This window comes from Methylocystis sp. L43 (assembly GCF_015709525.1).
Lineage (GTDB): Bacteria > Pseudomonadota > Alphaproteobacteria > Rhizobiales > Beijerinckiaceae > Methylocystis.
The window spans coordinates 1-56,082 of record NZ_JADNRA010000033.1; the positions used below are offsets into that span (position 1 = coordinate 1).

At 63.1% G+C, this 56,082-nt stretch carries 54 protein-coding genes (1 of these 54 only partly in view); 32 read left to right on the top strand and 22 right to left on the bottom strand.

Annotated features, from left to right (window positions below):
• Together IYX23_RS13500 and IYX23_RS13505 are read right to left on the bottom strand one after the other, a co-directional pair.
• On the bottom strand, positions 1–341 hold a 341-nt coding region (locus IYX23_RS13500; protein WP_196398853.1), incomplete at its 3' end, for a transposase.
• A 275-nt stretch (positions 342–616) separates the two neighbouring features.
• On the bottom strand, positions 617–1,915 hold the full coding sequence (locus tag IYX23_RS13505; protein ID WP_196393282.1) for a PLP-dependent transferase: 1,299 nt from the start codon (positions 1,913–1,915) through the stop codon (positions 617–619).
• A 254-nt stretch (positions 1,916–2,169) separates the two neighbouring features.
• Here IYX23_RS13505 and IYX23_RS13510 point away from each other — a divergent pair, with 254 nt between their 5' ends.
• Both IYX23_RS13510 and IYX23_RS13515 read left to right on the top strand, forming a co-directional pair.
• A complete protein-coding gene (locus tag IYX23_RS13510) occupies positions 2,170–2,541 on the top strand; it encodes a hypothetical protein (protein ID WP_196393283.1) in 372 nt (123 codons plus the stop codon).
• Positions 2,542–2,791: 250 nt separating this feature from the next.
• On the top strand, positions 2,792–3,028 hold the full coding sequence (locus IYX23_RS13515; RefSeq protein ID WP_196393284.1) for a hypothetical protein: 237 nt from the start codon (positions 2,792–2,794) through the stop codon (positions 3,026–3,028).
• 46 nt (positions 3,029–3,074) lie between these two features.
• Here the strand turns inward: IYX23_RS13515 and IYX23_RS13520 are convergent, their stop codons facing one another.
• Positions 3,075–5,237, bottom strand: coding sequence for a S9 family peptidase (locus tag IYX23_RS13520; protein WP_196393285.1), 2,163 nt, complete (start codon positions 5,235–5,237; stop codon positions 3,075–3,077).
• Between the two features lie 151 nt (positions 5,238–5,388).
• Here IYX23_RS13520 and IYX23_RS13525 point away from each other — a divergent pair, with 151 nt between their 5' ends.
• Both IYX23_RS13525 and IYX23_RS13530 read left to right on the top strand, forming a co-directional pair.
• Complete coding sequence (locus IYX23_RS13525) at positions 5,389–5,556, top strand: hypothetical protein (protein WP_196393286.1); 168 nt, start codon at positions 5,389–5,391, stop codon at positions 5,554–5,556.
• 167 nt (positions 5,557–5,723) lie between these two features.
• Entirely contained in the window at positions 5,724–6,056 is a 333-nt protein-coding gene (locus IYX23_RS13530) for a PsiF family protein (protein ID WP_196393287.1), read from the top strand.
• Between the two features lie 172 nt (positions 6,057–6,228).
• On the opposite strand, the gene IYX23_RS13535 is transcribed toward IYX23_RS13530, so the two are convergent.
• On the bottom strand, positions 6,229–7,239 hold the full coding sequence (locus IYX23_RS13535; protein WP_196393288.1) for a polyprenyl synthetase family protein: 1,011 nt from the start codon (positions 7,237–7,239) through the stop codon (positions 6,229–6,231).
• 264 nt (positions 7,240–7,503) lie between these two features.
• On the opposite strand from IYX23_RS13535, the gene IYX23_RS13540 reads away from it, so the two are divergent.
• A complete protein-coding gene (locus IYX23_RS13540; protein WP_196393289.1) occupies positions 7,504–8,184 on the top strand; it encodes a methyltransferase in 681 nt (226 codons plus the stop codon).
• A 122-nt stretch (positions 8,185–8,306) separates the two neighbouring features.
• Here IYX23_RS13540 and IYX23_RS13545 read toward each other — a convergent pair whose 3' ends face one another.
• Both IYX23_RS13545 and IYX23_RS13550 read right to left on the bottom strand, forming a co-directional pair.
• The gene (locus tag IYX23_RS13545; RefSeq protein WP_196393290.1) at positions 8,307–9,857 is read right to left on the bottom strand and encodes a radical SAM protein; all 1,551 of its coding nucleotides are present in this window, start codon (positions 9,855–9,857) and stop codon (positions 8,307–8,309) included.
• 287 nt (positions 9,858–10,144) lie between these two features.
• Positions 10,145–11,209, bottom strand: a complete 1,065-nt coding sequence (locus IYX23_RS13550; protein ID WP_196393291.1) for a DUF2778 domain-containing protein — start codon at positions 11,207–11,209, stop codon at positions 10,145–10,147.
• Between the two features lie 849 nt (positions 11,210–12,058).
• Here IYX23_RS13550 and IYX23_RS13555 point away from each other — a divergent pair.
• The 4 genes from IYX23_RS13555 (at position 12,059) to IYX23_RS13570 (ending at position 15,688) form a co-directional block, all read left to right on the top strand.
• Positions 12,059–13,270 (top strand): DUF262 domain-containing protein, encoded by a 1,212-nt coding sequence (locus IYX23_RS13555; protein WP_210332548.1) that lies wholly within the window; start codon positions 12,059–12,061, stop codon positions 13,268–13,270.
• 4 nt (positions 13,271–13,274) lie between these two features.
• A complete protein-coding gene (locus tag IYX23_RS13560) occupies positions 13,275–14,051 on the top strand; it encodes a HEPN domain-containing protein (RefSeq protein ID WP_196393293.1) in 777 nt (258 codons plus the stop codon).
• Positions 14,048–14,986 (top strand): glycine--tRNA ligase subunit alpha, encoded by a 939-nt coding sequence (locus IYX23_RS13565; RefSeq protein WP_196393294.1) that lies wholly within the window; start codon positions 14,048–14,050, stop codon positions 14,984–14,986. The genes IYX23_RS13560 and IYX23_RS13565 overlap by 4 nt, the downstream gene beginning before the upstream one ends.
• Before the next feature lie 279 nt (positions 14,987–15,265).
• Entirely contained in the window at positions 15,266–15,688 is a 423-nt protein-coding gene (locus IYX23_RS13570; protein WP_196393295.1) for a hypothetical protein, read from the top strand.
• A 55-nt stretch (positions 15,689–15,743) separates the two neighbouring features.
• Here IYX23_RS13570 and IYX23_RS13575 read toward each other — a convergent pair whose 3' ends face one another.
• On the bottom strand, positions 15,744–16,340 hold the full coding sequence (locus IYX23_RS13575) for a gamma-glutamylcyclotransferase (RefSeq protein WP_196393296.1): 597 nt from the start codon (positions 16,338–16,340) through the stop codon (positions 15,744–15,746).
• Positions 16,341–16,830: 490 nt separating this feature from the next.
• Here IYX23_RS13575 and smc point away from each other — a divergent pair, with 490 nt between their 5' ends.
• Positions 16,831–20,286, top strand: coding sequence for a chromosome segregation protein SMC (smc, locus tag IYX23_RS13580; RefSeq protein WP_196393297.1), 3,456 nt, complete (start codon positions 16,831–16,833; stop codon positions 20,284–20,286).
• 263 nt (positions 20,287–20,549) lie between these two features.
• Positions 20,550–21,563 carry an AI-2E family transporter gene (locus IYX23_RS13585; RefSeq protein WP_196393298.1) on the top strand — a complete coding sequence of 338 codons (1,014 nt, stop codon included), beginning with the start codon at positions 20,550–20,552 and terminating at the stop codon, positions 21,561–21,563.
• 304 nt (positions 21,564–21,867) lie between these two features.
• Here IYX23_RS13585 and IYX23_RS13590 read toward each other — a convergent pair whose 3' ends face one another.
• Positions 21,868–24,411, bottom strand: a complete 2,544-nt coding sequence (locus tag IYX23_RS13590) for an HWE histidine kinase domain-containing protein (RefSeq protein ID WP_196393299.1) — start codon at positions 24,409–24,411, stop codon at positions 21,868–21,870.
• Positions 24,412–24,686: 275 nt separating this feature from the next.
• Here IYX23_RS13590 and IYX23_RS13595 point away from each other — a divergent pair, with 275 nt between their 5' ends.
• The gene (locus IYX23_RS13595; protein ID WP_196393300.1) at positions 24,687–25,376 is read left to right on the top strand and encodes a ceramidase domain-containing protein; all 690 of its coding nucleotides are present in this window, start codon (positions 24,687–24,689) and stop codon (positions 25,374–25,376) included.
• Here IYX23_RS13595 and IYX23_RS13600 read toward each other — a convergent pair.
• Positions 25,331–25,930: a CPBP family intramembrane glutamic endopeptidase gene (locus tag IYX23_RS13600; protein ID WP_196393301.1), complete on the bottom strand. Its 600-nt coding sequence runs from the start codon at positions 25,928–25,930 to the stop codon at positions 25,331–25,333. The genes IYX23_RS13595 and IYX23_RS13600 overlap by 46 nt on opposite strands.
• Positions 25,931–26,242: 312 nt before the next feature.
• Here IYX23_RS13600 and IYX23_RS13605 point away from each other — a divergent pair, with 312 nt between their 5' ends.
• The 5 genes from IYX23_RS13605 (at position 26,243) to IYX23_RS13625 (ending at position 28,924) form a co-directional block, all read left to right on the top strand.
• The gene (locus IYX23_RS13605; RefSeq protein ID WP_196393302.1) at positions 26,243–26,590 is read left to right on the top strand and encodes an AtpZ/AtpI family protein; all 348 of its coding nucleotides are present in this window, start codon (positions 26,243–26,245) and stop codon (positions 26,588–26,590) included.
• Positions 26,591–26,739: 149 nt separating this feature from the next.
• Positions 26,740–27,507: a F0F1 ATP synthase subunit A gene (locus tag IYX23_RS13610; RefSeq protein WP_196393303.1), complete on the top strand. Its 768-nt coding sequence runs from the start codon at positions 26,740–26,742 to the stop codon at positions 27,505–27,507.
• Positions 27,508–27,552: 45 nt separating this feature from the next.
• Positions 27,553–27,774: a F0F1 ATP synthase subunit C gene (locus IYX23_RS13615; protein WP_014892520.1), complete on the top strand. Its 222-nt coding sequence runs from the start codon at positions 27,553–27,555 to the stop codon at positions 27,772–27,774.
• Between the two features lie 89 nt (positions 27,775–27,863).
• Complete coding sequence (locus IYX23_RS13620) at positions 27,864–28,433, top strand: ATPase (protein WP_246716793.1); 570 nt, start codon at positions 27,864–27,866, stop codon at positions 28,431–28,433.
• An 11-nt stretch (positions 28,434–28,444) separates the two neighbouring features.
• Complete coding sequence (locus tag IYX23_RS13625) at positions 28,445–28,924, top strand: ATP F0F1 synthase subunit B (RefSeq protein ID WP_196393305.1); 480 nt, start codon at positions 28,445–28,447, stop codon at positions 28,922–28,924.
• 125 nt (positions 28,925–29,049) lie between these two features.
• Here IYX23_RS13625 and IYX23_RS13630 read toward each other — a convergent pair whose 3' ends face one another.
• Together IYX23_RS13630 and IYX23_RS13635 are read right to left on the bottom strand one after the other, a co-directional pair.
• Entirely contained in the window at positions 29,050–29,658 is a 609-nt protein-coding gene (locus IYX23_RS13630) for a hypothetical protein (RefSeq protein ID WP_196393306.1), read from the bottom strand.
• 19 nt (positions 29,659–29,677) lie between these two features.
• Positions 29,678–30,214, bottom strand: coding sequence for an invasion associated locus B family protein (locus tag IYX23_RS13635; protein ID WP_196393307.1), 537 nt, complete (start codon positions 30,212–30,214; stop codon positions 29,678–29,680).
• Between the two features lie 327 nt (positions 30,215–30,541).
• On the opposite strand from IYX23_RS13635, the gene coxB reads away from it, so the two are divergent.
• The 10 genes from coxB to IYX23_RS13685 all read left to right on the top strand — a co-directional run bounded on the left by coxB (position 30,542) and on the right by IYX23_RS13685 (position 39,259).
• Positions 30,542–31,405, top strand: a complete 864-nt coding sequence (coxB, locus tag IYX23_RS13640) for a cytochrome c oxidase subunit II (RefSeq protein WP_196393308.1) — start codon at positions 30,542–30,544, stop codon at positions 31,403–31,405.
• A gap of 55 nt (positions 31,406–31,460) precedes the next feature.
• Positions 31,461–33,122: a cytochrome c oxidase subunit I gene (gene ctaD / locus IYX23_RS13645; RefSeq protein ID WP_196393309.1), complete on the top strand. Its 1,662-nt coding sequence runs from the start codon at positions 31,461–31,463 to the stop codon at positions 33,120–33,122.
• Between the two features lie 112 nt (positions 33,123–33,234).
• Entirely contained in the window at positions 33,235–34,167 is a 933-nt protein-coding gene (locus IYX23_RS13650) for a heme o synthase (RefSeq protein WP_196393310.1), read from the top strand.
• A gap of 45 nt (positions 34,168–34,212) precedes the next feature.
• The gene (locus tag IYX23_RS13655) at positions 34,213–34,389 is read left to right on the top strand and encodes a CoxF (protein WP_196393468.1); all 177 of its coding nucleotides are present in this window, start codon (positions 34,213–34,215) and stop codon (positions 34,387–34,389) included.
• 2 nt (positions 34,390–34,391) lie between these two features.
• On the top strand, positions 34,392–34,985 hold the full coding sequence (locus tag IYX23_RS13660; protein WP_196393311.1) for a cytochrome c oxidase assembly protein: 594 nt from the start codon (positions 34,392–34,394) through the stop codon (positions 34,983–34,985).
• A 76-nt stretch (positions 34,986–35,061) separates the two neighbouring features.
• Positions 35,062–35,952, top strand: a complete 891-nt coding sequence (locus IYX23_RS13665) for a cytochrome c oxidase subunit 3 (RefSeq protein WP_196393312.1) — start codon at positions 35,062–35,064, stop codon at positions 35,950–35,952.
• A gap of 71 nt (positions 35,953–36,023) precedes the next feature.
• The gene (locus IYX23_RS13670; RefSeq protein ID WP_196393313.1) at positions 36,024–36,401 is read left to right on the top strand and encodes a DUF983 domain-containing protein; all 378 of its coding nucleotides are present in this window, start codon (positions 36,024–36,026) and stop codon (positions 36,399–36,401) included.
• Positions 36,398–37,135, top strand: a complete 738-nt coding sequence (locus tag IYX23_RS13675) for an SURF1 family protein (RefSeq protein ID WP_196393314.1) — start codon at positions 36,398–36,400, stop codon at positions 37,133–37,135. The genes IYX23_RS13670 and IYX23_RS13675 overlap by 4 nt, the downstream gene beginning before the upstream one ends.
• A gap of 93 nt (positions 37,136–37,228) precedes the next feature.
• Positions 37,229–38,635: a threonine synthase gene (thrC, locus tag IYX23_RS13680; RefSeq protein WP_196393315.1), complete on the top strand. Its 1,407-nt coding sequence runs from the start codon at positions 37,229–37,231 to the stop codon at positions 38,633–38,635.
• Positions 38,636–38,656: 21 nt separating this feature from the next.
• A complete protein-coding gene (locus IYX23_RS13685) occupies positions 38,657–39,259 on the top strand; it encodes a GNAT family protein (protein ID WP_014892534.1) in 603 nt (200 codons plus the stop codon).
• Between the two features lie 124 nt (positions 39,260–39,383).
• Here IYX23_RS13685 and rph read toward each other — a convergent pair whose 3' ends face one another.
• The gene (gene rph, locus IYX23_RS13690; protein WP_018407504.1) at positions 39,384–40,097 is read right to left on the bottom strand and encodes a ribonuclease PH; all 714 of its coding nucleotides are present in this window, start codon (positions 40,095–40,097) and stop codon (positions 39,384–39,386) included.
• A 157-nt stretch (positions 40,098–40,254) separates the two neighbouring features.
• Between rph and IYX23_RS13695 the strand changes: the two genes are divergently transcribed.
• A complete protein-coding gene (locus tag IYX23_RS13695; protein ID WP_196393316.1) occupies positions 40,255–42,354 on the top strand; it encodes an elongation factor G in 2,100 nt (699 codons plus the stop codon).
• Positions 42,355–42,360: 6 nt separating this feature from the next.
• Here the strand turns inward: IYX23_RS13695 and IYX23_RS13700 are convergent, their stop codons facing one another.
• Complete coding sequence (locus IYX23_RS13700) at positions 42,361–43,665, bottom strand: SCP2 sterol-binding domain-containing protein (RefSeq protein WP_196393317.1); 1,305 nt, start codon at positions 43,663–43,665, stop codon at positions 42,361–42,363.
• A 44-nt stretch (positions 43,666–43,709) separates the two neighbouring features.
• Positions 43,710–44,162, bottom strand: coding sequence for a MarR family winged helix-turn-helix transcriptional regulator (locus tag IYX23_RS13705; RefSeq protein ID WP_196393318.1), 453 nt, complete (start codon positions 44,160–44,162; stop codon positions 43,710–43,712).
• A gap of 135 nt (positions 44,163–44,297) precedes the next feature.
• On the opposite strand from IYX23_RS13705, the gene IYX23_RS13710 reads away from it, so the two are divergent.
• Positions 44,298–44,507, top strand: coding sequence for a hypothetical protein (locus IYX23_RS13710; RefSeq protein ID WP_246716795.1), 210 nt, complete (start codon positions 44,298–44,300; stop codon positions 44,505–44,507).
• 74 nt (positions 44,508–44,581) lie between these two features.
• Positions 44,582–45,478 (top strand): pirin family protein, encoded by an 897-nt coding sequence (locus tag IYX23_RS13715; protein ID WP_246716797.1) that lies wholly within the window; start codon positions 44,582–44,584, stop codon positions 45,476–45,478.
• 36 nt (positions 45,479–45,514) lie between these two features.
• On the opposite strand, the gene IYX23_RS13720 is transcribed toward IYX23_RS13715, so the two are convergent.
• The 4 genes from IYX23_RS13720 to IYX23_RS13735 all read right to left on the bottom strand — a co-directional run bounded on the left by IYX23_RS13720 (position 45,515) and on the right by IYX23_RS13735 (position 49,381).
• On the bottom strand, positions 45,515–46,120 hold the full coding sequence (locus tag IYX23_RS13720; RefSeq protein ID WP_196393320.1) for a L,D-transpeptidase: 606 nt from the start codon (positions 46,118–46,120) through the stop codon (positions 45,515–45,517).
• Between the two features lie 12 nt (positions 46,121–46,132).
• Positions 46,133–47,260 (bottom strand): lysylphosphatidylglycerol synthase transmembrane domain-containing protein, encoded by a 1,128-nt coding sequence (locus tag IYX23_RS13725; RefSeq protein WP_246716799.1) that lies wholly within the window; start codon positions 47,258–47,260, stop codon positions 46,133–46,135.
• A 99-nt stretch (positions 47,261–47,359) separates the two neighbouring features.
• Positions 47,360–48,085 carry an acetoacetyl-CoA reductase gene (phbB, locus tag IYX23_RS13730; RefSeq protein ID WP_026222828.1) on the bottom strand — a complete coding sequence of 242 codons (726 nt, stop codon included), beginning with the start codon at positions 48,083–48,085 and terminating at the stop codon, positions 47,360–47,362.
• Between the two features lie 123 nt (positions 48,086–48,208).
• Positions 48,209–49,381: an acetyl-CoA C-acetyltransferase gene (locus tag IYX23_RS13735; protein WP_196393321.1), complete on the bottom strand. Its 1,173-nt coding sequence runs from the start codon at positions 49,379–49,381 to the stop codon at positions 48,209–48,211.
• Between the two features lie 244 nt (positions 49,382–49,625).
• Between IYX23_RS13735 and phaR the strand changes: the two genes are divergently transcribed.
• Positions 49,626–50,255 (top strand): polyhydroxyalkanoate synthesis repressor PhaR, encoded by a 630-nt coding sequence (gene phaR / locus IYX23_RS13740; RefSeq protein ID WP_196393322.1) that lies wholly within the window; start codon positions 49,626–49,628, stop codon positions 50,253–50,255.
• Positions 50,256–50,323: 68 nt separating this feature from the next.
• Here phaR and ychF read toward each other — a convergent pair whose 3' ends face one another.
• Positions 50,324–51,421: a redox-regulated ATPase YchF gene (gene ychF, locus IYX23_RS13745; protein WP_196393323.1), complete on the bottom strand. Its 1,098-nt coding sequence runs from the start codon at positions 51,419–51,421 to the stop codon at positions 50,324–50,326.
• 119 nt (positions 51,422–51,540) lie between these two features.
• The gene (locus IYX23_RS13750) at positions 51,541–53,352 is read right to left on the bottom strand and encodes a di-heme-cytochrome C peroxidase (RefSeq protein WP_196393324.1); all 1,812 of its coding nucleotides are present in this window, start codon (positions 53,350–53,352) and stop codon (positions 51,541–51,543) included.
• A gap of 115 nt (positions 53,353–53,467) precedes the next feature.
• On the opposite strand from IYX23_RS13750, the gene IYX23_RS13755 reads away from it, so the two are divergent.
• Positions 53,468–54,856 carry a L,D-transpeptidase family protein gene (locus IYX23_RS13755; protein ID WP_246716800.1) on the top strand — a complete coding sequence of 463 codons (1,389 nt, stop codon included), beginning with the start codon at positions 53,468–53,470 and terminating at the stop codon, positions 54,854–54,856.
• A 147-nt stretch (positions 54,857–55,003) separates the two neighbouring features.
• On the opposite strand, the gene IYX23_RS13760 is transcribed toward IYX23_RS13755, so the two are convergent.
• Positions 55,004–55,444 (bottom strand): GNAT family N-acetyltransferase, encoded by a 441-nt coding sequence (locus tag IYX23_RS13760; protein ID WP_196393326.1) that lies wholly within the window; start codon positions 55,442–55,444, stop codon positions 55,004–55,006.
• Positions 55,441–56,082: the 3' portion of an ABC transporter permease gene (locus IYX23_RS13765; RefSeq protein ID WP_196393327.1), read on the bottom strand. Its footprint extends 156 nt past the window's final position; the window shows 642 of its 798 coding nt (coding positions 157–798); the start codon falls outside the window, past its right edge; it ends in the stop codon at positions 55,441–55,443. The genes IYX23_RS13760 and IYX23_RS13765 overlap by 4 nt, the downstream gene beginning before the upstream one ends.

The following is a 56,082-nucleotide window of genomic DNA, read 5'->3' on the forward strand; positions in this document are numbered from 1 at the left end:
CGCGCAGCGGGTTGCGTCGCTTGCGCGAAGCGGGCGATGACCGCGGCGTCGATCGGATCGGTCTTGGCGCGCCGACCAAGCGCCTGCGCAAAGTGACGCACCTGCGCCGGATTGACGACGACGATGGGCAGAGAGGCGGCGGCAAGCGCCGCAGCGACCACGGTCTCGAAGCCGCCGGTGGCTTCGAGCGCGATCAACGCGGGCGACAGCCCTTTTAGCCGTTCGACGAGCTGCGCAACGCCTTCGCCATTACGCGCCACCATAAAGGCCGCGCCTTGCGGAAGCGCATGCACATCAAGCCGGTCTTTGGAAACATCGATCCCGACATATACAGCGTCCATCATGTCCCGTCCTTGCCTAAGCGGGCTTCGCTTCGCGCGGCCCAAGCGACTGTTCGGGTTCGATGGAACGGCAGACGGGCGGCCAAGCTGAGGAACGGGCTCGATCGCCCGAGGATGAGCCGGCGTCCCGTCCGCCACCGCAGCGGCAATGTTAGCCGATCCGGCACGGTTTAAGTTACAAGGATGAGGGACCTCACACAGCCCTCATGCTGAGGAGCCGCTGAAGGCGGCGTCTCGAAGCGCGAGGACTGCGGAGCCTGAGCAGAAGTCGAGAATCAGCCGCCTGCCGCTTTCAGCCCCGTCTCCAGATCGGCGATGATGTCGTCGATATGTTCAAGGCCGATCGAAAGCCGCACATAGCCGGGCGTCACGCCGCTCGCGAGCTGCGCTTCCTCGGCGAGCTGCGAATGCGTCGTCGTCGCCGGATGGATGGCGAGGCTGCGCGCGTCGCCGATATTGGCGACGTGATAGAACATCTCCAGCGCGTCGATAAATCTGCGGCCGGCGTCGAGACCGCCCGTCAGCTCGAAGCCCAGCAGGGCGCCATAGCCGCCCTTCAGATAGGCGTCCGCGCGCCGGCGCATCTCGCCCGTCTGTTGCGATGGATGAATGACCCGCGTCACTTCGCTGCGCTTGCTCAAGAAGTCGACGACCTTCTGCGCGTTCTGCACATGACGCTCCATGCGCAGCGTCACGGTCTCGACGCCCTGCAGAGTCAGAAAAGCGTTGAACGGCGAGGGCGCCGGACCGAGATCGCGCAACAACGTCGCGCGCGCCTTGATGATATAGGCGACCGGTCCGATCGGCTTGACCGCCTCAACCCAGATGGCGCCGTGATAGCTCGGATCAGGCGTATTCAGCGCCGGCTGACGCTTCGGAAATTTCTCCCAGTCGAAATTGCCGGCGTCGATGATGGCGCCGCCGATCGACGTGCCGTGGCCGCCAAGATATTTCGTGGTCGAATAAACGACGATCGCCGCCCCATGATCGATCGGCCGGCAGAGAATCGGCGCGGCGGTGTTGTCCATGATCAGCGGAACGCCGAGCTCCCGACCGATCGCCGCCACTTCGGCGATCGGAAACACGGTGAGTTTCGGATTAGGCAGAGTCTCGGCGTAATAGGCGCGCGTGCGATCGTCAGTGGCGCGGCGGAAATTCTCGGGGTCGGCCGGATCGACGAAGCGCACTTCGAGGCCCTGATCCTTCAGCGTATTGGCGAAGAGGTTCCAGGTGCCGCCGTAAAGATCGGTGGACGAGACGACATTGTCGCCGACGCGCGCGAGATTTTGAATCGAGAGCGCCGACGCCGCCTGTCCCGAAGCGAGCGCCAGGGCCGCCACGCCGCCTTCCAGCGCCGCGAGCCGCGCCTCCAATACGCCGGTCGTCGGGTTGCCGATGCGCGTATAGATGTGGCCGAGCTCTTTGAGCGCAAAAAGACTGGCCGCGTGCTCGGTGTCGTGAAACTGATAGGAGGTTGTCTGATAGATCGGAACGGCGACGGCGCCGTTGGTCTCGTCAGCGCGCCAGCCGGCGTGGAGCGCAATCGTTTCGGCGTGCGTGCTGTCGACGGCCATCATCTTCCTCCTAGAGAGCAGGCTCCGAAAAAGTCGACGGACTTTTTCGACGAGAACCGCTCCACCATTTTGATTTTGAGCGATTCCTATCGATCACATGAATCGGGAAGCGTTCTGGCGTAAGCGCAAGCTGAATACGGCAAAGCGTATGCGAGCGCTACATGGCGCGTCTCACGCCATTGCTAGTTTCGTTCCCGCCTCCATTTACCTGCGGGGTTGATGTTGCGCGCTGGCGCCCCTCCAGGGAGTTCGACATGAAGACAGGAATCGCCCTCATCGGAAGCCTCGCCCTCGCCCTTCTGGCGCCTGCGGCGTTGGCCGAGGACCAGCAGCAAGGGCAATCACAACAATCAGATCAGCAGTCACAGCCGCAGCAGCAGCCGCAGCCAAAGCCACAGCAGGAGCAGGGCGTGACGTCGGGGCCGGCCGCGGGCACGCCTGTTGAGCCTTCGGGATCTGTGCAAAAGGACAATCCGAAAGCCGAGGACATCAACTCAAGCGGCGTTTCCGGCCCAAGTGGAACCTCCGCCGGCGCGCCTTCAGTCGAGGGCAAGAAAGGAACACAGAGCGGCCAGGAATGGGCTCCGCCCGAAGAGATCAGGCCGAAGAAGGGGCCAGGCTCATAGCGTCAGTTCTAGCTGCGATCAGCGGCAGAAAAACACCGCTCAGGATTCGCATGTGTGAATTGAGCGGCGGCTCGCGACGCACAGCGTCTTGAGAGTCGTCGATCGCTCTTCGACATGCATGCGAATCCAACATGCGAATCCAGGCGTGGCGTTATTCCTTGAGTCGAGGGACTCGCCGACTATAATCCGCCCCGGCCATAAATGAGCGCAACCCCGCGACTCGGGCCCAATCCAAAGGGGGATTCGCCATATGAAAAAACTACTGCTGTTGACGGCCGCAATCGCTGCGGGCGCCGTGTTCGGCGCGCCGGTCCGCGCCGAAGATCAAAGCGAAGCGCCCGCAGCGGTGAGCGCAGCGCCCGCCGAAACGGCGGCGCCCAGCGCGCCGGCGGAAACGGCGGCGCCCAGCGCCGAAGCGAGCCCGCCAGCCGCCGAGAGCAAGCCCGTCATTCCCCCTGATTCGGAGTGGGTGCATCCCACCAAATGACTTCCTTCGCTGCATTTCCCGCTCTCGGGAAATGCAGCGGCTCGCCTCAGCATTCCGCCAGGACATCTCTGTCGTCTTTGAATGCGCGCGCGGCGCAGGCGAGCGCGAAGGCATATTCCAGCGCCGTGTCTTCAAGCGCCTCGAAACGGCCCGAGGCGCCGGCGTGGCCCGCGCCCATATGGGTGAACAGCAATACAGGTCCGCCGCCGCTCATCGTCGCGCGCAGCTTCGCGACCCATTTGAGCGGCTCCCAATAGGTGACCCGAGGATCGGTAACGCCGGCGACGGCGAGAATCGGCGGATAGCGTTGCGCGCGCACATTGTCGTAAGGCGAATAGGAGGCGAGACGATCATAGGCTTCGACGCTGTCGATCGGGTTCCCCCACTCCAGCCATTCTGGCGGCGTCAGCGGTAGATCGTCGCGCAGCATCGTGTTCAACGTGTCGACGAAAGGAACGCTGGCGATGATCCCCGCGAACAGCCCCGGCGCCTCGTTCGCGACGGCGCCCATCAGCAGACCGCCCGCCGATCCTCCCTGCGCGACGACGCCGCCTTCGCGCGTGTAGCCGGCCGAGACGAGATGCCGCGCGCAATCGATGAAATCGGAGAAGCTGTTTTGCTTCTTCTCGAGCTTGCCCTCCTCATACCAGCGCCATCCCTTGTCGGTTCCGCCCCGAATATGGGCGCGCGCGTAAACAAAGCCACGATCGACGAGCGATAGCGCGTCTTCGTTAAAGCCCGCCGACAGCGCATAGCCATAGGCGCCGTAGCCATAGAGCAGCAGCGGCGCGCCCTCTCCGCCGGGCGTGAAGTCGGCGCGATGCAGAAGCGTGATCGGCACGCTTTCGCCGTCGCGCGCCGTCGCGAGAAGACGCCTCGTCACATAATTTTTCGGATCATGTCCGGAAGGAATTTCCTGGCGCTTGCGCAGGACGCGCGTGCGCGCGGCCATGTCGTAGTCGTAAGTCTCATCAGGCGTCGTCATCGACGAATAGACGAAGCGCAATATGTCGGTGTCGAATTCAAGTCCCGGATCGATCGACAGCGCATAGGCTTCTTCCTCGAAGTGAATCGCATGTTCCTCGCCGCTGGAGAGCGCGCGGATGACGATCGTCGGCAAGGAGTTTTCCCGACGCAGCCAGACAAGATGGCGCGCATAGACGGTGAAGGAGTCGATCAAGACGCCGTGGCGATGGTGAACGACGTCCTTCCAATTCTCGCGGCCGGGCTCTGCGAGCGGCGCGACGGAAATGCGGAAATCATCGGCGCCGTCGGCGTTGTTGCGAATGTAAAGCAGGTCGCCATGCGGCTCGACGTCGTAGCGCAGACGCGGTTCGCGCGGCGCGACGATGCGCGGCGTCGGATTGTCTTCGCGAAGATCAATCAGCCAGCATTCCGTCGCGTCATGGCCGTGGATGGACACAATGGCGAAGCGCCTGCAGCGGCTCTCATGCAGGCTGACGAACCAGGCGCTGTCGGTTTCCTCGATGATCAGCGCGTCGTCGGCGGGATCGGCGCCCACTTCGTGTCGAAAGACCTGCGCGGTGCGATGGTTCTCGTCGATCAGCACATAGTAGTAGGCTTTCGAATTGGCCTGCCAGGCAACCGTGCCGTCGCTGTCGCTCACGACGTCGGCGCGGTCGCGGCCATCGCTCAACGCCCGGGTGCGGATGTCGTAAAGCTCCGAACCCGCGTCGTCGACGCTCCAGGCAAGCTGCGCATGATCGGGCGCATGCGCCGCGTCGCCGATGTCGAAGAAGTCGTGGCCTTTGGCGAGCGCGTCGCCATCGAGCAGGACGGTTTCCGTCCCCCCTTCTCGCGGCGTCCGGCAGTAGAGCGGATGTTCCGCGCCCTCATGGAAGCGTTCGTAATAGGCGTAAGGCCCGTCCGGCTCGGGAACCTCGCTGTCGTCCTCCTTGATGCGGCCGCGCATTTCGGCCACGAGCGCCCTGCGTAAATTCTTGAGCGGCGCCATGACGCCATCGCAGTAAGCGTTTTCCGCTTTGATCAGCTCGGCGATGTCGACGGGAAGCGCATCCGGGTCGCGCAGCACTTCGCGCCAGTTTTTCGCAGCGCACCAGTCATAAGGATCATCGAGCACGCGGCCATGGATGACCCTGCGCGTGGGGCGCTGCGCGGCGACAGGCGCTGCGGCGCCTGCGAGATCAAACCGCCAATCCGATGTCTTCGCCGTCGTATCGCGGTCCATGTCGTCCTCCGCCGATTGCTTTCCGGGGTTTTTATCACTGCTTGCGGCGCCGCGCAGCGATCTCTCGGGCCGACGGACACGAAGCAATTTGTAAATCAATCGCGCCTTAGCCTTGCGCAAGACCTATCCGCTTTGGGATGAGGAGCGATTCATGCGTTACTCCCATGCCGCGCTCAGTCCGGTTTCGGTCGGCGAGCGAAAGACTTTCCGCTCCAACCTTCCTGTGCGCCGCGCGTCCACTCTGCGCCGGCTCGCATGGAAGATCGTCTATGCGAGCGTCATCGCCGGCGTCGCGATCTATGTGTGGTGGCGGCGCTAGTTCACGCGTTTTGGCGCTGCTGCGCTGCGTCAAAGACAAACTGTCATAAATCGCCTAAGCTTCAGGTGTGGCCGATGGCGAATGCGCGCTTGCGCGTGATGGAGTCGCGCCGCAATTGGATCAACATGCGGCGTTGCGGCGCGCCTCGAAGCAAAGAAGAAACGTAGATGTTCACCAATATGAAAAGCATTGCCGCTGGCGTCCTCTGCGTCAGCCTCTCCTTAGGCGCCGCCGCGCTCGCCGAGCCGAAGGCGTCTGCGCCGGCTGACGCGCCGGCCGCCTGGGCGCCGCCCGCCGAGATCGCGCCAAAGAGCGCCGCGCCCACGGAGGCGGCTGCATCGAGCACTGAGGCGCCTGCCGCTGCAGCGCAGCCCACGAGCGCCGCTCCAGGGGCGAAGACGCATGCGGAGCGAGAAAAAGACTGCCGCGCGCAAGCCGAGGCCAAAGGGCTTCACGGCAAAGAGCGCAAACACTTCAAATCCGACTGTCTGAAGGGATGACAAGGTCGCCGGTCGCTTTCCGGCGGCCGGCGGCGCTAGAGCGCTTATCGATCACATAGAATCATGTGATCGATAAGAAATCGCTCAGAATAGATCGATAAGAAATCGCTCAGAATAAAAGCGTGGAGCAGGTTCTCACCGAAAAAGTCCGTCAACTTTTTCGGAACCTGCTTCAGTAGACGCGGTCGATGCAGAAGTCGACGACTTCGAGCAGCGCGCTCTTCCACGGCGATGCGGGAAAAATCTCCATCGCGTCGCGTGCGATGGCGCCGTAATGCGTCGCGCGCTCGATCGTGTCGTCGAGCGCCTTGTGCTTCTTCATCAGACCGCAGGCGGTCTCGACGTCGCCGTCCTTGATTTCGGCCTTTTCCAACGTGCGCCGCCAGAATTCGCGTTCTTTCTCATTGCCGCGACGGAAGGCGAGCACCACGGGCAGCGTGATCTTGCCCTCACGGAAGTCGTCGCCGACGTTCTTGCCGAGCTTGGCGGACGAGCCGCCGTAATCGAGCGCGTCGTCGATGAGCTGGAAAGCGACGCCGAGATTCATGCCATAGCTGCGCGCGGCGGCTTCGTCGGCCTTCGGCTTGCCCCCGAGCATCACCCCGACTTCGGCCGCCGCGGCGAAAAGCTCCGCCGTTTTGCGGCGGATGACGCCCATATAGGCGTCCTCGGTCGTGGTCGTGTCCTTGGCGGCGTTGAGCTGCATGATCTCGCCTTCGGCGATCACCGCCGCCGCCTGCGAAACGACGGTGAGCGGCGCGATAACGCCGGGCTCAACCATCATTTTGAAGGCGTGGCCGAGCAGGAAGTCGCCGACGAGCACGCAGGTCTGATTGCCCCACAGCATCCGGGCCGCGATCTTGCCGCGGCGCATGTCGCTTTCGTCGACGACATCGTCGTGTAGCAGCGTCGCCGTATGCATGAATTCAATGCCGGCGGCGAATTTCAGATGCCCGTCGCCCCTGTAGCCGCACATGCCGGCGGTGGCGAGAACGAGCATCGGCCGCAGACGCTTGCCGCCGGCGGAGATGAGATGATTGGCGACCTCGGGAATCGTCGTGACGTCGGAGCCCATGCGCTGAATGATCAGCTGATTGGTGCGCTCCAGGTCGGGCTTGATGAGTTCGAGGAGACTGTCGAGGCCGGCGTCCTTTTTCTCATCGAGCGGAATGACGATACCCACGGACCCCCCTTAAGCCTTACGTTTTCTGGCGGCGAACTTACGGCTTTGGGATGGAGGCGGCAAGTCGGCGGCGTTCGCGAATATTGGGAGCGATCGCAAATCCCTCTCCTTGACGGGAGGGCGGCTCGACGACGTCGAGCCGGGTGGGGTGAGAGCAGGGCAGTTTTTCTCGATTAATTCCCCCCACCCGGACGCCTGCGGCGTCGACCTCCCCGCACAGGGGGAGGTATGCGCCCGCAGAGTCGTGTTAGTGCTTCTAATCCCATGAGTGACAAACAAAATCTCGACGGTTTTCTCGGCGGGCGCCTGCGCCTGCGTCAAAGCGCCGCCGGCCACCGTTCCGGCACGGAGGCGGAGCTGCTCGCCGCCGCGACGCCGCAACATCAGCAGGGGCTCATCCTCGACGTCGGCGCGGGGTCAGGCGCGGTCGGGCTGATGGCGGCGCTGCGCGCCCCTGGCGCGACCGTTGGACTGGTGGAGATCGATCCCGAGTCTTGCGCGCTCGCCCGCGGAAACGTCGCCGAGAATGCGCTGGGCGCAAGGGCGACGGTTTACCAAGCCGACGTGCTCGCGGCGAAATCGCGCCGCGCCGCTGGACTGATCGACGAGAGGGCGGCGCTCGTGCTCACCAATCCGCCCTTTCATGACGCCGGCAAAGTGCGCGTCACGCCCGACGCGGCCAAGGCGCGCGCCCATGTCGCCAGCGCGCCGCTGATTGAGTGGGTCCGGGCCTGTCTCGCGCTGCTCGCGCCTAGCGGAACCTTCGTGATGATCCACCGCGCCGACGCGCTCGCCGAATGTCTCGCGGCTGTCGAGGGCAGAATAGGGGGCGTCTCGATCCAGCCCATTCATACGCGGGCCGACGCGCCGGCGACGCGCATTCTTCTCGCCGGCGTCAAGGGCTCGAAAGCGCCGCTGTCTATTCTGAAGGCGATCGATGTCTAACGGTCAGTAAGGCTTTACGGACTGAGTGGCGCCTAAAGGCTTCCTCGTCCTTCGAGACGCGAGCTTCGCTCGCTCCTCAGGATGAGGAAGCCCACGACGCGCTTTTGCGCTCGATAAGAGACCTACGCCGCGCGCTGCGGGGCGATCGGCGGGCTCGAGAGCTGCGGCTCCCAGTAATTGCCCTTGTCGAACATGTGCCGCGCCTGCGCATATTGGAACATGATGCGCGCGACGATGGTGATGGTCTCCGGCTTGCGCACGGCGGCGCCCCAGACCTTGTTCCACATGCGGCCTTCCGCCTCGCCCATCTTGCGCACGTCCATGCCGACCTGCATCGCCTGCTGTTCGACCTCGCGCAGCGCTTTGGGGTCGAAGGGCTGCGGCGCCGGCGCCTTGCGGCGGCGGCCAAACGCGCCGATCAGGCGCAGCATGCGTTCGCCGAAGGCGGCCGGGGCGTAGATCGCGTTGCAGAGATTCTGCATGCCGTGATGCAGCTCCTCCATGCTCATCGTCTGGCATTGGATGTTGGAGCTCCACGGCACCGCCTGGGTCTCGACGCCGCCGGTGAGCAGCCGGCCCTCGCGGGTGATGCGGTCGAAGAGCGGCGTCGCTTCCGACGCCATCAGCGCGCCGAGGCTGAAGATCGGGATCGGCGTCGCCATGGCGAACTCATATTGCTGGGCGAAGACGCTCGGACCGTCATGGTCGAAGCCGACGATCATGCCGCCCATCACCGACATGCCGTGATCGACGAGTTTCTGGATTTCGTCGACGAGGCTGATCTTGAGATTCTGCCGCTTGCCGGTCTCGCGCAGGCTTTCGACATTGGGCGTCTCGATGCCGACGAAGACCTGCGTCAGGCCCGCCGCGACGCACATGTCGAGCAGCTCCTCGTCGCGCGTCGCGTCGATGGAGATCTGCGTGACGAACTCCATCGGACGATCTCGGCGCCAATGCGCGATCGCCGCGAGCAGCTCCTTGCAGTGCGCGCGGTAGGCGGTGAAATTGTCGTCGGCGAGAAAGGCCGTGCGATAGCCCGCCGCCCAGAGCGCGTCGAGTTCGGCGAGGACGTTGGCGATCGGCTTGTGGCGCTGCTTGCGTCCCAGATATTGGATGACGTCGCAGAATTCGCATTCGAACGGACAGCCGCGCGAGGTCTGCACTGCGCCGAGAATCGCGCGATCATTGCGATAAAGATCCCAGCGCGGCGGCGGCGAAGCGGCGAGCGACGGCTTGTCGCCGACATAGCTGTCCTTCGGCTTGCCGGCGCGAAGATCGGCGAAGAGGTCGCTGGCGATTTCCTCGATCTCGCCGCTCACCAGCACGTCGCAGTGGTCGCGCAGTCGCGCCGGCGAAAGGCTCGCATAGGGGCCGCCGATGATGACGCGCTTGCCGCGGCGGCGGAATTCGTCGGCGATGGCGATCATCCGGCCGCGCTGGCTGACCTTGCCGGTGATCGCGATGTAGTCGGCGGGATGGTCGAAATTCACCGGATCGACCGACTCCTCGCAAAGTTCGAAGGCGAAGTCCCTGGGCGCGAGCGCCGCGACGGTCGCCGTGGCGAGGTCCGCCATCATCACGCCGCCCGCCACGCCCGACGCCGCCAGCGCCTCGCCGCCGAAATAAGTTGGAAAATCGCCTGCAGGATTGATGAGATAAATCGAAACGGACATGCACGACCCCTCATGCGTTCCGAGCCTTACGCTAATTCAACTTCGCAATCCCGACAAGAACTTGCCGTCATTCCAAAGTGGATGACGGCGCGCAAATCCCCAAGAAAAACGCGCAAGAAAAACGCGCAACAAAAAAGCGGCCGCTACGGGCCGCTTTTCATCGCGTGAGAATAAACGCTTAGAGCGCTTATCGATCACATGGAATCATGTGATCGATAAGGAATCGCTCAATCAAAACGTTGGAGCATTCTCATCGAAAAAGTCTGTCAACTTTTTCGGAACCTGCTCTAGAGATGCGCGACGACGGCGAGCCGGCGAACCTCGCCGCTCTTATAAGCGCGCAGGAAGGCCTGATAGTCGCGGAACGACACGCAGCCGTTCGAATCGCCGTTCGGGCCGAGCATGTAGGTATGCGCGAGAAGGCCGGCGCGGCCGAAGATCGCGCCTTCGCCGCCGACCGGCGTGAGGCGCAGCGCCTCGACGCCGTGGAACAGCGCCTCGCGCGGCTTGAGATCGTAAACATGCGGCGGCGTCGCGCCGCGCATGCGCAAATGAACGTAGCGCGGATCGTCGAGATGTTCGCGCAGGCCGGAATGCGCCTCGAGTTTTGCGCCGCTGGGCAAATAGACCGTATGCGACGAGATGTCATAGACGGCGGTGTAGCGGTCGTAGCGCGCCGCAGGTCCGACCGCCGCGCCGGCCGCGCCGCCGAGAATGCCGGATTTCAGGTCGGAAAGCGTGCCGCCGTCCGGGGCCGCATAGGCGAGCGCCTGACCGCGCGGCTGCTGCTGACGCGCCTCTTGCGCCGATTGCGCGGCGTCGCCGAGCCCGAAGAAACGCTCGAAGATCGAGCGATCGTCCGGCCCCGAGCCCGGCACGACGGTGGTGCGCGCCATGCGGCGCAGCGAGCCCTCGTAGAGGCCGCGATTGGCGACGGTGAGTTCGACCGGGCGGCGCGGCGGCAGCGGCGTATCATCCGCCGAGGCGACCTGCGCGCCGTCGATGTCCTGGCGCTCGGGAACGATGGCGGACGGCGTCTGCGCCGCGGGCTGGATGCTGGCGTCAAGCGCGCCGCGCAGCATCGGTTCAGCGAACGCCAGCGTCTGCCGCCGGCCGCCGAGGCCGACGATGGCCCCGTATGGATTTTGCGCGATAGAGGCGCTTTGCCTGAGGGCCGCCGCGGCTGTCTCAGAGCTGGCGGTCGCCGGGCGCTGCGAGAGCGCCCACCACCCCGCCGACAGGCTCACCGCCAGCGCGACGCCGGCGATGACCAGATGAGACGAGCTCTTGCGAGAATAAATGCGACGATCCAAAGAAATGAAATCGATTGGCGCACCGATCCCTTGCATCATCCGCCCCTACCTCCGAATTACTCTTCCGTCGCAAGGCTCTGAGCTTCGCTGACATTTGCGCGAAATCGCGTCAAAGTTCGGCGAAAGCCAGAACTGCACGGAACGCCTTCACATATTCTCACCAGAACTAAGCGGCCTTGCTTTGGCTGCTTTAGGGCGAATTCTTGTCCGCGCTTACGGTAAAGACGAATAGTTAAGGCTTTGAAAACGCCGGCTTTCGCGAAATGTCCCACCAGGGCGCGGCCAAGTTTGCCGCCGCTTTGGCGCCAAATGTGGCGCCCAAATTGGCGCTCCGCCGCAGGCGCGTTTTGACGACGCGCGACGGCGAAAGCTGCGCTGCTCCAAGTTGTTCTGAAAAAGGGTTCTGAAAGGGGACGCGATCCGAACTATTGGAAGCGCCCATCGGATGCAAGGTTGGCCGTAACGGGCGCAGCGAGCCGCCTCGGCGCACGGGGGGCGCGATCTCGCAGCGCGGGGGCGCGATTCCGAAGGGCTGCACCAGGAGGTCGGCTGGATCGCACGACGACATCATGTTCGGCGCGGTTTGCGCGGAATTGAAGACGGAACGTCCGAGCGGCGAGCCGCAAATTCGTCGATGATTTTATAAGCTGGCGATCCCCGCCGATTCGATCGCCTCGCGATTACTTTCGCAATCGAGCAGCCGGCGCTCATGTGGGTGTGAAGCAGATTGCGATCGGCGGACCGTGCAGGAGTTTGAGGGCGACTGGCGCTTGGCGAGAGGTGACGCTATCGTTGCCGCGTTCGCTGGCCACGTATGGCGGGGCGAGAAACGGCCGACCTAGCTCAGGCTGTTGCCTCAGCATACCATTCCCACTATTGGGATATTTCTTGGGCTTGCTGTCGGGGTCAGAAATGAGCGTTGAAGTTGTTATGGGCGAGTCAGAGGAGGGACCGGAATTCGACGATCTTGAATTTGTTCATCAGGATCCCGATGAGTTTTTCGCGAAGAACGCCTTTCGTATTGTCTATCAAACAAACAATTTCTTCTTGCCTCAAATTAGGGACCTGATCGACAGGGGCGAAGTTTTAAATTTACGGCCAGAATATCAGAGGCGATTGCGGTGGTCGACCGCCCAAAAATCTAAACTGATTGAGTCTCTTCTCTTGAATATCCCAGTTCCGCCCGTGTTTTTTTACGAGAGCGAGGCCGCTCGGTACGAGGTGATGGATGGGCAACAACGACTCAATGCTGTTCGCGAATTCATAGCGGGTGACTTCGCTCTTACATCGCTGCCTGTCCTAAAGCCACTCGGCGGGTTACGGTATTCTCGGTGTCCTCCACGCATAAAACGAGCTCTGGATCGCGCAAGTTTATCTGCCATCGTCTTACTGCTCGAAAGCGAAACCGACAAAACGCATGGACGCCTTACGCTGACTGATATTCGTCGGTTTATCTTTGACCGCTTAAATACGGGCGGTACAAAGTTAAATCCGCAGGAAATTCGTAATGCACTTAACCCTGGGAATTTTAATAGAGTAATAATTGATTTAACTCGCTTTGATCTCTTCACGGAGGTATTCAATATCCCTCAATATGTCGAGGCTGATCCAAACGAATACTATGAAAACACCCAGAGGCAAAAAAATAATCTCTATTCTACGATGGGCGATTGTCAACTCGTTCTTCGCTATTTCGCTCTTAAGGACGAGCACAACATTCGTGGTTCGATGAAATCGATGCTGGATCGGGCGATGGAACGCGCAGTCGCTCAATCCGAGGCCGAGGCGCTCAAAGATGAATTTAAGGATCGGTTCACGTTCCTCTATGAATTGTTCAATGGAGCACCTTTCGCGCTACCACCGGATGACAAGGGTCGCGTACGCGTATCAGCGGCTATTTATGATTCCGCGATGGTCGCGATAGACAGGCTTTGGGAGTTTCGCGAGGAGATTCGCGCTGACGCGCCGGAGGTCAGGGTTCGGATGTCCGAAGCCACCAGAAGTGACGCCAGCGTGATCTTGCTGACTGGTCAGCGCAACACCGCCAGTTCCGTTAAGGAGAGGATCGGTCTAATGCGGAAGATATTCCGTCCGGAGTAGTTCCTTGGCCAGCGCTTTCGAAATCATCACCGAAGAATTTATCGACGACATGGACGCCATTCGCTCACTTGTGGTCACGTTCAGCGATCCTCAGAAGACAGCTAAGGCCCGCATTGCCGCAGCCAATTCAGCAACGCTTTTGGTCGCGGCGACCTTCGAGGAGTTTATTAGGGAAATGGCGCGCGAATTCGCACGAGCGGTCGTAGCTAATGCCGACTCTTATGAGAAGCTTCCTAAAAAACTCGCTGCCACGGCATGGAAGCGAACTATGGATGGTCTTTCAAAATTGCGATTCGACGGCGCTCAGGCTGGTTCTGCGGCCGAAAGTGTTTTCGGAACGGCACAGGCACGTTTCAACGTAATCTACGAATTTTGCAAGGGCGATCTTACTCAAGATATCTATCGTGAGTTGATTCACAACGAAAACAACATGCGACCTGGGGAGCTGAACGGCCTATTTAAGGTAAGCGGGCTACCTGACGTTTGCGCAAAGGTATCGGATAAGCAGCCAATCCTCGATGTGTACGGGGAGACCGAACCGGGTAAGGCTCACGGCAAGCTGTTATTGTCGTTGGAGGACTTCTTCGAACGCCGTAACGCAATTGCGCACTCGCTAAATTCAGGCCATTCAAGCGGTCCAGATCAAATATTGAACGACTTAACAATGCTCGAGGGCGTCGGAAAAGCGCTTTGCATAACTCTCGAGACCATAGTGCCGCGACCCGGCAGACTGGCTAGGGCAGATTTGTCTGTCTCGCTACTCGGAATTCCTTCAGAATGACAGCGCAACACGTTCCCTCCCACCTCTCCCCGATCCGCTCCTTCCAGGGGCTCATTCTCACCCTCCAAAACTTCTGGGCGGCGCAGGGCTGCGTCATCCTGCAGCCCTATGACATGGAGATGGGCGCGGGCACCTTTCATCCCGCCACGACTTTGCGCGCGCTCGGCCCAAAACCCTGGCGCGCCGCCTATGCGCAGCCTTGCCGGCGTCCGAAGGACGGGCGCTATGGCGAGAATCCCAATCGCCTGCAGCATTATTATCAGTTCCAGGTGATCCTCAAACCTTCGCCTCCCGATCTGCAGGAGCTCTATCTCGCTTCGCTTTCGGCGATTGGCGTTGACCCGAAGCTCCATGACATCCGCTTCGTCGAGGACGATTGGGAAAGCCCGACGCTCGGCGCCTGGGGGCTTGGCTGGGAATGCTGGTGCGACGGCATGGAGGTCTCGCAGTTCACCTATTTCCAGCAGGTCGCGGGCTTCGAATGCGCGCCGGTCGCCGGCGAACTCACCTATGGGCTGGAGCGACTCGCCTGCTATCTGCAGGGCGTCGACAGCATCATGGAGCTGAATTTCAACGGCCGCGACGGCGACGAGAAAGTCACCTACGCCGACGTTTTTCTGCAGGCGGAGCAGGAATATTCGCGCCATAATTTTGAAGCCGCCGACACGGGCAAACTTTTCGAAGATTTCAAGGACGCCGAATCCGAATGCGAGCGCTTGCTGCATTTTGGCGCGGGCTCCGGCGACGAGATGCATCTCATGGCGCTTCCGGCCTATGACCAATGCATCAAGGCGAGCCACGCCTTCAATCTTCTCGACGCGCGCGGCGTGATCTCGGTGACCGAGCGCCAGAGCTATATTCTGCGCGTGCGCGAACTCGCCAAGGCCTGCGGCGCGGCCTGGCTGCGCACGGCGGGCGGCGGCGCCAACGGATAGGCGCCGGCGCTATTGCGAAAGCCTCAATCGGCGCCCACCTCGTAAGCAGTATCTGCGTTTGTCATGCGCGTTGGCGCACATCTTCCAAGATCATCGCCATGCATCAATGTGCGCGAGACGGGCAACCGTCTTGCGCCGTTGGCGAGTAGCGGCGCGTGCGCGCCTGTCCTGTCTTTTGCCAGGAACCCAAGAGACATGGATGGGCGCGCGCTCCCTTGACGATGTGCCTGTTTCGTTCTAGTCATGTTCCGTGTTCATCCTCGCTTAGCGGATCGTGCCATGTATCAGCCCCGTTATCCGTCTTTCAGCATCGCCCGCAGAGCTTCTAGCAGCGTGTTGGGGCAAACGCCTGAGGACGCCGCGCCGCGCGGCCAGGCGCTTCAATCGCTCGCCGAGACGGATTCGCTGCGCGGCCGATTCTTTTCGTGGCGGGGCGCTTCGGGCCGCGACTATGTGTGCTCGGTGTTTCAGTCGGGCGAGGATTCGTTCATCGCCGACGTGACGAATGGCGTCGTCATCGGCGTCGCGCGGGAGGGCGTGACGACGCGGCCGGTCTGCGTGTTTCTCGCGCAGGAACGCAGCTACGGCGACCGCCGCGGGCTGCGCGAGATCGGGCGGGAGCTCGGCGTCGCCGAATGGCATGTGCATTTTTGCGCCGACGCCGCGTCGCTGCGCGATCTTTCCGCGTCGCTGCTCAACTGATCAGGCGGACCGTCTGTAGCGTAAGCGTTGCGTCGCGAGTTTCGTGCGCGTCGCGTCAAAGCGGCGTCGGCTCATCGCCGGCGCCGCCGGTCGCGGGCCCGGTTCTGCACGACTGATGATCGAGCCGGCGGACGACCTCGGCGAGTTCGGCGTCGTGGATGTCGAGCCGCAGCAGATGTTCGTAGGTGTTGCGCACATAGGCGGGATTGTCGCCATTGAGGCCGACGCCCTCGGCGATCAGGCGAATCATCTCGTCTTCCGGCAGCCGCCCGGCATATTGGATATGCGTGCGGTCGACGACATAGGCGAGGGCCTTGGCGTAGCCGCCGTCGACGAATCGCACGCCGAGCGTTTTCTCCAGATAGACCGAGGTGACGAGTTCGCGTTCGCGCAGATAGCGAATCGTTTTGTCGCGGTCGCGCGCCGCGATTTTGAAGGCGACGCCCTGGCAGGAGCCGCCGCGATCGAGCCCGAGCACCAGTCCCGGCCGTTGCGGCGTGCCGCGATGGACATGCGAGAAGATGCACAGCGCGCGGTGATAGCCGTGCACCCAGGCGAGCGCGCTGTCGATGAAGTCGAAGCCCGGCCGCCACATCAGCGACCCGTAGCCGAACACCCAGAAATCTTCGTCCCGCGGACTGGCTGATCCCATTCTTCGCCCTGGAGCCTCGCGATTCGTGAGCGCGGCCAAGCCGCAGCGTTCGGTCGAACGTCGCTCCTTTGACCTCGTCCTTCGAGACGGCTCCTTCGGAGCCTCCTCAGGACGAGGTCGAAGGAGCGACGTTCCCTGTTCTTAGCGGAGCAATCGCCTTCCCATCCAGCGGGGGCGATGGATTTCCTCATCCTGAGGAGCCTGCACCCAAGTCGGGCTTGCCCGACTTGGGCTTCAAATGCCGATCTCGGGTAAACCCGAGATCGGCGCAGGCGTCTCGAAGGACGAGGAAAGCCATTGGCCCAGCGCTCCTAAGACCGAGTCTCATTTCTATTTTTTCCGCCGCAATCCTGCGATGCAATGAAAATCGTGATTCGGGGGCGGAATGCGACGCGCATCCGTCTCGGGAGCGCCCTTCGGTAGAGCCTACCCACAACATATCGCGTCGGTTTTCTTGCTTTCCCCTGCAGTTTGTGGCGGTCTTTAGGCAATGAAATTCGAGCGCCTGCGCCTTCTGGGCTTCAAGAGCTTCTGCGAGCCGACCGATTTCCTCATCGAGCCGGGCTTGACCGGCGTCGTCGGCCCCAATGGCTGCGGCAAGTCGAATCTCGTCGAAGCCCTGCGCTGGGTGATGGGCGAAAACTCCTATAAAAACATGCGCGCGTCCGGGATGGACGACGTGATTTTCTCGGGCGGCGGCTCGCGCCCGGCGCGCAATCTCGCCGAGGTCGGGCTGGTTCTCGACAATTCGTCGCGCACCGCGCCGGCGGCCTTCAACGACGCCGACGCGATCGAGGTCACGCGCCGAATCGAGCGCGAGCAGGGCTCGACCTACCGGATCAACGGCCGCGAGGTGCGCGCCCGCGACGTGCAGCTTCTCTTCGCCGACGCCGCCACCGGCGCGCGCTCGCCTTCGCTCGTGCGCCAGGGCCAGATCGGCGAGATCATTTCGGCGAAGCCGCAGGCGCGCCGCCGCATCCTTGAAGACGCCGCCGGCGTCGCCGGGCTGCATTCGCGCCGGCACGAAGCTGAGCTGCGTCTGAACGCCGCGTCGGAAAATCTCACGCGCCTCGAAGACGTGTTGAAGCAGGTCGACAGCCAGGCCGACAGCTTGAAGCGGCAGGCGCGCCAGGCCACCAAATACCGCGGGCTCGCGGCGCAGATCCGCAAGAATGAGGCGCTGGCGGCGCTTCTCGCCTATCAGCTCGCCGCACAGCAGCTGCAGGGCGCCGCCGAGAAGCTCGACGCCGGCCGGCGCAGCGTGCAGGAGCGGACGCTGGAGCAGGCGGAGGCGGCGAAGTTTCAGGCGGTCGCCGCGCATGAGCTGCCGCCACTGCGCGAGAAGGAGGCCGAGGCCGGCGCGGCGCTGCATCGGCTTGTCGTCGCGCGTCAGGCGCTCGAGGCCGACGAGCAGCGCGCCAAGCAGCGAATCGCCGAGCTGCAGCGGCATATCGAGCAGTTCGGCCGTGATCTCGAGCGCGAACGCGCGCTGATTCAGGACGCGGCCGAGGTCGCGCAGCGGCTTGAGGACGAGCGCGGCGAGCTGCAAGGCGGCGACGCCCACGACGCCGGCCGCGAGACTGAGGCGCAAGCGCGGCTGATCGACATCGAAGCGGCGCTGGCGGCGACCGAGGCCGAGCTGGCGAGCGCGCAGGAGCAGCTCGCCGGCGTCAACGCCAAGCGGTCGGCGCTCGAAGCGGCGCTCCGCGACGAAAATCAGCGGGTCGCGCGCTTCGAGGCGGAGCTGACCCGCATCGAGACGGAATTTGCGCTGATCGCCGGGCAGGGCGGCGGCGCCGACGAGGTCGAGCGTCTCGCCCAGGCGTTTGAACAGGCGGCGCAGGACGCGCGCGCCGCCGAAGAAGCGACGCAGGAGACCGAGGCCGCCACGCGGCGGGCGCGCGACGCCGAGGCCGCCGCCCGCACGCCGCTGGAGCCGGCGGCGCTGCGCGCCCAGCAGCTTGAGACCGAAATCCGCACGCTCGAACATTTGCTGCAAACCGGCTCCGGCGGCCTCTGGGCGCCGGTCGTCGAGAGCATGACCGTCGAAAAAGGCTATGAGACCGCGCTGGGCGCCGCGCTCGGCGACGATCTTGACGCCTCGGCCGACGATTCAGCGCCGGCGCATTGGTCGGTGACGCCCGGGGAGGGCGATCCGGCTTTGCCCAATGGCGTGCGCGCGCTCGCCGCGCTTGTGGACGCGCCGCCGGCGCTGCGCCGTCGGCTCGCGCAGATCGGCGTCGTGCTGCGCACCGAGGGCGAGAGCCTGCGCAAGCTTCTAAAGCCCGGCCAGCGGCTCGTCTCCAAAGAAGGCGATCTGTGGCGCTGGGACGGCTTCACCCAGGCCGCCGAGGCGCCGACCGCCGCCGCGCGCCGCCTCGCCGAGAAGAACCGGCTCGCCGATCTGCGCGTCGAAGCCGCCGCCGCGCGCACCGCCGCCGATGCGCTGACGCAAGCCCTGAACGCCGCGCGCGAGGCCGCGCGAGCGGCCGCCCAGGCCGAAGCGGAGGCGCGCGACGCGCATCGCCGCGCCCGCGTCCGCCTGGAGGAAGCGCGCGAACGCCATTCGACGGCGGAGCGCCGTCAGGCGCAGATCGCCCAGCGCCTGTCGGCGCTGCAGGAAGCCAAGGCGCGGACGCTCGCGAATCGCGACGAGGCCGCGCAGAAGCGTGCAAGCGTGACGCAGGCGCTCGACCAGCTTGAGGAGCCGGCCTTTCTCGCCGGCGCTTTGGAGAATTTGCGCGGCCGCGCCATGGCCGAGCGCGCACAGGCCGGCGAGGCGCGGGCCGCGGTCGCCTCCCTGCGCCACGAAAGAGCGGCGCGCGCGTCGCGGCTCGCGGCGATCGCGCGCGAAACTTCGTCATGGGCGGAGCGGCGCGATCGTGCGCAGGACCGCATCGGCGAGCTGGAAGAGCGGCTGGCGACGGCGCAAGAGGAAAACGCGCGCTTAGGCGACGCGCCCGACGCCTTCATCGGCCAGCGCCGCGCGCTGATGAACGCCCTCGAAGAGGCCGAGGCGGCGCGCCGCGATGCATCCGACGCGCGCGCCAGCGCCGAAACGCGGCTCGCCGACGGCGACCGCGCCGCCCGCGCCGCCCTCGAGGCGATGAGCGCCGCGCGCGAAGAAATGGCGCGCAGCGAGGCGCAGCTCGAGGCCGCGCGCCAGCGCGTCGCCGACGTCGAGCGCGCCATCGCGCATGATCTTGAATCGACGCCGCAAGCGCTCGCCCAGCTCGCCGAGGTCAAAGACGGCGACGATCTGCCGGAGATTGCGGACATCGAACGGCGGCTGGAGAATTTGCGCGCCGACCGCGAACGGCTCGGCGCCGTCAATCTGCGCGCCGAGGACGAACTCACCGAGGTCGAGACGCAGCGCGAAAAGATGATCGCCGAGCGCGACGATCTTTCGGAGGCGATCAAGAAATTGCGCGCCGCGATCGCGAGTCTCAACAAGGAGGGGCGCGAGCGCATGCTCGCCGCCTTCGACAAGGTCAACGCGCACTTCAAGGAGCTGTTCACGCTGCTGTTCGACGGCGGCGCGGCGGAATTGCAGCTCGTCGAAAGCGACGATCCGCTTGAGGCTGGCCTCGACATTCTCGCGCGCCCACCCGGCAAGAAGCCGACGACGATGACGCTGCTTTCCGGCGGCGAGCAGGCGCTGACCGCCATGTCGTTGATTTTCGCGGTCTTCCTCACCAATCCATCGCCGATCTGCGTGCTCGACGAGGTCGACGCGCCGCTCGACGACAGCAATGTCGAGCGTTTCTGCGATCTCCTCGAGGAGATGCGCAAGAAGACCGACACGCGCTTCGTCACCATCACCCATAATCCGATCACCATGGCGCGCATGGACCGGCTGTTCGGCGTGACGCAAGCCGAGCGCGGCATCTCGCAGCTCGTCTCGGTCGATCTGGAGCAGGCGGAAAAGTTCGCGCTGGCGAGTTGAGGATTTGAGATCGTTCTAGGCGCCCTAAATGTCGCGGACGAGGACGCGCTTGGCCTCTGCTTGGGCGCGAACGCGTGACGCCCAATTTCGGTTGATCTGTTCGCAACGCCGTCATTCCCGGCAGGCCGAAGGCCTGACCGGGAATCCAGAGCCGATCCAGAAATGCTGGTTTTGCTTCTGGATTCCCGATCGCGCGCAAGACGCGCGTCGAGAATGACCTGCGAGCGGTTTGAACAAAAATCGAATGATCGGACGACGCTGACATGACCAGAAGCGAATTTGTTCTGCGCTCGGCGATTTTCGTTTCGCTTGCCCTGGCGCCGTTTCTCATCTGGCTGCTCTTCGACGTCATCGTCCTTGCGACAGGCGCGGTGCTCGTCGCAACGCTCATTCATCTCGTCGCAACGCCGTTTCTCAAGCTCCGCCTGCCGCGCGGCGTGGCGCTCACGCTTTCGGGCCTGCTGATCGCCTCGATCATCGGTGGGACCTTCTATCTCTTCGGCCGTACGATGGCTGGCGAGTTTCACGACGTGTTGCGCCGCGCCGAGCAGACGGCGGACGCGATCTCGCTCGAAATCACCCGATCAGGACTCTCCGACTATCTGCCGTCCTCCTTCGGCGAAAATATTTCGCTGTCCGGTCTGATCGGACGTTCGTTCACCGTCAGCATCGAGGCCGTTCTTGGCGGACTCGTGGCTTTTTTCGCCGGTGTCTTCATCGCGAGCGAACCGGCGCTCTACAGCGAAGGCTTCACGCTGCTGTTTGCGCCGCGCTGGCGCAATAGAGCGCGCGAAACGCTCGGTCACGTCTCCACCGCGCTGCGCCGCTGGCTGCTCGGTCAGATGATTGAAATGGTCACGATGGGCGTCATGGCCCGCGTGGCGGTCTGGCTCATCGGCCTGCCTTCGCCTTTCGCGCTTGGCGCCATATCGGGGCTCTCGGAATTCATCCCCTATATCGGGCCGATTCTGGCGATCTTTCCCTCAGTGGCGGTCGCGGCGACGATCGGCCCCTATACGATGCTTTGGACGATCCTCGCCTATCTCGCCATTCATCAGCTCGACGGCAACATGATCATGCCGCTCATCCAGCGGCAATTGGTGCGCGTGCCGCCGGCGCTCATGCTGATTTCGATCGCGCTGTTCGGCACGCTGTTCGGATTGGGCGCCACGATCTTCGCCGCGCCGCTGACGGTGGTCATCTATGTCGCGGTGATCAAGCTCTATGTGCGAGATACGCTGGGCGAGTCGACGACGCTGCCGGGGGAGAAAGCGTAACACCCTCCCCTTGAGGGGGAGGGTCGCGCCGAAGGCGCGGGGTGGGGTGAAGCCCTTCTCCGATGATTGCTTATGGCGCGCGCCAATTTAGTGCGCTTTATTTTATGCATTTATCCGTAAGCCACCCCACCCCGAAACGCTTCGCGTTTCGACCCTCCCCCTCGAGGGGAGGGTGGAGATCGTCGTCGGTGGCGATCAAATTGAAAAGAGCCGCCCGCGCATCGACGGACGCCAGCGAAACCACATGTGGTCACGAGCTGCCCGAACGAAAACAGCGCCGCCCGAGCAGGCCCCACACCCTATCTCAATTGCCGGGTCTTGGCGTTAAAGCCCTGGACAGCGTCTCCAATAATCGTTGGTCCGAGTAGGGCTTGTTGACCACGGGTATGGCGGCGAATCGGGCAGGAATGAGCATATCGGTGTCGTAAGCGGTCGTGAAAACGAACGGCCTCCCCGCATCCTTCAACGCGTCTGCGATCGGCCAAGCTGGCTCGCCGTTGAGATCGATATCTAGCAGAGCGACATCGAAATTTTCGACGTCGAGCGCGCGTAAAGACTCTCGAATCATTCCGAAGGGTCCGACCGGGACCATTTTATGCATGCGAAGCAGTTCGCACACATTCAGCGCCACTAGACCGGAGTCTTCAACAACAAGCACGCGCGCGTTGTCGCACGCTGCGAGGGTCGCGGGCGCGACGTGCACGCCTTTCTTCTTGTCGAGCGGCTCATCTCGCCGCGCGATCTGAGTGAGCGGCATCGACAAGCGACATTCCACGCCCTCGGGGTCGAACGTAAGCTCGACGGCGCCCTGTAGATCGAGCGCGATGGCCTTGCCGAGCAGCACCCGTCCAAAGCCCTTTTTGGTGGGCGGTGTAACGCGCGGGCCGCCACTCTCCTTCCATGTAATGACAAAAGACTCCGCCGGGCTGTTCTCTTCGGCGCCCCAGTCGATGCTGACGAGCCCGCCCGGGATCGAGAGAGATCCATACTTCTGCGCATTCGTGGCGAGTTCGTGAATGGCAAGGCTGATGGCGAGCGCCGCCTTTGGTTTGAGCACCACAGGGTCGCCTGTGACCCGGCAACAATCCGAAGGAAGAGTCTCGAGCTCCGATTCGACCAATGCCTTGATGGACACTCCTTCCCACCTGCTTTCGGTCAAGAGAGTTTGCATCCGCGCCATGGAGAACAGCCGATTTTGCAAATCCTCCTGAAACGCTTCGAGCGAGACCGCCGACCGTGACGTGAATCGAACGAGCGACTGGATGACGGCGATCGTGTTTTTCACCCGATGGTCGAGTTCGGCCATCAACATGTCTTGACGGGCTTTCGCTGCATGACGCTCCCGCAAAGCTTCATCGAGCGTGCGAAGAATAACCTCCATAATCGATGTGCGCAGCGCCTTGGCGGATTCCACTTCCCTTCCGGTCCAAGGCTCCGACTTCAGGCGCACCATTTGTTCCCAGGCCGTGAAGGAGGCGCGGGGCGACAGCGTCTCGCCATCGGACGAGGGCTGAACGGGCTTTTCCGGGTTTCCAGCCCATTTCACGATTTCCGTGACTTCCGGTCTGAACCAGATCACGTAATCCCTTGGCGTCCGCGAAACGGATATCGCGAGCACCCCGGAGCCGACCTGACGAAAGTCTTCTGCTGGCGCAAACAGCACAGCAAGAGATTCGCTGACGAAAACGCCATCTTGCCCATTGGCGTCGAGCCAATGGATCAGCGACATAATCTGCTTTTCAGAAGGCACGTCGCCAATGCTCGTCAATTTTTCATCGACAAAGATCGCGCAACCATTCGCTGGGATGAGATCCAACAGATTCGGCGGACTGGAAATCAGCGCGTCGTTGAAGCCTTTTCGCGCCATCGATGTGACAATCGCGCGCTCGATCTCTCCAGCTTTCACGCGCGCTCCCGCCAGCTCTGATGCGATCTTCTCCTGGAGCTGAAGGGAAGCGACTTGCGAAAACAATTCGCAGGCTGCGCGCAACCGCGTGTCTAAAAAATGCGGGGAGTAGTCATGGCAGGCGATCAAGCCCCACAACTCCCCGTCGATCACGATTGACATTGACATGGAAGCCTGCACGCCCATGTTCTTCAAATACTGGACATGGATGGGCGAGACGCTGCGCAGAACGCTGTGGCTCAAATCGAGCGGCCGGCCGGTTTTCGGGTTGTCAGCCGGAATGAGCGGCGCTGGCGTGTAATCTACGTCGGGAATCAATCGCAACCAATTGGCGACATAAAGCCGTCGCGCCTGCTGCGGAACATCAGACGCAGGATATCGAAGCCCGAGAAACGAGTCGACGCCTTCGGCGCGCGACTCCGCAATAACGCTTCCCGACCCGTCTTGCAGAAATTGATAGACCATCACGCGGTCGAAGCCGGTGGCTTTGAAAACTTCTTCGGCCACGGATGAGACGAACTTCGAAATCGTCTCCGTTGCGGTGCAGTTGGCGATCATGCGCTGCACGAGCGCTAAAGGCTCGCGCTCGAACCCCGAGCGCTGCGGCTCGAGTTCAATGATGATCAATCCCTCGGAGATATGCACGACGCCATCGAGCGCCATTCGCGAAACGCCAATAGACGTCTCGAACACCAGCAGAGGACGTGGAATGACGATCGCTTCGTCGATGAGTCGGCAGAGTTTGGTCGCCGCAACCGAGCCGAGGCGTGCCTCCAAACTCTGGCCGAGCAACGCGTCAGGTGGCGCGCCGAAAAGCCCCATTGTGTCGCCTGCGACCTGGACGACGGTCATCTGATCAGGGTCGAGCGCGAGCAAAACTCCATGCGGCTGGATCGCGCCGGATATGTGGATGGGTTCTCTATCGCAAGCTGAAAGATCCATAGCCGTCCGCCCAATAAATTGTGGCATAGGCCGCACTTTCATGAGGTCTTTGCGCGCGCAACTTAGCCGTTGGGGCGCACCCGGTCTACAGCAATAAAGTGAATTCCCAAGAGTTTGTCGCCAAATCAGCTTTTGTGCGCTTTCTTTTCTTTGCCAAGCCGCAGACAGTCGTCGACTGCGTTGCGGTGACCCCGTCCTCTACTCGCGATATTTTCCTCCGGCCTTTTCTCCGAAGTTGTCTTTCAGTCGTTGCAATTGACTTGCAAGAACCGTTCATGGATTGGCGCGCGCCGGTAATGGATTATTGCGAAAGGCAGAGTTCGGCCTTCTGGGCGGAGCCGGCGAATGCGCTCAGCAATTTCGCCTTCGTCCTCGCGGCAGCATCCGCTTTCCTTCTTTGGCGCAGGCGGGGCGGGGCGGATTATCCTGCGCTCGCGCTCATCATCGTCACGGCGTCGGTCGGCGTCGGCAGCTTCATCTTCCATACCGTCGCGACGCGCGGCGCCATGCTGCTCGACGTCGTTCCGATCGCGATCTTCATCTATGGCTATTTTCTGCTGGCGCTTCGCCGTTACTTCCGTCTGTCGATCGTTTGGGCGACGGCGATCACGCTCGGCTTCGCGGCGCTTTCATTTTTTGCAACGACAGTTGACGCGCTGAACGGTTCGGTCGGCTATCTGCCGGCGCTCGCGGCGCTGGCGATTTTCGCCGCGCTGCTGTGGACGTCGAGGCGCGAGACGGGGCGCACACTTGCCGCCGCCGCGCTGCTTTTCGCAATCTCGCTGGTCTTTCGAACGATCGACCGCGTGATCTGTCCCGCCTTTCCGCTCGGCGCGCATGTTCTGTGGCATATGCTGAACGCCTGTGTGTTGTGGCTGCTGCTGCGCGCGGCGATCTTCGTCGGACCGCGCCCGGACGATCAGGCGACCCCGATCCAGAACGCGAATGAGCCGACGGCGGCGTGAGAGGCGGTCAGCGGCCAGACGTTGCGCGTGAAAAGATACGCCGTGCTCCACGCGACGCCGGCCAGAAAGGTGTTGGCGAGCAGGACGGGATCGCCATAGGCCCCGTGCATCAGCGAAAAAACCGCCGAGGAGAACAGCACGTAATTGCGTCCGCTCATCTGCAGCCGATCGGCGATCAGCTTGGGGACCGAGCGGCAGACGACCTCTTGGCAGGGGCTCGAGACGAGCACATAGAAGGGCGCGAAGGCGACCCAGTTCGGCTCAGCGGCCGAGTGGTTCAGGAACTGCGACTCGATGACGATTCCCGTCAGAAGAAGGCAGGTCAGCGCGCCGCAAATGAGCCAGGCGCGACCGCCTCTTGGCGCGCCCAGACCGAGTTCAGCGAAGGAATATCCGCCGAGCACGCAGGCCGCGATGCAAAGGCCGGAAACGGCGAGCAGCGCTTCGAAGCGGATTTGGAATGAGAGCGCGCCGCCCGCGATCGCGAGGCTCGGCGCGAGCAGCAAAAGCACGAAGCCGATCAGCGGCGCCAGGGATCGCAAGGGAAGCGTCATAAAAGCGTAACAGACTTCCCTCTGTCACAGTTCCGTGCGCCCGAGCTCCGGCAAATTGACGCGCCGCGGCGCCTCGTTGGAGAGCAGATGGGTCCGCTCCGACAAACATGCTTTTATTTCAGTCTGTTATGTTATCTAACCTCGCCTTGACTAAATGAAAGACCGGAAATATGTTGCGCGCGGCTCGAAAGGATTGGCCGCAAAGCCGAGAATTTCGCGCCGTCTCCCGAACGGTTCGACTTTTCCGTCGCGCGGCGTCGCGCCATCGTTCAATTTTTGCGTGTGGCGCAATCTGCGAGGCGAACAACGCCGATGAGCGACGAGAACGACGACGACGCGGAAGACGCGGAGCGCGCGGCGCTCAACGCGCGGCTTCAAAAGCTCAACGCGGCCTTGCGCAAGGTCGATGAAGAGCAGGCCGCCGCCGAAGCGGCGCCGCGGACGGAGCGCAAGGGCTTCACGCGCGCCATGCGCGTCGGCCTCAACGCTTTCTCCGAATTCGTCGGGGCGGTGTTGGTCAGCGCCTTTATCGGCTGGCAGGCAGATCAGTGGCTTGGCACGACGCCGTGGCTTCTGATCGTGATGCTCGGACTGGGCGTCGCGGCGGGGTTTTGGAATGTCTATCGCGTGGCGAAGCCGAAAGCGCCGGGCGAGGAGTAGAGCAGGTTCGATGAGAACCTGCTCCGACGTTTTGATTTTGAGAGATTCCTATCGATCACATGATTCGATGTGATCGGGAGGCGCTCTAGGGAACACGAAGGCGCGTCCTAGCGCCAAGCGGGGCCGGGCGGCGACGCCCGGAAAAAGCGATGAATCCGGAAGAAGCAGCCGCAAAGCCCAATCCCATCGAGCAGTTCGAACTGCATCGACTGTGGCCCTTCGAGATCAACGGCGTCGAGACGTCCTTCACCAACGCCTCGCTGTTCATGTTGCTCGCCGCGCTCGGCGTCGTCGCGCTGATGATCCTCGCGACCTCCAAGAAGGCGATCGTGCCCGGCCGCGTGCAGGCCATGGCAGAGATGCTCTATGAATTCGTCGCCGGCATGGTGCGTCAGACCGCCGGGACGGAAGGGATGAAGTTCTTTCCCTTCGTCTTCACGCTTTTCGCCTTCATTCTCATCGCCAATCTGATCGGGCTTGTTCCCTACAGCTATTCGGTGACGAGCCAGATCGTCGTCACCTTCGCCTTCGCGATCGTGGTGATCACGCTCGTGGTCGTTTACGGCCTCTATCGCCACGGCTTCGGCTTCCTCAACCTTTTCGTGCCCCATGGCGTGCCGCTGCCCGTGCTCGTCGTGCTGGTGCCGATCGAGATCATCTCCTTCCTCTCGCGGCCGGTGTCGCTTTCCGTCCGTCTCTTCGCCAATATCCTCGCCGGCCACATCACCCTCGCCGTGTTCGGCGGCTTCGTGGTGATGCTGCTCGGGGCCGGCGTCTGGGCGGCGCTCGCGCCCGTGCCGATCCTGGCGATCGTCGCGCTCTATGCGCTCGAGCTGCTCGTCGCCTGTCTGCAGGCGTTCGTCTTCAGCGTTCTCACATGCGTCTATCTGAACGACGCAATTCACCCGGGCCACTGATAAAAATCGAACAATAAACGTCGCCCCATTCAGCAGGAGAAAGATATGTCAGAAATGCAACTCGTCGGCGCCGGACTGGCGGCGATCGGCACCGGCGCTGCGGCGATCGGCGTCGGCATTATTTTCGGCAATTTCGTCAACGGCGCCCTGCGCAACCCGTCGGCGGCCGCTTCCCAGTTCACCAACGCCATCATCGGCGCGGCGCTTGCCGAAGGCCTGGGCATCTTCGCCTTTCTGATCGCCATCCTGCTCTTCCTGAAGCAGTGACGTTTCGCGTCCGGCCTTGCGGCCGGGCGCATTTTCTCATGCGCCGCGCGGCCGCCGCGCGGCCCTTGTCCGAGACTTGGATCATGTCCATGGCGATCATCTCTTCCGCTTTCGCCGCTGAGGGCGAGCAGACGACGCACGAGACCGTCGGCGCCGGCGAGGCGCATCATGAGGGCGTCTTTCCGCCCTTCCAGACCGAAAATTTCGCGCCGCAGATCTTCTGGCTCGTGGTGATTTTCGGACTGCTCTACGTGCTGATGTCGCGCATCGCGCTTCCGCGCGTCGGCGGCATCATCGAGAACCGGGGCGCCAAGATCGCTTCAGATCTCGGCGCCGCGCGCGAGATGCAGTCGAAGGCGCAGGCCGCCGCCGCCGCGAATGATGAAAACCTTCGTCGCCGCCGTGACGAGGCGCAAGGCATCGGCCGCGAGGCGCAGCACAAGATCGCCGCTGAGACCGCAAGGCAGCGCGCGCTCGCCGAATCGCAGGCCGCGGAGAAGATCCGCGCCGCCGACGAGCGCATCGCGAGCGCAAAGACGCAGGCCTTGGCCAATGTCGAGCAGATCGCCGTCGACGCCGCCGCCTCCATCGTCGAGAAGCTGACCGGCGCTAAAATCGACCAGGCCGCGCTCGCCAAGCACGCGACATCGTCGAACTGAGGAGAGGCTCAATGCATTTCGACGCGGAATTCTACGTCGCCGTCGGCTTCACGATCTTCGTTCTCGTGATGGTTTGGGTCGGCGCACACTCGAAGTTCGCCGCCTTCATCGATGCGCGCATCAACCGCATCAAGGGCGAACTCGCCGAAGCCGAACGCCTGCGCAACGAAGCGGAGGCGCTCCTCGCGTCCTTCGAACAGAAGCGGGCGGAAGCGGAAGCCGAAGCCAAAGCCATCGTCGCGCAGGCGAAGGAAGAGGCCGAATTGATCGCCGCCGAGGGGCGTCGTCGGCTCGGCGAATTCATGGACCGCAGCGTCAAGCAGGTCGAGCAGAAGATCGCTCAGGCGGAGGCGCAGGCCTCGGCGGAAGTGCGCGCCGCCGCCGCGGACGCCGCGGTCAGGATCGCCGAGCGTGCGCTCTCGACTGGCGCGGGCGCTGGCAAGGATTTCGTCGGCGACGGCATCAAGGAACTGAAGTCGCTCGCACACTGATGAGACGGGCGGCATAGAGCGCTTATCGATCGCATGGCATCATGTGGTCGATAAGCCATCGCTCAAAATCAAATGCTTGAGCAGGTTCTTATCGAAAAGCACTTTGAACTATTTCGGAGCCTGCTCTAGCCGCCCTTGCGCTTTTTCTCGGCCGCGGGCTTTTCTGCGCCCTGGGTAAAGCCGACCAGAATTTCGTAATCGTCCTGGGCGCGCGGGCTCATGAGAGGCACCGTGAACGGATCGGCGACGACTTGAAATTCGCCCCGCGTTCCGCCTTTTGGGATTGAGGCGCTAACGCGATAGGTCTTTGAGGCGACGAGCGTATCGTCTTTCAGACGGCGAATCGCCACCCGCAGATTGGCGCCAAAGGCGCCAGGTTGACCGAGCGCGCCGAGCACGGCGGAGCCTTCGAGGCCCACTCTGATCGTCAGACGGTCGCCGTCGACCACGCATTCGCGCGCCGTCTCGCCAAGCGAAAGCTGATAGCGCACATTGGCGCCGTCGGCGTCCGGCGGCGAGCGCAGCATGGCCGCGCCGCTTTCGACGAAGACTTCGGGACAATCGGGCGTTGCGCCGGGCGGCGCCGGCTGCCCCTCTTTTTGTTCCTCGCCGCCGAAGATGCTCGGCACGCGAAGCCTCGGCAGTTCGAAGGCCGCCGCCACGGGCGTGAGCGCGATCGATGCTGAAACAGCAATGGCCAGGCGACTCTGCGCAGCTCTAGAGGGCTTGCCCACCGGGCGTTTCGAGCAAACGTTACGGCAGCTTTGCGAATCCATCCTTGAATCCCTGCAGAGTCAGCGGCAGTCCTATGCCTTCTTCCGGAACCTGGTGAATGATGAAGGTCGCGGTCTTGCCGCTCTTCAGCTGATCGATGAGCTTGTCGTCCATCATCACCTCGGCGACGCAGCCCGTCGGCAGACATTTAACGAAGCCGGCGCGGCCGACGTCGGTTTGGTCGATTTTCAAGCCGAGACCGCTGGGCAGGAGCACGCCGAGCGGGGCGATCACACGCAGCAGACGGCTCTTGCCGTCGCTCGTCTTCAAGACGATGACGACGAGGTTGACGTTGCTCTTATCCTCGGCGACGACGCTTTGGATCAGCGCGCATTGTTCCGCCGACGCGCCCGCGGGTTTCTCGCAGCGTAATTCCCAATCGCCGAATTTGGCCTTGGCGGGGCCGCCTTGCGCATGGCTGGCGTTGACGCCCACGGCGAGCAAGAGCAATGAGGCCGCCGCCGCGACCTGATGTCGCAACAGGCGAGGCGTTTTCGCAGCGCGCAAGGGCTTCATGATGGCTCCTAGCGGACGGCGCCGTTGCCGTTCCAATTTCGTGACGCAGGGAAAGTGGCCGATCGCCGCGGGCCGTCCAGCGCGACATGCCGTTGCCTATCAAATGGACTTCAACTGTCAAGGTCGTCGGCGTTCGCGCCGCATTGTTTGGCAATCGCTTTGACGCGACGATTTGTCTGTCGAATCTGGCGTTGCAACAATTGCGCGGACCGACGGTTTGTGATTGAACCGGCCGACTACCGAGCGGGGCGGGCTTTGGGCGGGCTGCGCGCGGAAATCACAAAAAGAACAACGACTGTCTGGCGAAGGGTTCGAAAGGCGGCTTTAATGTTTAACGTCAATCGACAGATGCTGACGCGTGGCGCATTGGCGGCCGCCGTGGCGATTCCCGCGACTTTGTTCGCCGGCTTCGCCCTCGCACAAGTTGAAGGGCAGCCCACCCCGGGCGGCCTCGGCCTGCCGAACATGGTGACGCCGGTCGGCCTGGGCACTCAGCAATTCTACAACATGGTGCTGATGCCGATCATTTCGTTCATCGCGCTCTTCGTTCTGGGCTTGCTGGTCTATGTCAGCTATCGCTTCAACGAGCAGAAGAACCCGATTCCCTCGAAGCTGACGCACAACACGCCGCTCGAAATCGTCTGGACCTTGATCCCGGTCCTGATCCTTCTGTTCATCTCAGTTCCGTCGCTGCGACTGCTGGCGGAGCAGGTTGAGGTGCCGGAGGCGTCCGTCACGATCAAAGTGACCGGCAACCAGTGGTATTGGTCCTATAAGTATCCGGAAGATCAGGGCGGCGGCTTTGGCTTCGATCAGATGCTGAAGCCGGAATCCGAACTCCAGCCCGGCGATCTTCGTCTGCTGTCCGTCGACAATGAGGCGGTTGTGCCGGTCAATGAGGTCATCGCCGTGCACATCACGTCGAATGACGTCATCCACGCGTTCGGCGTGCCTTCGTTCGGCGTTCGCATGGACGCAATTCCCGGTCGTTTGAATCAGACTTGGTTCAAGATCGAGAAGGAAGGCGTCTACTACGGCCAGTGCTTCTTCATCTGCGGCAAGGACCACGCCTATATGCCGATCGTGATCCGCGCGGTCAGCCGCGAGAAATACAATGAGTGGCTTGCCGAGGCGAAGCAGAAGTTCGCCAGCGCCGATTCGCGGGTGCGAGTCGCCGCCGAGAGCCACTGAATAGCCGCTGAAACGAGACGCAACGGAACACACTAGTTTTCTAAGGAACATGACGATGGCGAGTTCGACGATGGCCGGGGCGCATGATCATCCGAGGGGTTTGCGCCGCTTCCTCTTCTCCACCAACCACAAAGACATCGGCACGCTCTACATCATCCTCGGCTCGGTCGGCGGCGTCATCGGCTTCCTGCTGTCGCTCGGCATGCGGCTCGAGCTGGCGTATCCCGGCGTGCAGATTTTTCCGGGTCTCGCGGAAGCGCTCCAGGGTGCCGATCCGTCGATGGCGCTGGATGCGGGCAAGAACCTCTACAACGTATTCATCACGGTCCATGGCGTGCTCATGATCTTCTTCATGGCCATGCCGATCCTCATCGGCGGCTTCGGCAACTGGTTCGTGCCGATCATGATCGGAGCGCCGGACATGGCCTTTCCGCGCCTCAACAACATCTCGTTCTGGCTGCTCTTCTCCTCGCTCGTGCTCGCCGTCATTTCGATGTTCGTCGAAGGCGCGCCGGGCATGAAGGGCTTCGGCGGCGGCTGGACCTTCTATCCGCCGCTCTCGTCGAACACCGGCTCGCCTGGCCCGGCGATGGATTTCGTGATTCTGGCGCTGCATCTCGCCGGCGCTTCGTCGATCCTCGGCGCGATCAACTTCATCACGACGATCTTCAACATGCGCGCGCCCGGCATGACGCTGCACAAGATGCCGCTGTTCGTGTGGTCGATCCTCGTGACCGCCTTCCTGCTGCTGCTCGTGCTGCCGGTGCTTGCGGGTTGCGTGACGATGCTGCTCACCGACCGTAACTTCGGCACGATGTTCTATGACCCAGCGGGCGGCGGCGATCCGCTGCTGTTCCAGCATCTGCTGTGGTTCTTCGGCCATCCGGAAGTCTACATCGTCATTCTTCCCGGCTTCGGCATCATCAGCCAGATCGTGTCGACCTTCTCGAAGAAGCCGGTGTTCGGCTATCTCGGCATGGCCTATGCGATGGTCAGCATCGGCGTGCTCGGCAGCATCGTGTGGGCGCACCACATGTATACGGTCGGCCTGTCGCTCAATGCGCAGCGCTACTTCACGCTGGCGACCATGGTGATCGCGGTCCCGACCGGCATCAAGATCTTCTCCTGGATCGCGACGATGTGGGGCGGGTCGATCTCGTTCCGCGCGCCGATGGTCTGGGCGATCGGCTTCATCTTCGTGTTCACGATGGGCGGCATCACCGGCGTCGTGCTCGCCAACGCCAGCGCCGACAAGCAGTTCCACGAGGGCTACTATGTCGTCGCCCACTTCCACTACACGCTGTCGCTCGGCGCGGTCTTCGCGCTCTATGCGGGGTTCTATTATTGGTTCCCCAAAATGACCGGCTACATGTATTCGGAAACTCTGGCCAAGGCGAACTTCTGGCTGCTGTTCATCGGCGTCAACATCGTGTTCTTCCCCCAGCACTTCCTCGGACTGGGCGGGATGCCGCGCCGCTACATCGACTATCCGGACGCTTACGCGCTGTGGAATCTGGTGTCGTCTTCCGGCATGATCTTCGTCACGCTCTCGCTGATCGTCTGGTTCTACGCGATCATTGAGGCCTTCATGAAGAAGCGGCTGGCCGGCGCCAATCCTTGGGGCGTGGGCGCAACGACGCTGGAATGGACTCTGTCTTCGCCGCCGCCGTTCCACCAGTTCCAGGTTCTGCCGCGTATCACCGGGACGGCGCGGTAACGAAACGAGGCGTCGGCGCGAAGAACTCGCGCCGACGATGCATGCCGGCGCCGGCGAGCATGACGCGGCTCTCTGCGCCCGCCTCCGCGGCTAAGGTTCTGAGTAAAACGCCATGAGCGACGCATCCTATCTGCATGACGAACCGGCTCCGCGCATCTCGGTCGCGTCGCCGTCGGACTATTTCGCGCTTCTCAAGCCGCGCGTCATGTCGCTTGTGGTGTTCACCGCGCTCGCTGGCCTGTTGCTCGCCCCGACGCCGCCGCATCCGCTGATCGGCTTTGCCTCGCTCCTGGCGATCGCCGTCGGCGCCGGCGCCTCCGGCGCGCTCAACATGTGGTACGACGCCGACGTCGACGCGCTGATGACGCGCACGCGCAAGCGCCCGATCCCGGCCGGACGGCTCGATCCCGAGGCGGCGCTTGGTTTTGGTCTCGTGCTGGCGACGCTGTCGGTCTTTACGCTCGGCTATGTCGCGAACTGGTTCGCCGCCGCGCTGCTCGCCTTCACCATCTTCTTCTATGTCGTGATCTATACGATGTTGCTGAAGCGCTGGACGCCGATGAACATCGTCATCGGCGGCGCCGCCGGCGCGCTTCCGCCGATGGTCGGTTTTGCCGCCGCGACGGGCGAGATCAATCTCGCGAGCGTCGTGCTCTTTGCGATCATCTTCATGTGGACGCCGCCGCACTTCTGGTCGCTCGCGTTGCTGAGAAGCGAGGACTACGCCCGCGCCGGCGTGCCGATGCTGCCCAATGTCGCCGGCGAAGACCGCACGCGTCTCGAAATCCTGATCTATGCGCTGGCGCTCGCGCCGCTTGGCGTTGCGCCATGGCTGCTGGGTTTCGCCTCGCTCGCCTACGGCCTCGTCTCGATCGGCTGCGGGATCGCGCTCGTCGGCATGGCTGCGGCAGTGTTCAAGCAGCGCGAAGGCGACGCCGCCCGTCTGGCCGCCCGCCGGATGTTTTTGTTCTCGATCCTCTATCTATTCCTGCTGTTCCTGGTCCTCGTCGTCGAGCAGACGGCGCATATCTTTGCGCTGATCTAGGCGGCCAAGCGAATGGTGAGCGAAATGATCGATGCAGGAGACAAGATGAAAGAGCGCGCCAGTCTATTCGACCGGCCAGGGGTCGTTCTGACCGAAGAGCAGGCGCGCAGCCGTCGGGCGCGCAACGTCGCGATCGGCGTGACGATCGCGCTCCTCGCTGTGCTGTTCTACGCCGTCACGCTGGTGAAGTTTGGCGCGGCCATCGTCAACCGGACGATCTGACTATGGGCGAGCCCACACCTCGTTCACGCAAACGCCCGCAGATGATCGCGGCGGCGCTGGTCGTGGGCACGGCGGCGATGCTCGGCCTGTCTTTCGCTTCGGCTCCGCTTTATCGGGCCTTTTGCGCGGCGACTGGCTTTGGCGGCACGCCGAGGACCGATCTCGCCGGCGCGCCGTCCCCCGGCGAGCGCGTGCTCACCGTGCGCTTCGACGCCAACGTCGCCCGCGATCTGCCGTGGCGCTTCGAGCCCGAGGTCGCCAAGATCTCCTTGCGCACCGGCGAGACGAAAACCGTTTATTACAAGGTCGCGAATCTTTCTGATCGCGAGACCAGCGGCCAGGCGGCTTACAATGTCACGCCCGGCCAGGCCGGCGCCTTTTTCGTCAAGGTCGCCTGCTTCTGCTTCGAGGAGAAGCGGCTCGGACCACACGAGGCCGAGGAATGGCCGGTGGTTTTCTATCTCGATCCCGCTCTTGAGCGTGAAGAAGGCATGCGCGGCGTTCGCGAGATCACGCTGTCCTACACGTTCTTCGCCATCAAGGATTCGCCTGCGGCGAAGACGAGCGAGACGGCGACCGGAAAGCCGAAGGGTTGACGGCGCCGCGCGACTTGGCCGCGCGGCAAACTAGGGGACTGGCCGGTAGCGCCGGCCGATGACAAGGAAGAGCAAGATGGCGGACGGACACGCGAAACCCGAACACGACTATCATCTGGTCGATCCGAGTCCGTGGCCGATTGTGGGCGCGCTCGCCGCGCTCATCACGGCGATCGGCGCGGTCATGTGGATGGCGCAGCACAAGGGCGCGCCGATCGGCGGCATGACCTTCGGCGGGACCATGTTCTTCGTCGGCATGGGCGGCATTCTGCTCGTGATGTACGCGTGGTGGAGCGACATCATCCACGAAGCGAGCGTCGGCGGATTCCACTCGCCGGTCGTGCGGCTGCATCATCGCTACGGCATGATCCTGTTCATCTTCTCGGAGGTGATGTTCTTCGTCGCCTGGTTCTGGGCGTTCTTCAATTCCGCGCTTTTCCCTGCCGATGCGGCGCAGGTCCTGCGCACCGAATTGTTCCAGGGCGTCTGGCCGCCCAAGGGCATGGAAGTGCTCAGCCCCTGGAAGCTGCCGCTGCTCAATACGCTCATTCTGCTCAGCTCCGGCGCGGCTCTGACCTGGGCGCATCACGGCCTTCTGGAAAACAAGCGCGACGTGTTGAAGAAGGGCTTGATCGCGACGATCGCTCTTGGCCTGCTGTTCACGACGATTCAGGCCTATGAATATCTCCACGCGCCCTTCGCCTTCGCCTTCGATCCGGCAAAGCCGGCGGCGACGAATTACGGCTCGACCTTTTTCATGGCGACCGGCTTCCACGGTTTCCACGTGATCGTCGGCACGATCTTTCTGATCGTGTGCCTGCTGCGCGTCTTTAAGGGCGCCTTCACGCCGGACCAGCATTTGGGCTTTGAATTCGCCGCCTGGTATTGGCACTTCGTCGACGTCGTCTGGCTGTTTCTGTTCGCCTGCATTTACGTGTGGGGGAACTGGGGCGGGACAATGGAATAGGCGCGCCGACGCCCGTTTGAACATTGGACGGTCACGGGCGCGCCCGTGACCGTTTTCGTTGGAGGACCAACATGTCACAAGAGCACGTCTATCCGCCCGCTTCGCTCTATGTCGACGGAATCCTCGGCAGATGTCCGCGCTGCGGCAAGGGCCACATGATCCGAGGCTTGCTGACCGTCGCGCCAAGCTGCGAGGTTTGCGGGCTGGATTTCACCTTCGCCGACGCGGGCGACGGTCCGGCGATCATCGTCATGACCGTCGTCGGCTTCGTCGCGATCGCGGTGCTGTGGTACGTCGAGGTGACATATCAGCCGTCGTACTGGGTGCATGCCGCCATCCTTGTGCCCCTGTCGGCCATTCTTTGCGTTGGGCTGCTGCGGCCGACGAAGGGCCTGCTCATCGCCCTGCAATATTTCAACAAGGCTGAAGAAAGCCGCCATCAGTCGTGAGCGCCGCCGTCCGCGCGCTTCTGGGGCCGGCGGTTGCGACGACGCTGCTCTTTGCGCTGCTGGTTAGTCTGGGGTTTTGGCAGGTGCGGCGGCTCGGCGAGAAAGAGGCGCTGATCGCACGCGTCGAACAGCGCGCCACGCAGGCCCCGCAGCCGATTCCGCCGCCTGACCGATGGGCGACGTTTCGCACTGAGGATTACGACTTCATGCATGTGCGCGCGACGGGTCGTTTTATCGACGGTCGCGATGCGCTCGTCTTCGCCGCGCCGCCGGAGGGCGCGAGCCGAGAGCCGGGCTATTCATTGCTCACGCCTTTCGCGCTGACGAGCGGCGGCGTCGTGCTTGTCGACCGGGGATTTCTCCCCGCCTCACAAGCCGGCGACGCCGCCATACGCGCCGCCCCTCGCGGCGAAGTCACGCTCGTCGGACTGCTCCGCGCGCCGGAGCGCCGCAACCCCTTCACGCCAGCCGACCAGCCCGAGAAGGGCGTCTTTTTTGCGCGCGATCCCACGGCGATCGCCGGCGCTGTCGGCTTAGCCGCCGCCGCGCCTTTCGCGCTCGTCCTTGACGCGGCTCCTGCAGCGGGGCCGGATTGGCCGCGCCCGGTGGGGGGCGTTCCAATAATCGTCAATAATCACTTCTCCTACGCCGTGACCTGGTTCGGCCTGTCGCTCGCGCTTCTCGTCTTTTTTGGGATCTACGCACGCGGCGTTCTTGCGCATGAGCGCCTCTAGCGACCTCGGGCTTGCGGCGCTGTCGAATATGCTATGAAAAGCGAACTGACACGCGCGCGAGCGGCGCGCGCTCTTCCATCCATGGATCGACGGTTGCGCTATCTCTCAACCCGCGGCGAGGCCGCGCAGCTTGGCTTTGACGACGTGCTGCTCGCCGGTCTCGCGACCGACGGCGGACTGTACACGCCGCTCGCCTATCCGCGTCTCGCGCCATCCGAGATCGCCGGGCTCGCGGGCCGGTCCTATGCCGAAGCGACGGCGAAAGTGATCGCGCCTTATCTCAGCGAGACGTTTTCGCGTGAGATTTTGCGGGCGCAGACAGAGAGCGCCTATAGCGGGTTTCGTCACCGCGCGATCGCGCCGCTGACGCAGATCGCCGACAATCTCTTTGTTCTCGAACTTTTTCACGGGCCGACGCTCGCCTTCAAAGATCTGGCGATGCAGCTCCTCGGGCGCATGATGAATCATGTGCTCGAAGAGCGAAATCTGCGCGCCACCATCGTCGGCGCGACGTCCGGCGATACCGGCGCCGCGGCGATCGAGGCGTTTAAGGGCCTGGATCGCGTCGACGTCTTCATATTGTTTCCGCACGGCCGGGTCTCCGACGTGCAGCGCAAGCAAATGACGACGGTCGTGGACGACAATGTTCATACGATCGCGCTGCAGGGTTCGTTCGACGATGCGCAAGCGATATTGAAACGGCTGTTTCGCGCCGCCGACTTTCGCACGCGCGTCGGACTCGCCGGCGTCAATTCGATCAACTGGGCGCGCGTCGTCGCGCAGACCGTTTATTATTTCACGAGCGCCGTCGCTCTCGGCGCGCCGCACCGGCATATTTCCTTCGCCGTGCCGACGGGCAATTTCGGCGACGTGCTCGCCGGCTATGTCGCCAAGCGGATGGGTCTGCCGATCGAGAGACTGGTCGTCGCGACCAACGCCAACGACATCCTTGCGCGTGCGCTTGCAAGTGGGCGTTACGAGCCGCGGGGCGTCACGCCGACTCAGTCGCCGTCGATGGACATTCAGGTTTCATCCAATTTCGAACGGTTGTTATTTGATGCGAGCGGTCGCGATCCGGCGGTGGTCCGCGCCGCTTTCGCCTCGCTCGACCAATCCGGCGCCTTCGACATTCCGCCTGCGGCGCTCGCCGCCATTCGCGGCGAGTTCGACGCGGAGTCCGTCGGCGAAACCGAGACGACGGAGGAGATTCGCCGCACCTGGCGCGAGACCGGCTATGTGCTGGATCCGCATACGGCCACCGGCGTCACCGCGGCGCGCGCGCGGCTTGCGAAAGATCCGGCGACGCCCGTCATCGCGCTTTCGACGGCGCATCCGGCAAAATTTCCAGACGCGATTGAGCGCGCCATCGGATTGCGTCCGCAGCCGCCTGAAAATATTGCGGCGCGACTTGACGCGCCGGAACGATTCACGATTCTTGAAAATGATGGCGCGCGAGTCGCCGAATTTATTTCATCGCACGCGCGCGCGGCGAAGAACTGACAAGGTCTGGCAAGGAGAACGATGGCGATCTTCAGCGTAATCGGACGGCGCGACCTGCCGATTAGAGGCGACGGTCTCTATCTGCGCGCGTCCGAAATGCGCGATTATATGGAGTGGGCCGAACTGCGCGAAAAAAGCCGCTCCTTCCTGACGCCCTGGGAGCCGCTCTGGCCGATCGACGATCTCACACGGGCGAGCTTTCGCTATCGCGTGCGCCGCCACGCCGAGGAAATGGCGCGCGACGAGGCTTATTCCTTTTTCATCTTCCGTGAGGAGGACGACGCGCTGATGGGCGGCCTCTCCTTCGGTCATGTCCGGCGGGGCGTGTCGCAGGCGGCGACGCTCGGCTATTGGATGGGCGAACCCTATGCGGGCAAAGGCCACATGACGCGCGCCGCGCGCGCCGCTTGCGCCTATGCTTTCGAGAAGCGCGGCTTCCATCGCATCGAGGCGGCTTGCCTGCCGACGAACGAGCCCTCGAAGCGCTTGCTGGAGCGCGTCGGCTTCAAGCAAGAGGGCTATGCGCGCTCCTATCTCAACATCAACGGCCAGTGGCGCGACCATTTGCTTTATGCGCTGTTGGAAACTGATCCTCAGCCGATCAATCCGCCATCGCCGGCGTAAGCGGAACACTGAAAAGAAACGCGCCCGGCGATCAAGCAGGGCGCGCGGCAGCATGCCGCTTGAGCCGCGACGTCTCTTCAAAATCAGATCGCGGTCTTTCTGCTGCTGACGCGGCCGAGATCGCTCAAGCGAGAGCCGCTTTCTGCAAAGCGACGAGGTCCGCAACCCCCTGCTGGGCGAGCGCCAGCATGGCCGACAATTCATCCTGGGAAAAAACCGCGACTTCGGCGGTCGCCTGAATTTCGACGAGGCCGCCCGAGCCGGTGAGGACGAAATTGGCGTCGGTCGCCGCGGTCGAATCCTCCGCATAATCGAGGTCGATCACCGGCGTTGCGTTGAAGATGCCGCAGGACACCGCGGCGACATGATCGCGCAGTGGGCTTTCCTTGACGATGGAGCGCGAACGCATCCAATCAAGGCAGTCATGCAGCGCCAGCCAGGCGCCGGTGATCGACGCCGTGCGCGTGCCGCCATCCGCCTGGATGACGTCGCAGTCGACGACGATCTGCCGCTCGCCAAGCGCTGGCAGATTGGTGACGGCGCGCAGCGAGCGGCCGATGAGGCGCTGAATTTCCTGCGTGCGTCCCGAGAGCCTTCCGGCGGCGGCCTCGCGTCGCGTGCGCGTGTGGGTGGCGCGCGGCAGCATGGAATATTCCGCCGTGACCCAGCCTCGGCCCTGGCCGCGCAGCCACGGCGGCGGCTTGTCCTCGAGCGACGCCGCGCAGAGCACCTGCGTATTGCCGAATTTTACGAGGCAGGAGCCCTCGGCGTAGCGAGCGACGCCTCGCTCGAAACTCACCTGGCGCATCTCGTCGGGCGCGCGTTTACTGGGGCGCATAATAGCTCCGTTGTCGTATGGGTTGCGCCTTCTATCGCGCTTTCGGCGAGCGTGAAAGCGCCGGGCGAGCGACGGCGTCTTGCGCTGGCGGCCGCATGGTGAAACCATGAGCTAACGGGGCCGGACGAAACCAGGCTCCGACGAAAAGGAGGGAGTGATGGGCCAGACAGTGTCCCAAGCGTCGTCCCAAGGAGCGCATTCTCACGAGGCCAGAGCACAGGGCCCCCGGCTGATTGCGCTGGCGGGCCCTTTCCAATGCGGCAAGACCACTCTTCTCGAAGCTATTCTGGCCCACGCCGGCGCGATCCCGCGGCAGGGCGCCGTCGCTGCAGGCGCGAGCGTCGGCGACTCCAGTCCGGAAGCCCGCGCTCATCAGATGAGCGTCGAATCCAATGTCGCGACGGTCGACTATATGGGCGACCGCTACACATTCGTCGATCTGCCGGGCTCCGTCGAATTCGCCCATGACTCGCGCAATATCCTGCCGGCGGTCGACGCCGCCGTCGTCGTTTGCGAGGCCGACCCCCGCAAGATACCGGCGCTGCAGCTCATTTTGCGCCAGCTCGAAGAGCTCGGCGTGCCGCATTTCATTTTCCTGAACAAGATCGACGCCGCGACGATCGATGTGCGCGAGGCGCTCAGTATTCTGCAGCATGCCTCGCGCACGCCGCTGCTGCTGCGCCAGGTGCCGATCTGGAACAATGGCGTCGCGGTCGGCTTCATCGATCTCGCGCTGGAGCGCGCCTATGTCTATCGCGAACATGCGCCGTCGGAAGTCGTCGATATTTCCGGGGGCGACCTCGCGACCGAGAAGGAAGCCCGCTATTCGATGCTCGAACGGCTCGCCGACTATGACGACGCGCTGATGGAAGAGCTGATTTCCGATATCGAGCCGCCGCGCGATCAGGTTTTCGACGACCTCACCAAGGAATTGCGCGCCGGACTGGTCGTGCCTTTGTTCATCGGCTCGGCCGAACGAGGCGCCGGGGTAACGCGGCTGTTGAAAGCGCTGCGCCACGAGGCGCCGGGAATCGAAGCGACTCGGGTGCGGCTTGGCGTCGGCGAGGGCGGCCCCGGGCTCGCCCGCATCTTCCGCACGATCCACACGCCGCACGGCGGAAAAATGTCGGTCGCGCGCGTGCTGCGCGGCGCCCTTGCAGACGGGCAGACCGTCGCTTCGCCGCAGGGCGAGGATCGCATTTCAGGCATGTCGCATTTGATGGGCGCGGCGACGAACAAGACGACGGAGGCCAAGACCGGAGACGTCGTCGCTCTCGGGCGTCTCGATCATGCGCAGACCGGCGACACGATCGTCGCCGACGCGCGCTCGGGCGCGGCGGATCTGCAGAAGACGCGCGCGGAAGCTCCCGATCCGGTGCACGCCCTCGCGCTCAATGTCAAGGACCGCAAGGACGAGATGCGCCTCGCCGCGGCGATGACGAAGCTCATCGAAGAGGATCCTTCGCTCGTTTTCGTTCATGACCAGGAGCTGTCGCAGATCAAGCTCTTCGGCCAGGGAGAGATGCATTTGCGCGTGGCGCTCGAACGCCTCGCCTCGCGCTTCAACGTCGCGGTCGACTGCTCAAAGCCGACGGTCGCCTATCGCGAAACGATCCGCCATAAGGTCACCATCCGCGGCCGTCACAAGAAGCAGTCGGGCGGACATGGCCAGTTCGGCGACGTGGTGATGGAGATCGCGCCACGCGGCCGCGGCGAAGGATTCGCCTTCAGTGAGCGCGTGCACGGCGGCTCCGTGCCCAGGCAATATTTCTCGTCCGTCGAGGCCGGCTGTCAGGACGCCCTGCTGCACGGCCCGTTAGGCTTTCCGGTGGTCGACGTCGAGGCGGTGCTGACCGACGGCTCGTACCATTCCGTCGATTCGTCCGACATGGCGTTCCGCACCGCGGCGCGCATCGGCATGAGCGAAGCTTTGGAGAAGGCCGAGCCGATCCTGCTGGAGCCGGTGCTCGCGGTCGATATTTTTGTGCCGAGCGACGCCATGTCGCGCGCAACCGGCATAGTCTCGGCGCGGCGCGGCCAGATCATGGGCTTTGGTCCGCGCGAGGGTTGGGATGGTTGGGACAAGCTCGAGACGCTGATTCCCGAGGCGGAGATGGACAATCTCATCGTCGAACTGCGCTCCGCGACGGCGGGCGCGGGCTTTTATCAAGCGCGCTTCGACCATCTCGCGGAAGTCGTCGGCAAGCAGGCGCGCGACATTGTCGCCGCGCATACGGCGAAGGCGAACGGGGGATAGGCGGGTTCAGCCTGGAAAGCAGCGTCCAAAGGCCAGCAGCAGGCGCGGATCGCCGCGCAGCCGGATCTTGCCGCGCAACAGCGCCCAGACGAGGCTCGTCTCCTTGCGCACGAAGCGCAGCCATGTTTCGGAGTCGGCGGTCACGGTCAGTCGCGAGTCGCCGACAAGTCCGTCGTCAACGCTGAGCCTTTTGTTGGCGATGGCGACGGTGGCGCTGCGAACGTCCGCGCCGGTGAAGACGAAGTGGTAGACCGCGTCGAGACCGGTCGACTTTCCGCGCTGGAAGAATAGCCGCAAGCCGGAGAGGAAGCCCTCGATCGTCACGGGACGTAGCGTCGAGCCCGCGCGTTTCGGCGTCTTGGCCGGAAACCGGCGCGCCACATAAGCTTCGGCGTCGGAGTCAGCGACGACGTAGACCGTCTCGGCTTTCTTCTGCAGCGGATCGACGATCTCCTGAAGATAACGCTTCTTGTCCGCCTGATAGGCGCCGATCACATCGGCGCCCGCCGGGCAGACCGCCATGCAATAGGCCGCCTTGTAGTTCGGACCGAAGGCGAGGCTCTGCCACATCGAGACGGTCTCGGCGTCGCTGACCTTCGCGCGATAGGCGCGCGGGCTTTTAGAATCCGCGATCGTCTCCACCCACTCGCCGAAACCGCCCATGAACTCGCGATAATTATGCGTGTAGCAGGCGCCGAAGTCGAAATGTCCGTCCGGCGCAATCGCGCCCGTCGGACAGGCGGCGACGCAGAGCTTACATTCGAAGCATGGATTGAAGTCGAGCGGCGTAGCGCGCGCCTCAAGCTCGATGTCGACGGCGACTGTGCCGAGCAGAATGAAATTGCCGAACTTTGGATGGATCACATTGCGGTGGATTCCCATGTGTCCAAGCCCGGCCGCGACGGCGACGGGCTTGTGCGAGATGATCCACATCTTGCGCGGCCAGCGTGACGCTTCCATTGGGAATCCCATCGACGGATAGGCGGCGCGCACGCCGCGCGCTTCGAGGGAGTGGGCGATCGCGCGCGCGACTTCGTCGCAATCATCGGCTGCATGGTGGAATTCGAGATTGGCGACGGATCGCGCGGGACTGCGGATGTTTTCGCGGTTCATGCGCAGGACGAAGGAGATGAGCGTGCGCGCGAAGGGAAAGGCCGCGAGGATGTCATCCCGCTGATCGTCAAGCGCCGGATCGTCGAGCGAGACAAGGCCGACGTCGTCGGCGCCGGCCGCAAAAGCAATCTCGCGGAGCGCTTCCGCATCGAGAACTGCGGCGTCACGTGCGAAGGAGAGGCTGCGATCTACTATCATTGCATATACCCCTTATGGCGCGGCGATCATCTCGGCGCCGCACCTTAGATCGGCGAGGTCGCCTCCGTCAGGACGCGCAATTCGGAGAGAAGCTTTTGCAGGCGTTCGGCGCCGAATTTCGACTCCACTGCATTCTGCGCCTCGCGCCAATGCGGCAGGGCGTTGGCGAGCGTCGACTCGCCGAACTGCGTCAACGCAATCTTGCGCGTGCGGCGGTCGTCGCCGTGCTTCACCTTCACAAGCCCGCGCTTTTCCAAAACCGCGAGGTTTCGTGCAAGCGCGCTGCGATCAAGCGCGAAATATTCGGCCAGTTTGCTGACCGTCGCGCCTCCGGTGAGAGAGCAGGCGACAAGCAGCGAATATTGCGTCGGCTCCAGACCCGTCGTCGCCATGAACTGCCCATAGAGCCGCGTGATGGCGCGGCTGGCGCGCCGAATATTCGCGGCGGCGCAGTTTCGCGCGCAGAGCTTGACGTCGGCTTGATCTAACGAAGTCATGATACATGCATATACCCCTTTATTCGCGCCGTCAAATGCGGCAGGCGCTCCCTTGTGCGCGAGAGCACAGCAAACCAGCTCGCTTCGGATGAGGGTCGTGAACTGCTTTCTCATTATCAAAAGGGGAGGGATGAGATGCGAATGTTTATATTCCTGGTGGTCGCCGCTCTGGCCATGTCGTTCAGTCTCTATTCGAGCGCGGGCGGCTTGAAGGGCGCGTCGACCTCTGCGCCGCAGGCGAAGAGTCTCGACGCCAATCCGCCGCCGCGTTGCGCCAACAGCAAGCGGGTGCGACAGGCGGCGAACGTCGGATGCGTCATGAAGGGCAAGCGCCGCAGCGCGTAATTCGGGCGCTTGATCCCTCGTCCGGCGGACATAGCTAGTGGCGCAACACCCCTATGCGCGAGAAGAGGCTCAGCATGTCCATCCCCGGCGGCGAGGCGGCGGCGAAGACGATTGAATTGCAGATTGCGCCGCGCGCGCGCGAACTCGGCGGCTTCAGCGTCAGGCGCGCATTGCCCGACGACAGGCGTCAGATGGTCGGGCCGTTCGTCTTCTACGATCATTTCGGCCCGGTTCAATTCGCGCCGGGACAGGGGATAGACGTACGTCCGCATCCCCATATCGGGCTTGCGACCGTCACCTATCTTTTCGACGGGCGCATTCTGCATCGCGACAGTCTGGCGAATGTGCAGGAGATCGCGCCTGGCGCGATGAATTTGATGACCGCCGGGCGCGGCATCGTTCATTCCGAGCGCACGCCGCCGGGGCCGCGCGCGGCCGGGCAACAGATGCTCGGCGTGCAAAGCTGGCTGGCCTTGCCGTTGGCGCAAGAAGAAACCGAGCCGAGCTTCCAGCATTTTAGCGCGAACGTTCTTCCCATCGTTGAGGATGAAGGCGTGTTCGCGCGCGTGATCGCCGGCGCCGCGTTCGGAGCTAGGTCGCCGGTGGAGACGCTGTCGGATTGGTTCTATGTCGAGCTGCGTCTCTCGGCCGGCGCCTCAGCGCCGCTCGACGCCGATTATGAGCAGCGCGCGCTTTATCTCGTCGAGGGCGCCATCGCGATCGCCGGCGAACGTTTCGATGAGCCGCAACTGCTGATCTTCAGCCCCGGAGCCGCGATCACGATCCGGGCGCTTTCCGATGCGCGGATGATGCTGCTTGGCGGCGCGCCGGTAGACGGACCCCGCTTCGTCTGGTGGAATCTCGTCTCTTCCAGCAAGGAGCGGATCGAACAGGCGAAGCGCGACTGGCGGGAAGGGAAGTTCCCCTCGGTGCCGGGCGACGCGGAGTTCATTCCGCTGCCGGAAGATTAGCGGCGATCAGCCGCCGACCGACCGGCGCGAGGCGGCTTACGGCTCCACCACCACGGTCGCGCCGACGGCGACGCGGTCGTAGAGATCGACGACGTCCTCGTTGAGCATGCGGATGCAGCCATAGGAAGCGGCCGAGCCGATCGACTTGCGCATCTTCTGCGTGGTGCCATGGATCGCGACCTGACCCTCGCTGAGCGTCATGGCGCGGGCGCCCATCGGGTTATTCGACGCGCCGCCGGGGATCACCTCCGGCAGTTCCGGATGATCGTGCTTCACATCTTCCGGCGGCGTCCAGTCGGGCGCGACGAATTTGGCGTTGATCTGCACGACGCCGCTCCATTCCTTGCCCGCCTTCGGCACCGCGACCTTGTAGGCGATGGCGTCGTCCTGATCGACGATAAGATAGAGCTTGCGCTCATGCTCGCTGACGACGATGGAGCCGGGATCGAGTTCGGAGTGATAATGAACGAATTCGCGGGCGGCGGCGGCCTGCGGCGCCGAGGCGGCGCCGATGATGGCGGCGGCGAAAACGAATTGGGCGATCTTGGAAGTGCGGCGGTTCATTGTCTTGCGCTCGATGTTCGATGTCTCGATGAGCGCGTTGTAGAAGAGCCGCGGCCCGTCTTCCGTGCGGCGGCGCACGCGGGCGCTCCGTCAGGTGAGCGTCGAAGCGGAGTCTTGCGCAGCGCCCTCAGGCCTCGAGCGTTCTTTCAACCATCTGAAACATGCAATGCCAAGAAAGCCGACGATGATCAGCGTGTGGGGCGCGGTGATTGAGAAGTGATAGGCCAAGGCCGCGGAAATGGCGCGTTCCTTTTGAACGCCATAGCCGTTGACGAGATAGGCGACGATGCCGGCCTCGAACAGCCCCAGGCCCGCGGGGCTCGCGGGAACGGCGATCGCCAGCGCGCCGATGATCAGTAACGTCATCGCGTGGATAAGGGTGAAGTCGATTTCAGGGATCAGCGTTCTGAAGGCGACGTAGACCAGGCAGACGTTTGTCGTCCATATCGAGGCCGTGAAGAAGGCAGTTCTCGCCGCACGGTGATGCGCGACCAATCCGCCTGCCTGTTTGAAAAAAGCGTCCAGACGCAAGGCGTCCACGATGCGCCAATCCGGAAGGCGCCAGATGACGGCTTTCTGCCGGAAGACGAACATGCCGCAAAAAACGATCGAAAGGATTACGGCGGCTGCGGTCAACAGGCGCGGATCGATGATGCGCGAATCTGAATTCGCAAGGATGAGCAACGACAAAAGGACGATCGCTGTAACGTCGTAGAGTTTTTCCAGCAGGACTGCGGCGCTGATGCCGCCGATCGCATAATTAAAATAGGAATGTCCAAAATAGATTTTCACGCCTTCGCCAGCCCTGAACGGAACTAAACTGTTGAAGGTGAATCCTATCGTGGCGATCAGAAAACCGGACGAGAGTCCGCCGCCAAGCAGCGTCGACAGGCGCGACCCATAGAACAGCAAGACGAACACATTCATCGTCATTGCCGTCAGAACCGCGCTTAAGGGGATCTGCTTCAGCTCCTGCGACAGACCGGCGAATTCGATGTTCTGGTAGAGCCAGTAGGATATGTAGGCAAAAAAGGCGGCGTTTAGAATCAGCGCGACATATCCGCTGCGCTGAGAGATGAACTTTATTGAGCTGGTCGCTTGCTGCGCACCGGCGCTCAGGGGCAAAGGTGGAAGGCCGCCGATCGGCGAGACGATCTCGCTCAATCGCAGCTCGGGCGCGAGACGCGTCGGTCGAAGTCGATCGTCCTCTACGCTCATGGCCATCTCGCTCCGCGCGGAATAGCGCTTCGCCTCATAGGCCAGAAAAATGGCCGGCGCGAAGACCGGCCTATTCTCTGGCCCGCACAGACCATCCGCTTAGTGCAGATACTGGCCGCCGTTGATCGTCAGCGTCGAGCCGGTGATGAAGCCGGCGTCATCGGCGGCGAGAAACACGACGGCGCGCGCGATCTCTTCGGGCTCGCCGAGGCGGCCGACGGCGATATAGGGTATGATGTGCTTGTCGAGCACGTCCTGCGGAACGGCCTTCACCATCTCGGTGGCGATATAGCCCGGCGCGATGGCGTTGACGGTGATGCCCTTAGACGCGCTCTCCTGCGCGAGCGCCTTAACGAAGCCGATGTCGCCGGCCTTGGAGGCGGAATAGTTGGTCTGGCCGGCCTGGCCCTTCTGGCCGTTGATCGACGAGATGACGATGATGCGGCCGAAGCCGCGATCGCGCATGCCGTTGATGACCGGTCGCGTGACGTTGAACAGCGAATTGAGATTGGTGTTGATCACCGCCTGCCACTGGGCAAGCTCCATCTTGTGGAACAGACGGTCCTTGGTGATGCCGGCGTTGTTGACGAGAATGTCGACCGGGCCGATCTCTTTTTCGATCTGCGCGATTCCGGCGGCGCAGGCGTCGTAATCGGAAACGTCGAATTTGAAGACCGGAATGCCCGTCTCGGCCTTGAACTTATTGGCGGCTTCGTCATTGCCGGCGTAAGTCGCCGCGACAGTGTAGCCCGCCGCCTTCAGCGCCTTGGAAATCGCTTCGCCGATGCCGCGCGTGCCGCCTGTCACAACTGCAGTTCTTGCCATTTAAAGAGTCTCCTCCAGAATTGTTGATTGTTTGAAACGGCGGTCGGCGGTCGTGAGCAGGCAGTCGGAGAATATCGCAATCCGAATGCCTACTGCCGACGTCCTATTGCCGACTGCCGATGATTACCGTTCCACCGTCAGCGCGATGCCCATGCCGCCGCCGATGCAGAGCGTCGCGAGGCCCTTCTTGGAGCCGCGACGCGCCATCTCGTGCAGGAGCGTCGTGAGCACGCGCGCGCCGGAGGCGCCGATCGGATGGCCGATGGCGATCGCCCCGCCATTGACGTTCACGATCGCCGGATCCCAGCCCATGTCCTTGTTGACCGCGAGCGCCTGCGCCGCGAAGGCTTCGTTCGCCTCGATGAGATCGAGATCGGCGACCTTCCAGCCGGCTTTCTCCAGCGCTTTGCGCGACGCGGGGATCGGCCCGGAGCCCATCAGCGACGGATCGACGCCGGCGGTCGCCCAGGAGGCGATCCGCGCCAGCGGCGTCAGGCCGCGCTTCTTGGCCTCTTCGGCGCTCATCACGATGAGCGCCGCGGCGCCGTCGTTGAGGCCCGAGGCGTTCGCCGCCGTCACCGTGCCGTCCTTGGCGAAGGCCGGGCGCAGCTTGCCGACGCCGTCCATGGTCACGCCATGCTTGATATATTCGTCGGCGTCGACGACGACGTCGCCCTTCTTGGTCGAGATCGTATAGGGGATGATTTCGTCCTTGAACTTGCCGGCCTTTTGCGCGGCCTCGGCCTTGTTCTGCGACTTGACCGCGAATTCGTCCTGCTGCTCGCGGGTGATCTGCCACTGCCGGGCGACGTTCTCGGCGGTGACGCCCATGTGGTAATTGTTGAAGGCGTCGGTGAGCCCGTCGATGATCATGGTGTCGACGAATTTGACGTCGCCCATTTTCGTGCCCGTGCGCAGCTGCGACGCATGCGGCGCGAGCGACATCGACTCCTGACCGCCGGCGACGATGATGCTGGCGTCGCCCGCCTGGATTTGCTGGGCCGCGAGCGCCACGGCGCGCAGGCCGGAGCCGCAGACCTGATTGATCCCGAAGGCCGTGGCGCTGTCCGGAACGCCGGCCTTGATCGCCGCCTGACGCGCCGGGTTCTGGCCCTGCGCGGAGTCGAGCACCTGCCCGAGAATGACTTCGTTCACCTCATTTGGCTGGACTTTGGCGCGCTCGAGAGCGGCCTTGATGGCGACAGCGCCGAGCTCGTGGGCCGGAACCGCTCCAAAGGCTCCGTTGAACGATCCTACGGCGGTGCGCGCCGCGGAAACGATCACGATATCGGTCATCTGTCGATCTCCTTGCAAAATAGTCCAACCGCCCGACCGCCTTAGCCGGTCAGGGGGCGAAATGTTGGTCCTTTCGCGCTTGCGGTGGGCAAGCCGCGGCCCGTTTTGCACGGAATCGAGCGGTAGCGAAAGGCTTTCGGCATGAAAATATTGCCGCAGGCGCCAATTTGCGCGTATCGTCCGACGCTAGAGGACTGTTTTTAGGCGGGGCGGCGGCCGTGCGGCGAGGGAGCGTGTCAGGCGTATGGCGACTGAGAAAAAACCCACCACGATCAAGAAATACGCCAATCGTCGGCTCTATGACACGGGAACGAGCACTTATGTGACGCTGGAGGACCTTGCCGGGATGGTGAAGCGCGGCGAGGATTTCGTCGTGTGCGATGCAAAAAGCGGCGATGACATCACCCGCCCGGTTCTGGCCCAGATCATCTTCGAGCAAGAGGGCAAAGAAGGCCAAAGCCTGCTGCCGATCGCCTTCCTGCGCCAGCTCATCCGCTTCTACGGCGACTCGATGCAGATGCTGGTGCCGAGCTATCTCGAATTCTCGATCGACAAGCTGACGAAGGAACAGCAAAGATTCCGGGATCAATTCACCTCGGCGCTCGGCGTCGGGGGCGCGCCGTTCGCCGAGCCGACGCGGGCGGCGTTCCAGTCGCTCGAAGAGCAGGCGCGCAAGAACATGGCCGTGTTCCGTCAGGCGCTGACCATGTTCAATCCCTTCGGCGTGCCGGCGGAAGGCATGATGACCACGGCGCCCTCGCTCGACGAGCAGGAGAATGGCGGCGTTCGGAAGGAAGGCGGCGACGTCGCCGATTTGAAGCGCCAGCTCGACGAGCTGAACAAGCGGATCGATAATCTGTCGAAGCCGGGGTGATGCGGGCGTTCAGCGCAACGCTGGGTTCTTCCTTATCCCGCTTGCGGGAGAGGGGAGTCGCCGCGGATTTATGTATTGAACCTGAAATGCATCACGTCGCCGTCGGCGACAACATATTCCTTGCCTTCCAGCCTTAAGCGCCCGGCGTCGCGGGCGCCGGCTTCGCCCTTGTTTGAAACGTAATCGCCATAGGCGATCGTCTCCGCGCGAATGAAGCCTTTCTCAAAATCGGTATGGATCACGCCCGCCGCCGCCGGCGCGCGCACGCCTTTCTCGATGGTCCAGGCGCGCGCCTCCTTGGGGCCGACGGTGAAATAAGTGATGAGATGCAGGAGGTCGTAGCCGGCGCGGATGACGCGATTGAGCCCAGGCTCGACGAGGCCGACCGCCTCCAGATAATCCTTCTGCTCGGCGGCCGGCAGCACGGCGATCTCGCTTTCGATCTTCGCCGAGACGACCACCGCGGCCGCGCCTTCCTCGGCGGCGCGAACAGCGACTTTCGCTGATTGGGCGTTGCCGTCGGACGCCGAGGCTTCTTCGACATTGCAAACGTAAAGCACGGGCTTCGACGAGAGCAGCCCGAGACCGGCGAAGGCGACGCGCTCCTCCGCGCTGACCTTGGCGAGACGCGCGGGCTTGCCCTCGCGCAGCAGGACAAGGCAGCGGTTCATCAAATCGGCGAGTTCCTTCGCCTCCTTGTCGCCGCCCTTGGCTTTCTTCTCCATGGCGACGACGCGCTTTTCGAGGCTGTCCAGATCAGCGAGCATCAGCTCGGTCTCGATCGTCTCGATGTCGCGGATCGGATCGACGCCGCCTTCGACATGGGTCACGTCGCCGTCCTCGAAACAGCGCACGACATGAGCGATGGCGTCGCATTCGCGGATATTGGCGAGAAACTGGTTGCCGAGTCCTTCGCCTTTGGAGGCGCCGCGCACGAGGCCGGCGATGTCGACGAAGGTCAGGCGCGTCGGAATGATCTCTTTGGAGCCGGCGATCCTGGCCAGTTCCTCAAGCCTCGGATCGGGAACGGCGACTTCGCCGACATTGGGCTCGATCGTGCAGAAGGGATAGTTCGCGGCCTGCGCCGCGGCGGTCTGCGTGAGGGCGTTGAAGAGGGTCGACTTGCCGACGTTGGGCAGGCCGACGATGCCACATTTGAACCCCATATCCGTCCCGGTTTTGGATTGCGCGTTGCGGCGCGGTATGCGGGGCGGCGCGAGAAAAGGCAAGGGGGCGGGCGTCCCCCTTGCCTTCATGCTGCGATCGTGGCGCGCGTCGCCGCGCGCTAGAGGCTCTTCAAATATTCGAGAAGCGCCTTCTTTTCGACGTCTGAAAGCGCAGTCCCGAAGTCATGGCCGCAGCGGCTGTTGCCGGAATCCCGTTTCGAGCAATCGTCGGCGTTGTAGGTCGAGTTGAATGCGCCTTGTTCCCTCGCCAAGCCGACGTTCTCAATGTCATAGGCCGGGCCTACCTTGAAGGAGGCCGGGCGGTCGGCGGGCTTCTTCAAGAGATCGGCGAGCGTCGGCACAGAGCCATTGTGCAGATAAGGCGCCGCCGCCCAGATGCCGCGCATCACCCGCGCTTCGAAAACCGCGGCGGGCTGCGCGCTGGGCTTCTTGTAGAGGTTTTGCAGGTCCGCCGAGAACTTGGCGGTTATGAGACTGGCGGCCGTCTCCGTCCTGGCTTGTCGAGACTCGGGGATGCATTCTTCAACGATCGGCTTGAACACGTCGAGGCCGAAATGGAGCGGCGCTTCGAGGATTGATCCAATCACCGAGAGGCCGAGAATGCTGATGATCTTGTCTTTTGGTTTTAGCGGCGTGTCGATCCCGGGGACAAAGGGGATTGCTGCGCCATTGAGCACGCCGGTATCCGCCTCGCGTCCGAGCACGTTGTATTCGCGAACGTCCGTTCCGACATCCTGAAGCGGCGTTTTCCACGTGTTGAGATTGCAAAGCCGGGGCGTTCCTTTCGCGACTTCGTGACAACCTGTCGCGCAGCCGCCCTGCTTGGGATCGCGATTGAAAATTTCCTCGCCTTGCGCGACGAGTTTCGGATCGAGACTCCACGGCCATTTCGGCGGGCCGATCTGCTGGATCAAGTTTTCAAGACGCATGAGGCCCGGATAATTCAGCGAGGAATCATTGAGGAAGTTGATGAGTTTGGGGAGCCGGGAAGAATTGAATTTGACGAGTTGCGGCAATGCGAGCGTGAGAGGCGTCGGACGGTAGATGCCGAAGACCCCGTAGACTTCGCCGACGTTCCTCGCCAGACCAAGAATGTCGTCGCCGTTGCGGGCGAATCCCGGCCATTGCGTCATATCCTGAATGGGCGCGTTCCACAGGAACGGATAACGCACCGGCGCGTCGGCGAGGGCGATATTCTGCTCGATGATCCGCGACGAGGTCGTTCCGATGTCCAGTCCGGCGACTCGGTTGAAGATCATCGATACGGCGTCGGCGCGCGCCACGCCCCAACCAGGCTTGGGGAGCGATTTGCGCATCAGAACGTCGTAGGGCTGGAACCAGACCTCGACCTCCTTTCGCAGTTTCCTGAGCGCGCGTTCGTTGGGGTCGCCGCCAAGCGCCTCTTTGGCGAATTCCTCGAAGGCGGCCTCGTCGGCGAGAATTTTTTGGAAGGCCGTGTCGATGTCGGCGAGAAGGCTTTGGAAGTCGCTGAGCGCCGGCCCCCCATCGATCCGCCATGAGACGCCGTTGACGTCGATCTGACGCGTATGGCAGGCGGAACATGTCATGCTGAAGAATTGCGCCCCCTGCTCGGAGGCGGCGAGAAAGCCCACCGGCAGTCCGGGAGTCGGGCTGTTCGGATTCGGCAAATAGCCGTAGCGAGTCAGACCATCGTCGAGGAAATGTTTGCCGTCAGAATGTCTCAGCGCCTTGAACCAGTTGAGCGGCATGATTCGCGCGCCCTGGTCGAGACTGTAGAAATCGTCGCGGTCCGCCGGCGCCCAATGGGCGCCCTGATCGGCGTATTTGACTTCGGCGGCGGGCGAAGGATTCGCGGCGGCGAGTGCGAGCAGCGCAGCGGCGGCAATGTGCGCACGCAATAGCGTGCGCAATGCTTTGTTTGCAATCATGGGTCCCCCAAAGCAATAGAATATGCGATAAAATTAGAGCATAGGCGCGCGTGATTCACAACGGGCGGCGGCGCGCCGCCGCTGTGCGCTATGCACGCGCCGACACGGCATGAAAATGAAGAAAACTCCTTCCGCTTCTCGTCTTGGCTTCCTGATTGGGGCGCTGATGTCGATGCTCGCGATAGGCGCGCCGCTTCGCGCTCAGACCGCGACGCCCGAAACGGCGCCTGCGCCCGCGCAGTCGGCGCCGACGCCCGTAGCGCCGCCGGCGCCCGCGGCGCCGCCCGAAGCTGCGCCCGTGACGCCTGCGCCGCCTGTCAGCGCCGCGCCCGTCGCGCCGCAAGCGACAACGCCAGCGCCCGCTCAGACCGCCGCGAAAAAGCCAAAGCCGAAACCAAAACCTGCGCCGCCGCGCGAGGCGGCGCTTTCCGACGATCCGACGCCCGCATTGCAGCCTCAGACATTTTTCACCACGTCGAAAGCGGCGGATCGCTATCGGCAGATCGTCGATCGCGGCGGATGGCCGAGAGTGGGCGTCTCGCTTCGGCCTGGCGCGAAGGGAGCCGCGGTGTCGACGCTGCGCCGGCGCCTCGCGGCCGAAGACGACAGCCTCGTCGACACGGCTAAAGAGAAATGGGACGCCGATCTCACCGCGGCGGTGAAGCGCTTTCAGTTTCGCCTCGGGCTGAAACAGACGGGCCTCGTCGCGGGCGCGACGCTACGCGAACTCGACGTGCCGGCGGAGACCCGCTTCCATCAGCTCGAGTCCACCGCACAACGGCTCACCGCGTTCGATTTCGCCTTTGGTCCGCGCTACATCGTCGTCAACATTCCGTCGACGGCGGTCGATGCGGTGGAAGACGATCGCGTCGTGCGCCGCTACGCCGCGATCGTCGGCGATCCCGAGCACCATTCGCCGGAGCTGCAGGCGAAGGTCGTCGCGGTCAACATCAATCCCACATGGACGGTTCCGGTCTCGATCATCAAGAACGAGATCGCGCCGAAGATGCTGAAGGACCCGACCTATCTGCAGCGCTCGCATATTCGCGTGCTGAACGCGCAACGCGAGGAGGTCGATCCGCGCTCGATCAACTGGGCGAGCGAGCGCGCCGCCCAATACACGCTGCGGCAGGATTCCGGCGCGGACAATTCGCTGGGCTCGATCCGCATTTCGATGCCCAATTCTCATTCCGTCTACATGCATGACACGCCCTCGCGAAATCTCTTCGCCAATGATTATCGCTTCCTGTCGCATGGCTGCGTGCGCGTGCAGGGCGTCGTCGATCTCGCGGCCTGGCTGCTCGACGGCGAATCCGGTCCGCAGATGAGCAAGGATGAGATCAACGCAAAAATCGCGTCGGGCGAGCGCGAGGAGGTGCGGCTGACGCAGCATGTGCCGGTGGCGTGGGTCTATATGACCGGCTGGGCGTCGGCGGACGGCCTCGTGCATTTTCGCGACGACGTCTATCATCTCGACGAAGTGAGAGGCGTCGCCGAGCAGTAGGCCTCGTTGGTCTGCATGGCCCGGATGTCATTCTCGGCGGACCGAAGGTCCGACCGGGAATCCAGGGCAGTATTCAAGCTCTGGATTCCCGATCACGCGCGTCGCGCGTGTCGGGAAAGGCGTCCAAACGTATCGTCACTATGAGCGCTACAGCGTCACGCGGTAGCGAACGAAACTGTCGGCTTCAACGAATGAATCGTAGAGACGCCGCGCGCGTTCATTGTCGGCTTGCGTGTGCCAATAGAGGCGCGCCCATCCGCGCGCGCGTCCAAGATCGATGAGATCCTGAATGAGCGCGCGCCCCACGCCCGCGCCCCGAACATTTGGATCGACGAAAAGGTCTTCGAGATAACACGTCGGCGAAGATGTCCAACTGCTGTCATGCAGCACGGAGACGGAAAAGCCGGCGATGCATCCCTCCCTTTCAGCAATCCGGCCGATCATGGCCGAGGTTGGGTCGAGAAGGCGGCGTAACGTATATTCGGTCACTTCCACCGGCACAGAGGTTTCGTAGAAATCATTATAGCCGGCCCAGAGCCTGCGCCACGCCGCGGCGTCCGCCTCGCGAATGTTCCGGATGAGAGTCATTCGTCTTGCGCTCTGGCGCTTTCGTGCCAGCCGCGCAGCAGAACATAGGACAGGGCGGCGAGCGCGCCGTAGATGGCTAAGCCGCTCAGCGAGATAAGCGCCAGCGCCGCAAACATGCGTGGAATGTCGAGACGGAATCCCGCTTCGACGATGCGATAGGCGAGGCCCGTTCCCTGACCCGACGCGCCTGCGGCGAGCTCCGCGACGATGGCGCCGATGAGCGCCAGTCCGCCGCCGATGCGCAAACCCGCGAGGAATTGCGGCAGCGCCGACGGCAGGCGCAGATAGATCAGCTTCTGCCATGGCGAGGCGCGATAAAGGTCAAACAGATCGCGCAAGCCGAAATCGACGGAAGCGAGTCCGAGCGACGTATTCGAAAGAATCGGAAAGAAGGCGACGAGAAAGGCGCAGACCAGCACCGCATTGCCGGGCTGCAGATAAACGAGCAGCAAAGGCGCGATGGCGATGATCGGCGTCACCTGCAAGGTGATGGCGAAGGGCAGCAGCGCGCGCTCCAGCCATTTCGACTGGGCGATAAGCAGCGCCAGCGCCACGCCGCAGACGGTGGCGATGATAAGCGCCTCGATAGTGACGCCGAGCGTCACCAATAGCGACGAGAACAGGAGTTCGCGGTCCTC

What these genes read in the sequence shown, in the direction of transcription:
- IYX23_RS13505 (WP_196393282.1), bottom strand. Translation starts at nt 1,915, where the DNA reads ATGGCCGTCGACAGCACGCACGCCGAAACGATTGCGCTCCACGCCGGC.
- IYX23_RS13510 (WP_196393283.1), top strand. Translation starts at nt 2,170, where the DNA reads ATGAAGACAGGAATCGCCCTCATCGGAAGCCTCGCCCTCGCCCTTCTG.
- IYX23_RS13515 (WP_196393284.1), top strand. Translation starts at nt 2,792, where the DNA reads ATGAAAAAACTACTGCTGTTGACGGCCGCAATCGCTGCGGGCGCCGTG.
- IYX23_RS13520 (WP_196393285.1), bottom strand. Translation starts at nt 5,237, where the DNA reads ATGGACCGCGATACGACGGCGAAGACATCGGATTGGCGGTTTGATCTC.
- IYX23_RS13525 (WP_196393286.1), top strand. Translation starts at nt 5,389, where the DNA reads ATGCGTTACTCCCATGCCGCGCTCAGTCCGGTTTCGGTCGGCGAGCGA.
- IYX23_RS13530 (WP_196393287.1), top strand. Translation starts at nt 5,724, where the DNA reads ATGTTCACCAATATGAAAAGCATTGCCGCTGGCGTCCTCTGCGTCAGC.
- IYX23_RS13540 (WP_196393289.1), top strand. Translation starts at nt 7,504, where the DNA reads ATGAGTGACAAACAAAATCTCGACGGTTTTCTCGGCGGGCGCCTGCGC.
- IYX23_RS13545 (WP_196393290.1), bottom strand. Translation starts at nt 9,857, where the DNA reads ATGTCCGTTTCGATTTATCTCATCAATCCTGCAGGCGATTTTCCAACT.
- IYX23_RS13550 (WP_196393291.1), bottom strand. Translation starts at nt 11,209, where the DNA reads ATGATGCAAGGGATCGGTGCGCCAATCGATTTCATTTCTTTGGATCGT.
- IYX23_RS13565 (WP_196393294.1), top strand. Translation starts at nt 14,048, where the DNA reads ATGACAGCGCAACACGTTCCCTCCCACCTCTCCCCGATCCGCTCCTTC.
- IYX23_RS13570 (WP_196393295.1), top strand. Translation starts at nt 15,266, where the DNA reads ATGTATCAGCCCCGTTATCCGTCTTTCAGCATCGCCCGCAGAGCTTCT.
- IYX23_RS13575 (WP_196393296.1), bottom strand. Translation starts at nt 16,340, where the DNA reads ATGGGATCAGCCAGTCCGCGGGACGAAGATTTCTGGGTGTTCGGCTAC.
- smc (WP_196393297.1), top strand. Translation starts at nt 16,831, where the DNA reads ATGAAATTCGAGCGCCTGCGCCTTCTGGGCTTCAAGAGCTTCTGCGAG.
- IYX23_RS13585 (WP_196393298.1), top strand. Translation starts at nt 20,550, where the DNA reads ATGACCAGAAGCGAATTTGTTCTGCGCTCGGCGATTTTCGTTTCGCTT.
- IYX23_RS13590 (WP_196393299.1), bottom strand. Translation starts at nt 24,411, where the DNA reads ATGGATCTTTCAGCTTGCGATAGAGAACCCATCCACATATCCGGCGCG.
- IYX23_RS13595 (WP_196393300.1), top strand. Translation starts at nt 24,687, where the DNA reads ATGGATTGGCGCGCGCCGGTAATGGATTATTGCGAAAGGCAGAGTTCG.
- IYX23_RS13600 (WP_196393301.1), bottom strand. Translation starts at nt 25,930, where the DNA reads ATGACGCTTCCCTTGCGATCCCTGGCGCCGCTGATCGGCTTCGTGCTT.
- IYX23_RS13605 (WP_196393302.1), top strand. Translation starts at nt 26,243, where the DNA reads ATGAGCGACGAGAACGACGACGACGCGGAAGACGCGGAGCGCGCGGCG.
- IYX23_RS13610 (WP_196393303.1), top strand. Translation starts at nt 26,740, where the DNA reads ATGAATCCGGAAGAAGCAGCCGCAAAGCCCAATCCCATCGAGCAGTTC.
- IYX23_RS13615 (WP_014892520.1), top strand. Translation starts at nt 27,553, where the DNA reads ATGTCAGAAATGCAACTCGTCGGCGCCGGACTGGCGGCGATCGGCACC.
- IYX23_RS13620 (WP_246716793.1), top strand. Translation starts at nt 27,864, where the DNA reads ATGGCGATCATCTCTTCCGCTTTCGCCGCTGAGGGCGAGCAGACGACG.
- IYX23_RS13625 (WP_196393305.1), top strand. Translation starts at nt 28,445, where the DNA reads ATGCATTTCGACGCGGAATTCTACGTCGCCGTCGGCTTCACGATCTTC.
- IYX23_RS13635 (WP_196393307.1), bottom strand. Translation starts at nt 30,214, where the DNA reads ATGAAGCCCTTGCGCGCTGCGAAAACGCCTCGCCTGTTGCGACATCAG.
- coxB (WP_196393308.1), top strand. Translation starts at nt 30,542, where the DNA reads ATGTTTAACGTCAATCGACAGATGCTGACGCGTGGCGCATTGGCGGCC.
- ctaD (WP_196393309.1), top strand. Translation starts at nt 31,461, where the DNA reads ATGGCGAGTTCGACGATGGCCGGGGCGCATGATCATCCGAGGGGTTTG.
- IYX23_RS13650 (WP_196393310.1), top strand. Translation starts at nt 33,235, where the DNA reads ATGAGCGACGCATCCTATCTGCATGACGAACCGGCTCCGCGCATCTCG.
- IYX23_RS13655 (WP_196393468.1), top strand. Translation starts at nt 34,213, where the DNA reads ATGAAAGAGCGCGCCAGTCTATTCGACCGGCCAGGGGTCGTTCTGACC.
- IYX23_RS13660 (WP_196393311.1), top strand. Translation starts at nt 34,392, where the DNA reads ATGGGCGAGCCCACACCTCGTTCACGCAAACGCCCGCAGATGATCGCG.
- IYX23_RS13665 (WP_196393312.1), top strand. Translation starts at nt 35,062, where the DNA reads ATGGCGGACGGACACGCGAAACCCGAACACGACTATCATCTGGTCGAT.
- IYX23_RS13670 (WP_196393313.1), top strand. Translation starts at nt 36,024, where the DNA reads ATGTCACAAGAGCACGTCTATCCGCCCGCTTCGCTCTATGTCGACGGA.
- IYX23_RS13685 (WP_014892534.1), top strand. Translation starts at nt 38,657, where the DNA reads ATGGCGATCTTCAGCGTAATCGGACGGCGCGACCTGCCGATTAGAGGC.
- rph (WP_018407504.1), bottom strand. Translation starts at nt 40,097, where the DNA reads ATGCGCCCCAGTAAACGCGCGCCCGACGAGATGCGCCAGGTGAGTTTC.
- IYX23_RS13695 (WP_196393316.1), top strand. Translation starts at nt 40,255, where the DNA reads ATGGGCCAGACAGTGTCCCAAGCGTCGTCCCAAGGAGCGCATTCTCAC.
- IYX23_RS13700 (WP_196393317.1), bottom strand. Translation starts at nt 43,665, where the DNA reads ATGATAGTAGATCGCAGCCTCTCCTTCGCACGTGACGCCGCAGTTCTC.
- IYX23_RS13705 (WP_196393318.1), bottom strand. Translation starts at nt 44,162, where the DNA reads ATGACTTCGTTAGATCAAGCCGACGTCAAGCTCTGCGCGCGAAACTGC.
- IYX23_RS13710 (WP_246716795.1), top strand. Translation starts at nt 44,298, where the DNA reads ATGCGAATGTTTATATTCCTGGTGGTCGCCGCTCTGGCCATGTCGTTC.
- IYX23_RS13715 (WP_246716797.1), top strand. Translation starts at nt 44,582, where the DNA reads ATGTCCATCCCCGGCGGCGAGGCGGCGGCGAAGACGATTGAATTGCAG.
- IYX23_RS13725 (WP_246716799.1), bottom strand. Translation starts at nt 47,260, where the DNA reads ATGAGCGTAGAGGACGATCGACTTCGACCGACGCGTCTCGCGCCCGAG.
- phbB (WP_026222828.1), bottom strand. Translation starts at nt 48,085, where the DNA reads ATGGCAAGAACTGCAGTTGTGACAGGCGGCACGCGCGGCATCGGCGAA.
- IYX23_RS13735 (WP_196393321.1), bottom strand. Translation starts at nt 49,381, where the DNA reads ATGACCGATATCGTGATCGTTTCCGCGGCGCGCACCGCCGTAGGATCG.
- phaR (WP_196393322.1), top strand. Translation starts at nt 49,626, where the DNA reads ATGGCGACTGAGAAAAAACCCACCACGATCAAGAAATACGCCAATCGT.
- ychF (WP_196393323.1), bottom strand. Translation starts at nt 51,421, where the DNA reads ATGGGGTTCAAATGTGGCATCGTCGGCCTGCCCAACGTCGGCAAGTCG.
- IYX23_RS13750 (WP_196393324.1), bottom strand. Translation starts at nt 53,352, where the DNA reads ATGATTGCAAACAAAGCATTGCGCACGCTATTGCGTGCGCACATTGCC.
- IYX23_RS13755 (WP_246716800.1), top strand. Translation starts at nt 53,468, where the DNA reads ATGAAGAAAACTCCTTCCGCTTCTCGTCTTGGCTTCCTGATTGGGGCG.
- IYX23_RS13760 (WP_196393326.1), bottom strand. Translation starts at nt 55,444, where the DNA reads ATGACTCTCATCCGGAACATTCGCGAGGCGGACGCCGCGGCGTGGCGC.